39 protein-coding genes (1 of these 39 running past the window's edge) are annotated in these 57,671 nt (G+C 47.3%); 2 read left to right on the top strand and 37 right to left on the bottom strand.

The genetic code is table 11. The annotated features are described in order from the left end of the window. From DFR60_RS27275 to DFR60_RS27150, 26 genes are all read right to left on the bottom strand, one after another. Positions 1 to 232 carry the 5' portion of a response regulator transcription factor gene (locus DFR60_RS27275; protein WP_002601661.1) on the bottom strand. Its footprint begins 476 nt before the window's first position, so 232 of the gene's 708 nt are visible here — the first part of the coding sequence; the start codon lies at positions 230 to 232; its stop codon lies off the left edge, out of view. A 122-nt stretch (positions 233 to 354) separates the two neighbouring features. Continuing rightward, on the bottom strand, positions 355 to 1,296 hold the full coding sequence (locus DFR60_RS27270; RefSeq protein ID WP_110326119.1) for an LPXTG cell wall anchor domain-containing protein: 942 nt from the start codon (positions 1,294 to 1,296) through the stop codon (positions 355 to 357). A gap of 85 nt (positions 1,297 to 1,381) precedes the next feature. Beyond that, a complete protein-coding gene (locus DFR60_RS27265; RefSeq protein WP_110326118.1) occupies positions 1,382 to 2,029 on the bottom strand; it encodes a flavin reductase family protein in 648 nt (215 codons plus the stop codon). A gap of 60 nt (positions 2,030 to 2,089) precedes the next feature. Next, positions 2,090 to 2,440: a hypothetical protein gene (locus DFR60_RS27260; protein WP_110326117.1), complete on the bottom strand. Its 351-nt coding sequence runs from the start codon at positions 2,438 to 2,440 to the stop codon at positions 2,090 to 2,092. Then, positions 2,437 to 3,510, bottom strand: a complete 1,074-nt coding sequence (locus tag DFR60_RS27255; protein WP_110326116.1) for an MFS transporter — start codon at positions 3,508 to 3,510, stop codon at positions 2,437 to 2,439. The genes DFR60_RS27260 and DFR60_RS27255 overlap by 4 nt, the downstream gene beginning before the upstream one ends. A 74-nt stretch (positions 3,511 to 3,584) precedes the next feature. Next, positions 3,585 to 4,892: an MFS transporter gene (locus DFR60_RS27250; RefSeq protein ID WP_110326115.1), complete on the bottom strand. Its 1,308-nt coding sequence runs from the start codon at positions 4,890 to 4,892 to the stop codon at positions 3,585 to 3,587. A gap of 340 nt (positions 4,893 to 5,232) precedes the next feature. Beyond that, positions 5,233 to 5,607 carry a hypothetical protein gene (locus DFR60_RS27245; RefSeq protein ID WP_110326137.1) on the bottom strand — a complete coding sequence of 125 codons (375 nt, stop codon included), beginning with the start codon at positions 5,605 to 5,607 and terminating at the stop codon, positions 5,233 to 5,235. A gap of 290 nt (positions 5,608 to 5,897) precedes the next feature. Further along, positions 5,898 to 6,386 (bottom strand): MarR family transcriptional regulator, encoded by a 489-nt coding sequence (locus DFR60_RS27240; protein WP_002601668.1) that lies wholly within the window; start codon positions 6,384 to 6,386, stop codon positions 5,898 to 5,900. 246 nt (positions 6,387 to 6,632) lie between these two features. After that, the gene (locus DFR60_RS27235) at positions 6,633 to 8,774 is read right to left on the bottom strand and encodes an RNA degradosome polyphosphate kinase (RefSeq protein WP_110326114.1); all 2,142 of its coding nucleotides are present in this window, start codon (positions 8,772 to 8,774) and stop codon (positions 6,633 to 6,635) included. Continuing rightward, positions 8,774 to 10,342 (bottom strand): Ppx/GppA phosphatase family protein, encoded by a 1,569-nt coding sequence (locus tag DFR60_RS27230; RefSeq protein WP_110326113.1) that lies wholly within the window; start codon positions 10,340 to 10,342, stop codon positions 8,774 to 8,776. The genes DFR60_RS27235 and DFR60_RS27230 overlap by 1 nt, the downstream gene beginning before the upstream one ends. Before the next feature lie 76 nt (positions 10,343 to 10,418). Then, positions 10,419 to 11,720, bottom strand: coding sequence for an ATP-binding protein (locus tag DFR60_RS27225; RefSeq protein ID WP_110326112.1), 1,302 nt, complete (start codon positions 11,718 to 11,720; stop codon positions 10,419 to 10,421). Between the two features lie 64 nt (positions 11,721 to 11,784). Beyond that, entirely contained in the window at positions 11,785 to 12,921 is a 1,137-nt protein-coding gene (gene pheA, locus DFR60_RS27220; RefSeq protein WP_110326111.1) for a prephenate dehydratase, read from the bottom strand. Next, positions 12,918 to 13,667, bottom strand: a complete 750-nt coding sequence (locus DFR60_RS27215; RefSeq protein WP_002601673.1) for a lysophospholipid acyltransferase family protein — start codon at positions 13,665 to 13,667, stop codon at positions 12,918 to 12,920. The genes pheA and DFR60_RS27215 overlap by 4 nt, the downstream gene beginning before the upstream one ends. Positions 13,668 to 13,722: 55 nt before the next feature. Further along, positions 13,723 to 14,226 (bottom strand): putative ABC transporter permease, encoded by a 504-nt coding sequence (locus DFR60_RS27210; RefSeq protein ID WP_243005197.1) that lies wholly within the window; start codon positions 14,224 to 14,226, stop codon positions 13,723 to 13,725. A gap of 130 nt (positions 14,227 to 14,356) precedes the next feature. Continuing rightward, entirely contained in the window at positions 14,357 to 15,853 is a 1,497-nt protein-coding gene (gene cls / locus DFR60_RS27205) for a cardiolipin synthase (RefSeq protein ID WP_110326110.1), read from the bottom strand. A 50-nt stretch (positions 15,854 to 15,903) separates the two neighbouring features. Beyond that, positions 15,904 to 17,622, bottom strand: coding sequence for a GspE/PulE family protein (locus DFR60_RS27200; protein WP_110326109.1), 1,719 nt, complete (start codon positions 17,620 to 17,622; stop codon positions 15,904 to 15,906). 47 nt (positions 17,623 to 17,669) lie between these two features. Further along, positions 17,670 to 18,257 (bottom strand): type II secretion system protein, encoded by a 588-nt coding sequence (locus DFR60_RS27195; RefSeq protein ID WP_110326108.1) that lies wholly within the window; start codon positions 18,255 to 18,257, stop codon positions 17,670 to 17,672. Between the two features lie 8 nt (positions 18,258 to 18,265). Beyond that, positions 18,266 to 18,604 carry a prepilin-type N-terminal cleavage/methylation domain-containing protein gene (locus DFR60_RS27190; protein ID WP_243005196.1) on the bottom strand — a complete coding sequence of 113 codons (339 nt, stop codon included), beginning with the start codon at positions 18,602 to 18,604 and terminating at the stop codon, positions 18,266 to 18,268. Positions 18,605 to 18,646: 42 nt separating this feature from the next. After that, positions 18,647 to 19,363: an ICP22 family protein gene (locus DFR60_RS27185; RefSeq protein WP_110326106.1), complete on the bottom strand. Its 717-nt coding sequence runs from the start codon at positions 19,361 to 19,363 to the stop codon at positions 18,647 to 18,649. A gap of 29 nt (positions 19,364 to 19,392) precedes the next feature. Next, positions 19,393 to 20,070, bottom strand: coding sequence for a hypothetical protein (locus tag DFR60_RS27180; protein WP_110326105.1), 678 nt, complete (start codon positions 20,068 to 20,070; stop codon positions 19,393 to 19,395). 10 nt (positions 20,071 to 20,080) lie between these two features. After that, on the bottom strand, positions 20,081 to 21,559 hold the full coding sequence (gene pilM, locus DFR60_RS27175; protein WP_110326104.1) for a type IV pilus biogenesis protein PilM: 1,479 nt from the start codon (positions 21,557 to 21,559) through the stop codon (positions 20,081 to 20,083). Between the two features lie 22 nt (positions 21,560 to 21,581). Then, positions 21,582 to 22,769 carry a type II secretion system F family protein gene (locus DFR60_RS27170; protein WP_243005195.1) on the bottom strand — a complete coding sequence of 396 codons (1,188 nt, stop codon included), beginning with the start codon at positions 22,767 to 22,769 and terminating at the stop codon, positions 21,582 to 21,584. Between the two features lie 16 nt (positions 22,770 to 22,785). Further along, positions 22,786 to 23,343, bottom strand: a complete 558-nt coding sequence (locus DFR60_RS27165) for a prepilin peptidase (protein WP_110326103.1) — start codon at positions 23,341 to 23,343, stop codon at positions 22,786 to 22,788. Positions 23,344 to 23,353: 10 nt separating this feature from the next. Beyond that, entirely contained in the window at positions 23,354 to 23,782 is a 429-nt protein-coding gene (locus DFR60_RS27160) for a prepilin-type N-terminal cleavage/methylation domain-containing protein (protein ID WP_243005194.1), read from the bottom strand. Positions 23,783 to 23,798: 16 nt separating this feature from the next. Then, entirely contained in the window at positions 23,799 to 24,224 is a 426-nt protein-coding gene (locus DFR60_RS27155) for a type II secretion system protein (RefSeq protein WP_110326101.1), read from the bottom strand. Between the two features lie 25 nt (positions 24,225 to 24,249). Next, positions 24,250 to 24,429: a DUF4250 domain-containing protein gene (locus tag DFR60_RS27150; protein ID WP_110326100.1), complete on the bottom strand. Its 180-nt coding sequence runs from the start codon at positions 24,427 to 24,429 to the stop codon at positions 24,250 to 24,252. A 342-nt stretch (positions 24,430 to 24,771) separates the two neighbouring features. Here DFR60_RS27150 and DFR60_RS27145 point away from each other — a divergent pair, with 342 nt between their 5' ends. After that, positions 24,772 to 25,779, top strand: a complete 1,008-nt coding sequence (locus tag DFR60_RS27145) for an asparaginase (RefSeq protein WP_110326135.1) — start codon at positions 24,772 to 24,774, stop codon at positions 25,777 to 25,779. Between the two features lie 47 nt (positions 25,780 to 25,826). Here DFR60_RS27145 and clpB read toward each other — a convergent pair whose 3' ends face one another. Further along, positions 25,827 to 28,415, bottom strand: coding sequence for an ATP-dependent chaperone ClpB (gene clpB, locus DFR60_RS27140; protein WP_110326099.1), 2,589 nt, complete (start codon positions 28,413 to 28,415; stop codon positions 25,827 to 25,829). A 237-nt stretch (positions 28,416 to 28,652) separates the two neighbouring features. On the opposite strand from clpB, the gene DFR60_RS27135 reads away from it, so the two are divergent. Further along, entirely contained in the window at positions 28,653 to 29,216 is a 564-nt protein-coding gene (locus DFR60_RS27135) for a glucan-binding protein (RefSeq protein WP_110326098.1), read from the top strand. 178 nt (positions 29,217 to 29,394) lie between these two features. Here the strand turns inward: DFR60_RS27135 and DFR60_RS27130 are convergent, their stop codons facing one another. The 10 genes from DFR60_RS27130 to DFR60_RS30705 form a co-directional block, all read right to left on the bottom strand. Further along, positions 29,395 to 30,717, bottom strand: coding sequence for an MATE family efflux transporter (locus DFR60_RS27130; protein WP_110326097.1), 1,323 nt, complete (start codon positions 30,715 to 30,717; stop codon positions 29,395 to 29,397). Positions 30,718 to 30,826: 109 nt separating this feature from the next. Continuing rightward, entirely contained in the window at positions 30,827 to 31,804 is a 978-nt protein-coding gene (locus DFR60_RS27125; RefSeq protein ID WP_110326096.1) for a Gfo/Idh/MocA family protein, read from the bottom strand. Positions 31,805 to 31,837: 33 nt separating this feature from the next. Beyond that, a complete protein-coding gene (locus DFR60_RS27120; protein WP_110326094.1) occupies positions 31,838 to 32,575 on the bottom strand; it encodes a class B sortase in 738 nt (245 codons plus the stop codon). Then, positions 32,572 to 46,254 (bottom strand): SpaA isopeptide-forming pilin-related protein, encoded by a 13,683-nt coding sequence (locus tag DFR60_RS27115; protein ID WP_110326092.1) that lies wholly within the window; start codon positions 46,252 to 46,254, stop codon positions 32,572 to 32,574. The genes DFR60_RS27120 and DFR60_RS27115 overlap by 4 nt, the downstream gene beginning before the upstream one ends. Before the next feature lie 65 nt (positions 46,255 to 46,319). Continuing rightward, positions 46,320 to 50,414, bottom strand: coding sequence for an N-acetylmuramoyl-L-alanine amidase family protein (locus tag DFR60_RS27110; RefSeq protein ID WP_110326090.1), 4,095 nt, complete (start codon positions 50,412 to 50,414; stop codon positions 46,320 to 46,322). A 99-nt stretch (positions 50,415 to 50,513) separates the two neighbouring features. Further along, positions 50,514 to 52,793 carry a DUF6273 domain-containing protein gene (locus DFR60_RS27105; RefSeq protein ID WP_110326088.1) on the bottom strand — a complete coding sequence of 760 codons (2,280 nt, stop codon included), beginning with the start codon at positions 52,791 to 52,793 and terminating at the stop codon, positions 50,514 to 50,516. Next, positions 52,781 to 53,710 (bottom strand): hypothetical protein, encoded by a 930-nt coding sequence (locus DFR60_RS27100; protein WP_110326085.1) that lies wholly within the window; start codon positions 53,708 to 53,710, stop codon positions 52,781 to 52,783. The genes DFR60_RS27105 and DFR60_RS27100 overlap by 13 nt, the downstream gene beginning before the upstream one ends. A 777-nt stretch (positions 53,711 to 54,487) precedes the next feature. After that, positions 54,488 to 56,371, bottom strand: coding sequence for a leucine-rich repeat domain-containing protein (locus DFR60_RS27090; protein WP_110326081.1), 1,884 nt, complete (start codon positions 56,369 to 56,371; stop codon positions 54,488 to 54,490). Positions 56,372 to 56,779: 408 nt separating this feature from the next. Further along, positions 56,780 to 57,370, bottom strand: coding sequence for a hypothetical protein (locus DFR60_RS27085; protein WP_110326079.1), 591 nt, complete (start codon positions 57,368 to 57,370; stop codon positions 56,780 to 56,782). Positions 57,371 to 57,432: 62 nt separating this feature from the next. Then, the coding region (locus DFR60_RS30705; RefSeq protein ID WP_207659580.1) for a hypothetical protein at positions 57,433 to 57,671 on the bottom strand (239 nt) is incomplete at its 5' end.

Genomic DNA, 57,671 nt, shown 5'->3' with positions numbered 1-57,671 from the left:
TCGGTATGTTGTTTGTCTCTCTGATCTTTCTGCACATCTCCATCCCGTCCATGCCCGGCATCATAATATCAAGCAGAACCAGATGGATCTCATTTTTATCCAGAATATCCAATCCGTCCATGGCGTTATTGGCCTTAAATACTTTATATCCGTCACTGACCAGATAGATCTCTACCAGCTCAGCAATCTCTTTTTCATCATCTACCACCAGAATGTTCGTAGTTTCTGACATGAAAAATACCTCCCTTGTGTTATTTCAGCTTTAGTCTGTTTCCATTCTACCACAAGAAAGGTATCTTTGCTTTACTATTTTCTTACAAAATTACCATGGAATTTCCTACTCCCGCGGCCTTTTTAAGATTCTTTCCGCCCGCCGTCCGCCGTTTTTTCCTCATCCCTCTTTTTAACCGCCATAAATCGGATTACGAACGCGGTCAGGACAATGGTCAGGACGATCAGCCCCGCCACGGTGAGGGGCAGTACCAGGCCGGATCTGCCTGTCTTTGGAAGGCTTTCCAGCGTTTTACGATCTGCAGGAGGGGTAAGTTTCGGTTTTTCCTGCGGTTTCAACTCCGGATTTGCCTCCCCCGGATCGCTTAAATTAATCCAGAAATTCCTATAGCCGAAATAATAGCCCGAATGGCCCCAAAGATCTCCGCCCGGATCCTGGTACGTCTGATCGATGGATATCTCACTCTCCATGGATTCCAGCGTTCCGTATGAAATCTCCGAGCCGGGATATTCCCAGAGATAGATGGTCCCCGTATCCGGCATGACCACCTTTGGCGCCGCACCCTCATCCGTCTCCTGAATCTCCGCCCTGTGCTCTTCGGCAAAGCTGTAACCGTCGTATACACTTAAGAGTTCTTCCATCTTAATCCAGCCCACGGTAGCGCCCTCATCCCAGCTGTAGTCTTCCGCCGGCTGTCCTTCGTCATTTAAAACGTACTGGACCAGTCCCCATTTCCCGGATATGCCCTTGTCATACGTCATGGACACGTACAGAACAGGGCCATTGGCAAGGACATCAAGGACATTTCTCTTCTCAGGACTCTCCATGACCGTCACATATCCGTCGGCGCCATTGGCGTAATAACGGCGTCCCTCGTAATCGCAGTCTTCGTAATGCTGGTCGTAAAAAGAATCGTCCGGCGTCCAGATCACATCGGCCCCAGCTCTCTTTCCCGGCGTCAGCAGTAACGCTGCCAGAACCAGAAGGAATACGACCGCCTCCCGGACAGGTCTTAATGCCATTGCCTGGCCGGCCAATGGTCCTCCATTGTTGTTTTCTCTCATTCTGTTCTCTCCTCCCTTACTTTTTGAGAGCACTCCTGGAAACTCCCTTGCGCTCAGATTCGTGAGAGTACTCTTTAACGCTGCTTCAGTCCAGCCTTTCGATGTTTACCGTCGCGACTGCCGACTGCGCAGGTTCCCCGGTCTTAAGATCCTGAGGGGCCGGAATCAACATCATAAATCCGTCTTTGCCGTAACGTTTTTCATAGCCCTGCGCATACTCCTCCTCGACAGATATATGCTGAACCTGGCCGATCACCATCGCTGTAATCCCGGCGCCGCTTAAATCCTGAATGTCTTTCAGCGTACACTCCATATTGATGAAGGCCTCCTGAATCATGGGGGCGTGAATCGTTTTCGCGTCCTGCACCGTGAATCCGCCTGCCTGAAATTCGTCCGCCTCGTACTCGTTGCCCCGGATCGTATTGATCAGCCTGTCGTAGCAGCTCACAGGGAGAAAGTTAATGCCGAAGCATGCTTCCCTCCGGATATTGGCATAGGTATGCGTATGCTGGTACAGACCTCCCATCACCGCGAAAAAAGCCGTCTTGTCCCCATGGAAACAGCTCCATGCGTGAAAACAGACGTTGGGCATTCCATTTTCTTTCCATGTGGTTACCGCAAACAGAACCGTCGGAATTCCTGATGTCGTCTCAAAATGAGAAAACAGCTCAAATTCTTCCGGGTATGATGATTTAAAATGGGATGGGAAGATTGTTCCAATCTCTATTTTCATAATCTCCGCCTCGCTTTCTGTTTCACTTAATCTGATTCCTGATTCATTCCGGTCCGAAGCTTAAATGTATCGTGTAATCACCGCTCCCAACGTAAAGGAAACCAGGTTCGCGCCAACCGAAAAGAGCCAGGGATGCCGTATATTCCCTGCCGCGGCCTTATAGCACGCCGCTTCCACTGCAATTGCCGCCGCCTCCAGTCCTACAGTAATTACGGTACGGTTAAAGCCCAGATACAGACAGTTCACATAGTAGAGAAATACCACAGCCGGATTCGTCAGCAGATTAACCAATAAAACCAGCAGCATATCCCATCGTTCCCGCACACCAGCCAACCAGCCGAAGCCTTCCTCCAAAGCAGCCGTAAGCCCCAGCGACACCAGCAGAACGGGAACGATCCACAGCCCCATCATTCCGCCACCTGCTTAAGTCCCCAGCCCAGAAGCAGCAAGGACACCACCGCCATGAGAGCCATACCGACCGGAGAGGAGGCATTTCCCGCCATAAACCGGATGCCGGACTGTACCGGGCCTCCGACGCTGCTTCCGCCGAGCCAGGCCGGGCAAAATCCCACAAAAAGGCCGAATGTCAGCAGACCGAAGCCAAAGCCCTTCGCCCCCGGAAATACCTTCGAAACAGCCCACAGGGTCAGCGGCATGGACATATTCCAGAAAAATACTGCCAGAATCCCCGCAGCCGGATAAACCAGGCAGAGAAATCCCACCGCAGCCGCGCACATGGAACGGAAGGCAGTTCTCTGAATGCCCCACTTATCGGCTAAAACGCCTCCTGCCATCTTTCCAAGCACAACAGCGCCAGCCAGAATGAAACCGCTTCCCGCCAGTGTCTCTTTCCATGGGAAATTCTGTATCATACCGGAGTAGGACCGCAGAATCACTGCCGCCAGGAAACAGGCAGCCGCCATCAGTGTCCTGCCTGACGACACAGAGCTTGACGGCACAGAGAAGGAAAACGGCGCATTGCCGGATGAAAGCCACAGCTTCTCTCTTCCCGCCGCCGCGCGGATCACCACCGCCGAGAGAATCAAAAGACCGCCGATCCACACAGCCGCCTCCGTTCCGGCCCGGCCGAACATGGTTCCCAGAAATATCCCCAGCGCGCCGGGAGCCACAAAGATTCCCAGCGGCGCGGCTCTTCTCTCGCTGTGGTTCAGAACATCGATCCCGCCTCCCACATGAAAGCAGGCGTTGCCAATTCCGGCCACAACGGCAGCTCCGGCCGGAAATCCCGCGATTCCAAGCAGCAGCCCGGCCAGAACACCGGCACAGCCTCCCACAGCCACACAGCTGTTGCGGTCCAGCCGGTCGGCCGCTGCCCCGATCGGCATCTGCAGGGCAAACGCGCAGAAATTATAAAGAAGCAGCCATAAGTACCACTGCTCTCCTCCCAGCACATATGTATAAACCAGAAAGGCACAGGATAAGTCCACCGCCATATGTACGAGAGCATAAATCCCTGTCATAGACCTCCCACCGCCTTTCCTCTTTTGATTTCTTCGTTATAAACTCATTCTATCATTTTACCCTCGCAATATCTTTACTTTTTTCCTAATATTTCTCTACATTCATGCGCAGATGGCCGCCTTCCCTGCGCCATTTTCCGGTCCACTTCCCTGAAAATTCCGCGTGTCAGCACACCAATTCCCGTCACAATCAACGCCGCTGCATAAAACGGAAGATATACGCGTTCTCCGATCTTCTCGAATACGATTCCGTAGATAAATCCGCCTACGGGATTTGCGCACATACAGACACAGATCACGCAGGATATTACTTTACCGATCATGTCATTTGGCGTCAGAATCTGCACATATGACATAATCTGTATCTGAAACAGCGACGACAGCATCAGCATCAGGCCACAGCCAATGATCAGAAGCAGCCACGCCTTTATCGGTGTCCTTAAAAACTGCAGGGCAATTCCCCCCAACAGCATGGACACGGCAGCCCCTGTTATCAGTGCCGGTATTGCCTTCGGCTTAAGCTTCTTAGACAGAATCCCTGCAAGCAGCCCGCCCGCGATACTGCCTGCCGCAATCACGCCCTGCGCGTATCCATACATGCGGTTGGCGGTATTTATGGAAAATCCCAGATGCTGTGTAATGATAAACGGGACTCCAATCAACACCAGAGAAGACAGGAACAGGTTCTGAAACGAGTATACGAACGAAACCTTCCACAGTACAGGCTGTCTCTGAAACATAAACTGAAAACTGTCCTTCAGATCGCCGAATCCCGTAACAAAAATATTGCCGCCGGCCTGCTTTTTCTCAAATGGAATATGAATAAAAATCTCTATAATTGCAGAAAGCAGGAAGCAGCCCGTGCTTACGTACAGAATCGGCACCAGCCCTACAACCGAGAACAGAATGCCGCCAATTACAGGCCCAGCCATATTGGCCAGGGAGCTGATCACATCAATCAGAGAATTCGCCTGCATCAGATGGCCCGTATCCACCAGAATCGGCACACTCGCCTTCACCGCCGGCTGATACGCCCCCTGTATCCCATACAGAACCATCATGGTAACCGCCATGAGCGGCACAATATCAACCATTCCCGCCATCACATAAAAAAGGACGATTAACGCCGCCGTGGCAAAGTCCAGCATCACCATAATATTCCTCTTATTCACCCGGTCCGCAATAATTCCTCCCACAGGGAACAGTACGATCATAGGGATAAATGCGCACGCCGAAATCGTCCCAAACAAAGCCGAAGACCTGGTCTGATTCAGCAGATAAAGCGGAAGCGCATACCTCAAAATCTGATTGCCAAACAACGATATAATCTGGCCGATAACCACGAGCAGAAAATCTTTAGAAAAACCTCTGTCACTTTTCATCTATTACAACTCCTTCATTTTTATTATTTCCATGGACACATTTATTCTATCTCCATATTGTTTCCTTGTCAACAATATTTAAAAAGGGAAATTTCTCGATCACCGCCCAATGTTCAAAAAAAAGAAGGCCCTTCTCATTGAAGGCTCTTCTCAGTTTTAATTATATGGTATGTATATCTGACTAATCGTTTTTCGTACATTTGCTTTATTCGTCGGATAAATAGTATAGCGCTACAATATAATAAGCTTATTTCACTTTAGTATGGGGAGGGATTATAAGAAGACGATTTAACCATAAAAATAGCGTACAAATCAATAAACCGAGATGGCATATACAAAATTATTGCGTTTCCGGCATATCATAATATCTAATGGAAACCCCATTATAAAAATTTCTTGTAATAGTTTTTCCAAAAATAAGGAAATTTACTGCTGTTCCATGCCCGGAGAAGTAATTATAGACCTGTTGAGTTTGACTGTTTTTAAAAACTTTCATTTCTATTTTATAGCACCAGCCATAATAGGTATACTGTCCTTCAATATACTCAGCACCTTTATCACGGTGTGTCAGGGACGGATACCATTCTATATTTTTGTATAAATACATTGGGGGATATTCAGCATTATTAAATGCTATGAAATCAAAGTATAGTGCTGGCATAAGATATAATATTAGAGTAAAAAGCACAATTAATAATTTTATTTTTCTCTTCATGAATTTATATCCTTTACTATTAAAAGAACCAGTATCAGCCATACGCCCTGAATTATATAAATTCGGGGCGTACTCCTATCCTGCATGATTGTCTCAGGGCAGATTTATTCCTGACGAAAAAGGCATTTTGAAAATAGTTATATTTGTAATTATGAAACCAGAACCGTTTGCTCCCAGGATCTGCAACGGAATCCAAGGAATATACCATTATTATGTACATTCAAACGCCAGAACATATGATATCCGCTGTCACCCTGGATACAGTTTTTCTTAGTTTTTATTAACGCCCTCTATAACCGGTCATGCCCGACGCTGTCGGCATCCACCCCAAGCTTTTTAATCTCATGATCCAGGTGGCGCTTATATGCTTCCACGAACCGGAGCATCCCATCGAGTTGTTCCTCAGTCACCTGATCGAACACCACTTTATCCCGATCCTCGAACTCCTGATGCAGTTCCTCATGGATCTCAAAGACCTGTTCGCCCTGTTTTGTAAGTCTAAAGTAGATTTCCTTCCGGTTCTCCGGTTTCTGGTAGCTCTCAACGACTCCCTTTTCCATAAGTTTCTTTGTAATTTTGCTGATTGCACTTCTGGTCATATAGAAAGCCTCAGCAAGCTTTGTCACATTAGAGTCCGTATTTTTCCCAATATATTCGATGCAGTGCACTTCCGAAGGCTTATACCCCTTCAGCAGTCTTTTCATCTTATACTCATCCAGAAAAATCCTCTTATTAAACAAATCCCAGAACCCGCCAAAAACCTGTTCTTCCTTACTCATGCCCCAGCCTCCCATTTTCCACGTGCTGCTTTATATAAAATATTTTATCTAATCTTCTATATCCCACTGTCCCTATCCTTTACTTCCCACCGCCTCCGCATTTTTCCCAGCGCAGACGGTGCCAGCGGACCTTTCACAGCCTGGCCGGAAAAGAGAGGGCGGCCGGCAGTTTGGAATTGGCGAACTGCCGGCCACCCTCTCTTTTCCCCAACTGCCTGCGCAAAGTCCGCGTCCCCCCGTCCAGCCCTAATTCTGACTAATTACCGGCACAAACACCCGGTTACTCACCGGGTCCATTTTCCCCAGCTCTGCTTCCACGTTTTTTACCGCTTCCTCGCAGAACTGATCCTGGCTGCACACCAGCACCTTGCCGCGTTTATCCGGCTTCTCATACGTTCCATCCGGTTTCAGTATATGAGCCTTCACATTGTCCTCCAGCTGAACCTTTAAGACATGCATGACCTGTTCCTTTAAGGATTCCTCCTCCACAGGGAACATGATCTCCACACGCTTATCCAGATTTCTCGGCATCCAGTCAGCGCTGCCCATATAGATCTCCGGACTTCCGTCATTTTCAAAATAGAAGACACGGGCGTGTTCCAGGAAATTACCGACGATGGAGTGTACCTCGATGTTCTCGCTCAAATTAGGAATACCGGCCTTTAAGCAGCAGATTCCGCGGATCACCATCTCGATCTTTACGCCGGCGCAGGAAGCCTCGTATAGCGCGGCCGCAATCTCCTTGTCGCAGAGAGAGTTCATCTTTGCCATGATATGCGCCGGTTTCTTCTTTAAGGCGTTCTGCGTTTCACGGCGAATCATCTTTAAGAACCGGTTTCTCAGCCAGATTGGCGCTACCACCAGTTTATTCCAGTGCAGCGGCTCGGAGTAACCGGACAGCATGTTAAACACAGCCGTGGCGTCCTCGCCGATCTGCGGGTTGCACGTCATGAGCCCAAGGTCCGTATAGAGCTTTGCTGTGGAATCGTTGTAGTTGCCGGTTCCCAGATGCACATAGCGGCGGATTCCGTCTTCCTCCCGGCGCACCACCAGGGTGATCTTGCTGTGGGTCTTTAAGCCTACCAGGCCGTATATAACGTGACAGCCCGCTTTCTCCAGCTTCTTTGCCCAGTTAATATTATTCTCCTCATCGAAACGGGCCTTTAGCTCCACCAGAACTGAGACCTGTTTCCCGTTGTCGGCCGCTTCAGCGAGGGCCGCGATAATCGGGGAATTGCCGCTGACGCGGTAGAGGGTCTGCTTGATGGCCAGCACATCCGGATCCTTAGCCGCGCTCTTCACGAAGTTTACCACCGGACCGAAGGTCTCGTATGGATGGTGCAGCAGAATGTCGCCCTTTCGGATATTCGTAAATATGTCATCCTCGTTCATCAGCGCCGGAACCCGCTGCGGAACGTACTTCGGAGCCTTTAAATGCTCGAAGCCCTCGAGTCCGTACATCTTCATCAGGAACGTCAGATCGAGCGGTCCTCCGATCTCATAGATGTCGCCCGAGCTGATGGAAAGCTCTCTCTTTAATATCTTCAGCAGGCTTTTGTCCATCTTCTCGTCGATTTCCAGACGGATGGCCTCGCCCCACTGGCGCTTCTTTAACTGCTTCTGGATCTCCTCCAGTAAGTCGACCGCCTCTTCCTCGTCGATGGTCAAATCTGCGTTCCTCATGATACGGAAGGGACTGTAGGCGACCACATTATAGTTTAAGAACATGGAACCGATGTTGCGTTCGATGATCTCCTCCAGAAGGATCACGGAACGGCCGGATTTCCTGTCGGATGGGATCTCCACGATTCTCGGCAGTACGCTGGGTACCTGAACCATGGCGAACTCTAAGTCCTCTTCTCCGCTCTTCTTCTGAAGAAGCGCCGCGATGTTTAACGTCTTGTTCCGGATTAACGGAAACGGGCGGGACGAATCCACAGCCATCGGGGTCAGAACGGGGTATACATTTTCCCGGAAATACTCATCTACGTAGGCGCCCTGTTCCGCGTTTAAGTCCGCATGGGTCGTGACCACACACAGGCCATTCTGCTTTAATGCAGGGAGAATTGAGCGGTTGTAGGTGGAATACTGCATGGCTACCATCTCGTGCGTCTTTACGCCGATTTTCTCCAACTGCTCGGAGGGCTTTAAACCGGCGATATCCGGCTTCGTATATTTTGCGTGGACCATGTCCTTTAAGGAGGCGACACGGACCATGAAAAATTCGTCCAGGTTTGACGAGGTAATGCTTAAGAATTTCAGCCTTTCAAACAGAGGCAGGTTCTTATCTCTGGCCTCACTCAGCACGCGGTAGTTAAATTCCAGCCAACTCAGTTCACGGTTTACATAATTATCAGGATTGTAGAATCTTTCATCAATATCTGCCATCAGGACAACCTCCTCTTCTGTTTTAATACAGGCCGGATTCCGAAAATTTCCTCGAAGAAATCCGCTTTCTGGGCAAACGCCACCGCCTCCAGGGTAATATCCCCTCCATAGGTCGTGGTCACCAGCAGCTGGCCTTCCTTAACACTTAAACGGCAATCGTGAAGCTTCTGCTTATGGCTCCGGTCCATGGCATTGGCCAGCCGTAGAATCGCCGTCAGCTTGGCGATCAGTATGGTCACGTCGTTATGGGTCAGCTCACCCTTTGTATCACGAAACAGGTCTTCATTAAATGTGACCTCATTGTAATCGAAATCAATGCTGTTATAGCGCACCACATTGGCGATGATCTCACGCTCCATATGGGATAAACCGATGATCTCCGTCGACATAATGATATTATATCCCGACTCTCCCGTGTACTTCATTCCTATGAATTTGCCGCAGGAGTGGATGATGGCGGAGATCTGCAGCAGGAGACGCTCTCTCTTTCCCATGCCGTGGTACCGCTTCATGCTGTCAAATATATCGAGAACGTGTTTCTCCATGTCCGCCGTGTGGGAAGCGTGACATTTGTAGCGCTTCGCCATATTACGGGACGCCGCAAGGATATCCTCGGTGAAATCGTGGGTGAATTTTACCGCCCTGGTCTCCTCTGCGTATTCCGCGGCTATGCCGTCACAGAGACGGATTCCGGGTATCCAGAACATCTCGGCCCCCGTCAGCTCTAAGACTCTCCAGTAAATGATGGCCGCCGGCATTAAGAGGGCCGCGTACTCGCTGTTCACCCCGAAACGTTCTTCGATCTGGTAGAGAGGCATATCCACCAGCTTCTCATAGAATGCCTTGAAGTCTTCCGCAGTCACCCGGTCCACAGGTTTCCCCGTTCCGCTTCCTCTGGATAAATAGAGGATACATTCCCCGATGCCGATTAAATTCTTGATCTCACGGTCCTTTAAATACATCTTTTTAAAAGTCACAAGCTCATTATCCACCAGTTCCTCGATGAGAGTATTCTCCATCCGGATGTCGGCCTGGATATTGGACATCATCTCCCGTATCCTTAGGACTCCCAGGAGAAGGTTCTGGGTGGAGATCAGCGCATCCTTATCGAACAGGGATATCTGCATACTGCCGAAGCCCACGTCCACAATGGCTGTGCCTTTCTGAATTGTCTTGTTAAATTCTGCGTCCTTGGAGGCAATGGCCTTATAGCTGATAAACCGCTGTTCCGAGTTGCTGATGATCTGTACTTCAATCCCTGTACGAACCCGGATCTGATCCAGCACGATCTGGTTGTTGCGGGCCTCGCGCATGGCGCTGGTGGCATAGGCGCGGTACTCTGAAATCTTGTAGGCCTCCATAATCTCCGCAAACTGCTGTAAGACGCCGCACATCTCCTCCACCAGTTCATAGCTGATCTTTCCATTATTATAGGTATCTTTTCCAAGGGCGATGACGTGGCGCACATGGTCTACCCGGCGGATTCCGTATTTGGGCGAAACCTCATAGATACCGAGTTCCAGTTCAAATGAACCCACGTCGATGGCTGCGAATAGTTTAATTGCCATACTTGTCCTCCTTACCGCCCGGTACGGGCAACATCCTTTCCATTATACTCTCCTTTTGTCAGGACATGTGTCAAATTTACGTAAAATCTTCCCGGGTGCCCATCAGGTGTGTGATGAACTGGCTGGCCGTCCTTCCGGACAGTCCTCCGTGGCTTAACTCCCACTTGTTGGCCTCCGCGTAGAGCTCCTCCAAAGGCATATTTACATGATACCGCTCCGCCAGCTCCCTTACAATGTTCTGAAACTGCTTCTTATCCGGAGAGCCGAAGTATATGGTCACGCCAAATCTGGCTACCAGTGACAGCTTCTCCTGTACGGTGTCGTTATTATGTAATTCATCATCCAGCTCTCTCTTATCGCTGAACTTCTCACGGATCAGATGGCGCCGGTTGGAGGTCGCGTAAATCAGTACATTCCCCGGCTTCTTTCCGAGACCGCCTTCGATGATGGCCTTTAAATACTTGTATTCCAGCTCAGAATCCTCAAAGGACAAATCATCCATATAGATGATGAACTTGTAGTTCCTGTCCTTCACCTGCTCCTGTACCTCGGACAGGCTCTTGAACTGGTGCTTGTATACCTCGATGATGCGCAGCCCCTGCTCGTAGTACTCATTTAAAATAGCCTTGATGCTGGAGGATTTCCCCGTTCCGCTGTCGCCGAACAGAAGCACATTGTTGGCCGCTCTTCCCTGGATAAATGCCTCCGTATTCTCGATCAGCTTCTTCTTCTGAAGCTCGTAGCCGATGATATCGTCCAGATAAATGTGCTCCACGTTGGTGATGGGATTAATATGGACCTCGTGATCGATCTCCTCGATTCGAAACGCCTTGTTAAGCCCGAACTTGCCGACGCCGAACCGGCGGTAAAACTCCGTCACGGCTTTTCCGAAGGCGGCTACATCCTCAGACCGCTCCAGTTCCACCGCCAGCGCCACGATCTGGTCCCGGATTCTCTTGTTGAACACGCGGCTGTTGCCATTGGCCGCGTGGTAGTCTGAGAGTGCGGACCAGACACCGCCGCCCGCCATATCATCCCCGCCATCCAGTGTACGGATATCGTAATCAAACAGCTCCTTGATCACGTTGAAATCATGGGCGGCCAGATCATTCAGAGAGCCTTCGATATGGCCCACAATTTCACATGAAGTACTGTATACATTTTCGTTGTTTGCAAGGCAGAATGCTAAAAAACAATGCCAGAGATTCCCCTCAAAGCCGTAAGTCACCGCCATGTCGATCAATTGGCTGGCACAGGCATAGGAATCCGGCATTGTTCCCGGCTTGTCGTCCGGCCCGACGGCCAGAAGTGTGGAAACGTGATCAAACAGTTCCCGGTGCTGCAGATTTCGGTAGATAATGAGTTCCTGCGATTTCATAAGTTCCTCCCTATTTTTTCGAAATGGCCAGGCAGCCTACAGCCGCCTGACCGTTCTTCGTTCCTTAATAATTGCCTAAAATTCTCATGTTAGACGCTTCTTCTTCAATTCCCTTTAACGCATTCTGAATCTGCGCATCACCCAGGTTTCCCTCGATATCCACGAAGAACCGGTATTCCCAGTTTCTTCCGGCAATGGGCCTTGATTCAATCATGCGCATGTTCACATGATTATAGATAAAATTGCTCAGCATGTTGTACAGGGAACCGCTCGTGTGGGGGAGTTCAAAGCTGATGCTCACCTTCGACGCATCCTCCCGGTATATAGGATCCCTGGACAGGATGATGAACCTGGTCGTATTATTTTTGTTATGATTGATGGATGGCTCCAGCACCTTTAAACCGTACAGCTTTCCGGCTGTCTCGCTGGCCACCGCCGCCTGATTCTTCTTCCCGTCATTTAAAACTTTCTTTGCAGACGCAGCAGTGTTCTCCACACTGTACTGCGCCCAGTCCCGATGGGAGTTTAAGTATCGGGAGGACTGCATCAGCGCCTGGGGATGGGAAAATACGGTGGTAATATCCGAAAGCTCCGCCTCCGGAAGTCCCAAAAGCGCATGGTTGACCGGGATAAAATTCTCCGCCACAATGTAATTATGGTATTTGATCAGCAGGTCGTAATTATCGCTGACCGCCCCCGCCGAGGAATTCTCGATGGGCAGGACCGCGTAATCGGCCCGGCCGTTTTCGACCTCCTTCATGGCGTCTTCCCAGAACTGCACGTGATAAGCGTCCACATCACTGCCAAAATACTGCAGTGTGGCTTCATGGCTGTATGCACCTTCCACTCCCTGGTACACCACGCGGCTTCCCTTCAGGGGAAGCTCCTTCACAGCCTTGAAATCCATCCTGGCTGTCAGTCCGTGTTCCGCCATCAGCTTATACTGATACCGGCGGCTGATCGTCATCATCTGGCTGAACAGTTCCTCCACGGCCTGTTTCTGGAAGCTGTCATCTGTCATGGCCTTCACGGAGTCCAGCTTCTGTCTCTCCCGCTCTCCGTCATAGACCGGTTTGCCGTTTTCAATCTTATATTCCGCCACGTCGCCGCACAGACGCATGCGTTCCCCGAACAGGGTTACAATCTCCCTGTCGACCTGATCCAGTTGTTTTCTGATTTCCTGTAAGTCGAATGTACTCATAAATTCTGTCCTTCTGCCAGCTGAAGCCTAAGCATGGCCTTTATCTGTTCTTCCGTGTAAGCCCCCGGGAACTTCTTCACTTCCGGAGGAAGTTCCTTTGTGTGGAACGGCTCTCCAAAGGTGATGGTCACATGGGACGGTTTGATCTTCGGAAAATGCTGTTCAAAGACTTCTGCGGTCCCTGTCAGGGCCACTGGCACCACATAACAGCCGCTCTTTTCTGCAATCTTTAAGCTTCCCTCTTTGAATGTCAGCATATCCAGCGGGTCGTCGTTTTTATTTCTCGTTCCCTCCGGGAAAATCCATACGGAGACGCCGCGTTTCACCTGTTCGATTCCTGCAAGGATGGTCTTTAAACCTTCCTTTAAATTCACGCGGTCGAGAAAAAGGCAGTTGACCAGCTTCATCCAGGATGAAAGAAGCGGAATCTTCTCCATCTCCTTCTTGGCCACAAAGCCGGTCAGGGACGGAACCGTCACATATCCCACCAGGATATCGAAATAGCTGCGGTGATTCCCCACGTAAAGTACCGCCTGGTCAGTCGGAACATTCTCTCTACCCTTTACCGTAATCTTCACTCCCGCCATCCAGAGGATCAGCCGAAATACACACTGGATCACGGCCAGACTCTGCACATCCCGCAGGCGGCGGTTTTTCTTACCAATCAGAAATTCCACCAGCATCAGCGGAATACTTAAAATTAAAAACAAAATGACTGTTGCTGCTACAAATATAAAACGTATCATTGGTCTTCCCCTCCATTTTTACTATTATATAAAATGAAGAGTGTAATTACAAGAGTTACCCGCCTTTCTTTTTCGTAATTTGCTCAAATAAAAGCCCAGTGGCGAACCACAGCGGAGCAAAATCGAGCCGTATGAGGCCGTCGATATTCGTACTCCGTCCCGTGTAGTCCCAGGGACACATTCCCCGCGACCGAAGCCACGCTCCTGAGATGTATTCCGCCACAAAAATCAGGACCATGTAAAGCATACCGTGGCGGACCGCCAGATCCGACTTTTTTACGCTCAGTGATTTCCCCGGATTAAGCCAGTCGTCGATCCATTTGCCGATCGGACCCAGAAGCGCTCCGCATCCGTAGATAGGGAACATCAAAAGGGACGTCCTCCCCATCAGCCTCCAGTCTTGCCTCATGATCGATTCCGCTGACGTAAAAAGAACCTCCAGACACCAGCCGGTGATTCCGCATTTGCAAAAATTGACCGGGAGCTGTTTCAGCTGCAGCGCCGTGCTGCTGATTGTAAATTTTTTGAATGTTGTTGTGTTTAGTGTTGTCGTCTTCATAAGTACCAGTATGTACCCAAAGCGGTAATTTTATGAACAAAAAAAGGGGGCAAATGCATTTCCTGCATTTTTCCCCTTTTGATCGTGGATCGACCGGTATCCGGACAGTCTCCGCTATAAACAGCGGATCTCATAGAAGCGGCGACAACAGTCTGCTGCACTGCTCTTTCACCCGGATCCACAAGTCTCTCGACGCATAGCCCTCTCTGGTTATCTCTTTGCAAAGCTTTAAATCCTCTATAAAGATATTTTCCAGTTCTTTCGTGGTCTCCTCATCGTAAATGACGGCATTGACCTCAAAATTCAGTTCAAAGCTTCTGATGTCCATGTTTGCCGTGCCATAGGAGCAGACGCGCCCGTCCGTCATCACGCCCTTGGCATGGAGGAAGCCGTTCTCATACGTATAGCACCTTGCTCCCGCTGACAGAAGATCACCCACATAGGAGTAGGTCGCCCAGTATACAAACGGATGGTCCGGCTTGCACGGAATCATCAGGCGGACATCCACTCCGGACCTGGCGGCCATAGAAAGTGCGGATAAGACGGCGTCATCCGGAACAAAATACGGCGTCTGGATATAGATATGGTCGCGTGCCTTTGCGAACAACCGGATATAATTGTCCCGGATCTGCCTGCTGACAGCGTCCGGACCGCTTGCAATGATCTGAATTCCCAGCGGATGAATACCTGGATCCACCTGATCCAGACGGAATAAATCGGCGCCGGTCTCAAAATACCTCATATCCTTAAACAGGTTTTCTCCTGCCGCGTAATTCCAGTCCAGCGCAAAACGAATCTGAAGACTCAGCACAGAACCTCCCGTCAGCTTTAAATGAGTATCTCTCCAATAGCCGAACTTGGGGTCTCTGGAAATGTACTCGCGCCCGATGTTAAATCCGCCCACGTAGCCGACCTTGTTGTCAATAACCACGATTTTCCGGTGATTGCGGTAATTCATTCGAAGCTGGAGCCTTCCCAGAATGGGCGGAAAGAAAATCCCAACCTTCACACCGCACTGCTTCAGTTCCTCCCATTTCTTCTTCGGCATAAAACGGCCGCCCATACCGTCACAGAGAATACGGACCTCCACTCCGGCTTTGGCCCGTTCGGCCAGAATGGGGCTGATGGAATCGAACAGCTCGTCGTCCTTGATGATATAGTATTGAAGGTGGATAAAACGGTCGGCTTTTCTCAGTTCATTGCGCAGATCCGTATATTTTGCCTCGCCGTCCGTAAAAATACGGACAGTATTGTCGATGGTCAAAACCGCTCCTGAGGTCTCTAAATTGTACAGCACCAGATCCTCATAGTCACGGGACAGATGGGACTCCAGGCTGGTATCGTGCGTCTTTAGAAACTCCTCCTGGCCCCGCACGGTAAAATAGACGCGGTCCTCCACTTCCTTGACACGGAACATCTTGCTTTTCCCCATGTCCTGCCCCAGAAGGAGGTAAAACACGAAGCCAAAAACCGGTATGAAATACAGGACCATCAGCCAGGTCCAGACGGATTTCGGATCACGCCTTTGGAAAAATACAATTATAATTGAAAAAATCAGATTGATGTAAATTAAATGCTCCATGATCCACGACCAGACGGCTGTGACCGCCATCCATGCTGTCTCCATATGAAGTCCTCCTTTTTCCCCTTCCGAGAGTGCTCCTGCCTTACTCTTCCTCAGTCTTCCCCAAAATAATCCATATCAATCGTATAGATCAGACGTTCCATCTCCTCAAATGTCGTAATTCCAGCCAGAACCATTTTCACCGCCTCTTCTTTCAGGGTCGTCATCCCATGGCTGCGAATTGCGTACGCTTTCAACTCGTCTTCTTTTCTGCCCTCTGAGATCATGCGCTTCATCTCCGCATCCACGCTCAAAATCTCATGGATGGCAATGCGGCCCTTGTATCCTGTCTCATTGCAGAGATAACAGCCCTTTCCCCGGCGCAGACGCACGTGTTCACCAGGAACCGCAGGCTTTCCGTACAGAATCTTCAGTTCTTCGGGACGCGCCTCATACTCTTCCTGACAGTAGGGGCAAACCTTTCTCATAAGTCTCTGGGATACGATCCCGGCTATGGAGGCCGCGGCCAGATAAGCGGGAATTCCCATATCCATCAGCCTCGTAACCGATGATGCGGCGTCATTGGTATGAAGTGTGGAAAACACCAGATGACCTGTGATAGCGGCGCGTGCTGAAATCTCGGCAGTCTCCGGGTCTCTTGTCTCTCCGATCATGATGATATCGGGATCCTGACGAAGAATGGAGCGCAGTCCTGTCTGGAAGTTCAGCCCCGCTCTGTCACCCACCTGTATCTGATTGATCTTCGGCAGATTGCGTTCCACCGGATCCTCTATTGTAACAATATTCACAAGGCGGCTGCTTAAATACTGAAGAACTGAATATAATGTTGTTGTCTTCCCGCTTCCGGTAGGTCCGGTAAAGTAAATGATCCCGTGCGGGATACGCAGAAGCTGTTTCATCTTCCGGTAGTTGTCGCCGGACATGCCAAACGCGGCGCTGCGGTCAATCGGCGTATTCGTTGTCAGAAACCGAAGCACACCCTTTTCGCCGTAAATGGTAGGTACGAAGGAGACTCTCACGTTCATCTCTCTGCCATCCAGTGTAATCTTGAAGTGACCGTCCTGCGATTTCCTTTTCTCGGCAATATCCATCTTCGCCAGAATCTTGGTGCGCGCCACAATGCCCTGATGAATGGCAGGAGAAAGCGTCATGTATGGAATCAGCATACCGTCGCGCCTCATGCGGACAACCGTCTCATTTTCGTAGGGCTCGATATGAATATCACTGGCGTTTGTATTATAGCCCTTCAAAAGCAGGCTGTTTAACAGACGGACGATCGGCGCCTGATCCTCTTCGGAGCTTACCATCAGGTTTTCCGCAAAGGTTCTGGAAAATACGGCGTGTTCGCTGGCCAGTCTCGCCGCTGCTCTGGCGTCAATACCCGAGTAATTCAGCTCGATCGCATGGCGGATCTGCGTCCGTTCCGCCAGAATCAGCAGGATTCTCATATTGGTCACCAGACGGATATCCTCCAGCGCATATAAATCCAGAGGATCCGCCGTCGCCACGGTTAAACAGCTTCCTTCCATGGAAACTGCCATAATATTATATTTTAAGGCCAGCTGTTTCGGAATTTTCTCCACCGCACGCTCATCGATATGAAAGAATTCCAGATCAATGACTTCGAGTCCCATACTGCGTCCCAGCACTTCCATAAGCTCCCGGTCCGTTACATACCCAAGATCCGTCAGAACTTCGGCCAGACGCCGGTCATTTGTCTCCGCTTTCAATTGCTTCAGACCTTCATTCAGTTGTTCCTTCGTGATGGCACCCTGTTCTACCAGCACTTCTCCAATGTGTATTCCCTTCATTTCTCCAACCTCAAACTGTATTTTCAATCAATTCCCATGACGCAGACTCATTGCCTGCTGGAATATTCCGGATCTGTGTAGTAAATATAGAGGGTATTTCCGGCTGCGCCGGGGCTGTCTTCCAGATCACGGCGGATTATATCTTTGCCGTACAGCTCTAAATTAACTAATTTTACCACAGAGTCTGCGGAATATAAAGCCGTATTCCTTTGATTCTTCCACGTAATCCGGTACTTTAAAACCGGTGCATTTTCCTCTGACGATGCAGGCAGAATCTCGCAGAAGACCTTTCTCTTACGATAAAATTCCTCTTTGCATATCGCTTCTCCGTCGCAGTAGATCCGGCCATCCCTTGAAAACAGGATTTCATGGCCGTATTCATCACCGGTCAATTCTTCTCTGCTGATAACCAGACTCTCCGCACAGGAAATCCGGTCCTCCAGATAATCGACAATCACCTGAGTCGTTCTCCTTAAGTCGTCGGCGGAAGCGCTCGTTTCAAACATGTTTCCCGTGTAGGTATACATCCGGATCAGGAAGCTCATGAGAATGAATGCGATTGCCAGGGACGCGATCAATTCCGTCAGCGTCATTCCCCGGTCGCCGCGCAGACAGCTGTTCCATTTTTCACTCAAGCTGCACCTCACTCCCTGGATTTCGGCACCGGCCCTATCACCTTCAGTGTGACAGGCGAGGTCTCTCCCTCACCGGTCCATGACATCCCATATTCCATAATCACTGCATCCATGGAAATTGTATTATTGTTTATTTTGAATCTGAGTTTTGTCTCTTTCGTTCTGAGCGGTTCCTTTTCCAGTTCCACACATTCCAGTGCGGTCATATACTGTTTTCTCATTACGGTTCCTTTGCCCAGGGAAGAATGTGCCATTCCCAGGCATTTCAAGAATATCGTGACCGCAATCAATAGAATTGTCCATGCCGCCAGAGACTCGATCAGAGTAAAGCCATCATTTGATTTCACGAATTGCCTCCCATTCGCGGTTACTCCGCTTATGCCATCCCGTTAATTTATAAGCTGTGGTTCTCCCCGTTCATACCCGAGGACGATCCATGGCTCTTCCTCCGATTCCGGATCGTTCTGGAGATAAACTGTCATAATCTCGGTGCTGCTGCCTTTCTTCGCAGTAGCGGTTAACATAAGACAGTTCTCTTCCGGCATGTAGTATCCGGTCATCGTACAGCTTCCCATGGTGGCATCTAATTGGAACTTGATGGCGGAGATGGGAATCATATTGTTGATTTTGGAATCTGACTTATTGGCTGAATCCGTGTTGGATTGCGCGTTTAGTTCTGCTTTTGGTTCTGTGCCAAATTCTCCATTTGATTCGTTTCCAGGCTCTGCTCTGAATTCTCCATCTGGTTCATCTTCCGGTTCCGCGCCTGACTCCTCATCCGATTCGTCTCCCAACTCCGCATCTAACTCCTCATCTGGTTCGTCTCCCAGCTCCGCATCTGATCCGCCGCCCATAAATTCCGAAATTTCATCTAAAATGGCATCCCGCAGCTCTCCGGAACCGTTACCTGTAAAGTCTGCAGCCGCAGTCTGTACGATGGAACGTGCCGTTAAATACGCCTGCCTGTCATTGTACTCCCTAAGACTCTGCCGATAATACGCTGAAGTGGCAAACAGAATCGCGGTCACCAGAATCATCAGTATCATAACCATAACTATGACCCAGCCAAGTACGTACCCCTCTTCCCCGTTTTTGCGCCCTGCCATTTAACCACCTCATTTCAGTTTACTGTCTTTCAGGGCTCACTGATGATTTTCATATCGCTGTATTCACCACTGTTTTTCACTTCCTCACTACTTTTCAACTCCTCACTGCTTTTCAACTCCAGCATCAAGCAAGTCACCGTCATAGACAGCGTTTCACCATTGACGCTGCCATCCGTCATCGCTTCCGTTCCATCGGCCTTATCCTCTATGCTGTTTCTGGAATATGAAGTCACAGAGATCCAGTCTCTGTCGTATGCCCAGTCCAGCAGCCGGTATAAATCTTCCATTGCTCCTGATGCCTCTATATGGACAGTCGCCTTATGGATGTTATATCCTGTTTCCGCCGCATCCTTTGTCTCCAGAACCGAAACATCTAAAACCTTAATGGTCTCGGGTACAATTTCAAAGGAGGTCAGATACTCTGCAAGTTCCGGTATCAGCATGGAATTGGTGCGGTACGGCAGATAGTCCTCCGTATTTTCACCGATCACGCCCTGTTCTCTGCCAATCTCCTGCTCCAGGACAGATTTCCCGGTCAGATCGTTCTCGGACTCGCGTTCCTGAAGCTGTATAATTTTCAGTTCCGCCTCTGTCCTTACCCGTTTCATATCGGATGGAATTTTCACCAGATAGTAGACTCCCGTTAAAAGCAGAAGAACTACCGCAATATAAACCAGTACCTTTTCTCTCTGCGTCAGTTTTCTCATGGTTCCCTCCTTATTCCGGCATTTTTAATACACACTCCAGTTGAAAATAGTACCAGCCATCCTTTTTCTTTGTCACCGGATTGACATTGGTAAATCCGGAATACTCTACCTTTGAGAACAGTCCGCTCTCTTCCAGTCTGTGCGCATAAGCTGATATTTCCTCATAGTTCTGTGAATTTCCGTTAAAAATCAGCGAGCCATCCATGTATTCCGGTTCGGAGAGCTCCAGGCTTCCGCCCGCCGCGTCAAAGATGTACTTCCGCACAGCGCTGTTCATCTTCGCAGTCTTTACCGCCTCTTTCTTTACCGCAGCCTGCCCGGCCGTCAGGGTTCTCAGGGACATCAGTTTCTCTTTCAACTGTTTTTCTTCGGCCAGCGCCTCTTTTCTCCCTTTTTCAGACAGACGTTCTTCAAGAACATGTATCTCTTCCCTCATGTTTCTTACAGCAATCTCGTTATCCGCCGCAATCCCCAGAAAGATACTGATAATTGCCGCAGGTAAAAGACCTGCCCAAAGAAAACGGGACCGTTCCTCTTCCCTGCGCCTTTCCTTCTGTTTCGCCGCTCCAATGAGATCCAGAGACTTACGGCCTCCCAGCAGACTGCCGGTGACATACATATACTGGCCCATGGAATAGCTGATGCCGTCTTTCGCTGTAATCAGCGCTTCCGCGCCGGGCACTGTCACGGTGATATCCTCATTTTTCACAATGCGGGGAATGAGGCTGTCCAGTTCTTCTTTCCCCAGCCCGCAGAGACAGACGGAATCCAGTTCAAATTCGTCTCTCTGCATCTTGCAGAAATGGATAACGGACCGGATCACCTTTGCCATCTCTGCCGTACTCTCCTCAGTTCCTCTCTCATCGACCAGACGCATACGGTTCGTATACGTATAGACACCATCGATGTAAAGCGATGTCATCATATTCCGTCCATCCGCGATTGCCATAATAAATGTCTTATTCCGGAAAGACGGCAGGAAATCAACCAGATTATTCAAACCATCAACTGCGACGTCTATCGATTTCAGCTTCATCCCACATTCGGAAAACAGGCTCTGGTACTCAAGAATCACACTGCGTTTCATCGCCACACAGAGGATGGTACACCCTTTGTTATCCCTGTTTTTCCTCCTGATGATGCTGTAATCATAGACGTAGCTGCCTTTCTCTGAGGGCAGAATCAGATCGGAAATCTCCCGCCTCACCAGTTCCAGCATCTGGCTGTGAGGCATCCGCGGAGCTCTCAGCACCTTCGTGATAATCTGGTTTCCGCCCATAGTCAAATACACATGCCTGCGGTATTTTCCATACCGCTTCCTGATTCCGTTCAGTACCTCCTTTACAGCTTCCTCTTCTGTCACAACGTCGTTGATTAAGGCGCCTTCCTTTAAACGGATGCTGAGGCAATCCATAATCTCTATCTTTTTCCCTGACCTTCCAAGCACAGTTTTTATCTCATTTTCCCCTAAATAGACTGATAATCTCATATGTGCCCTCCTGTTTAAGGCCTTAACCGATACTCTGATAATACTGGTAAATGGGAACCATCACTGACAGCATCAAATAACCAATGATGACTGCCATGATAATAATCATGGTCGGCTCCAGAAGCGACAAAAGCCGCTTTATCGCTGTCTCTGACCTTATTTCAAAGGATTCCGCGGTGCGTTTCAACATGGAATCCAAATTACCGGATTCCTCTCCTATGTAAATGCTGTGAATTAGTTCGGGACAGAACTCTCTGATCTGGGACAGTGAGTCGGAAAGAAGCATTCCGTTTTTCATATCCTCCATTACCTGACAGAGCCGTTTCTTCATATAGCGGCTGCCCAGCGCATCCGCAGTCAGTTCCAGTGCATTAATAAATGGAACGCCTCCGCCATACAGGAAACTGAAGGTCCTTGCAAATCTGCCAGCCATAATCGTCTTAAGAAGTGTCCCGGTCCCCGGAATATGAAGCATCATTTTATCCTTCCATACCACTGCGCCAGGCCGGGTAAATACTCCGGCCAGGATCACTGCAGCCGAAATAATGACCGCGGCAATATCTGTAAAATGATTCCGAAGCCCGCGGCTTACTGCCATAAGAATCTGCGTGGAAGCCGGTATTTGCTCCATGGATTCGAACAGCTCGAAAAAGCTGGGAAGGACGGCCGTAAACAACAGGAGCACCACCGCAGTAACGGTCAGAAAGAGAAAGGCGGGATAGACCATAGCGGTCCCGATCTTTTTCCTCGTCTCATCTTCCCGTTCGAAGTACTCTGCCATTTTCCCTGTCGCCTCTGCGAGGCCGCCTCCCGCTTCCCCGGCGCGCACCATGCCGATGAGAATGGGTGGAAATACGCCATCCTGCATCTCCATCGCCTGAGAAAAATCCACGCCGTGCAGGATCATATGATAGAGTTTTCCATAGATCTCCCTTAAATCCTTTCTCGACTCCTTGACACTGATTAAGTTCAGCGCCTGCGCCAAAGGTATTCCGGAATTCAGCATGACCGTCAATTCACCCATAAATCGTGACAGAAGTCCATAGCCCAATGGACGCCTTCTGACTTTTCCGCGCTCTTCTTTGACCTTCACCGGATACAGACCCATGGCCCGGATCTTTGTCCACGCCTGATCAAAGTCCTGAGCCTGAATCTTCCCTCTCGTGCGCCTGCCGTTTATACTTTTCGCTGTATATTCGTAATCTGCCACAAAATCACCCTTTCTCTCATCCTCTTAAAAATCCCAGATACCAGGCCAGCAGCTTGTCTCCATACAGAAGGGAAATCACGACACCCGCCGCCAGAAATGGACCAAAAGCAAAATGCGATCCGCGCCCGGCCTTATGTGACGCCAGCAGCCAGATTGCATAACAACCTCCAGACACCACAGAGAGAAAGGCGGCAGCAATGATCCGCGGTCCTCCAAGTATAAGGCCGCAGACAGCCATCAGTTTGATATCACCGCCGCCAAAGCTTTCCGGAACGGCAAGTGTCATGAGATACATGGGCAGGCTGACAGCAAGCCCTCCCATCGCTCTGCTTAAAAGAGTGATTCCCGGCTCCGTCACAAGAGACAGGAACGCAGGAATGAGAAGCGCAGCTGTCATCCGGTTCGGAATGCGCATAGTTTTAAAATCCGTATATGCGATCGCTGCTAAAATCAGACACACCAGCCATATCATGACTGCATGGAGGCCAAATCCACCGCAGTAATACCAGGTTATACCCGCCAGAAAAAGGGCCACCGCAGCTGCGACGACCCTCCTGGGAATACTTCTGCCCATATGCTCCTCTTCAGTCTTCATAGGTAACGCCCTTTCCGCCGGTGATCGTAATCTTCTTCCCATCTTCCGGGGTATACTCTATTTCCTCAACTTTGTTTCCATCCAGCGTTATCTTAAAGCTGCTTCCGCTCTCCACGTCATTGCCCAGAAGCGCCTCCACTCTGGCTATGTATTTGGAACCGTCACCTCTGGTATACTCGACAACCGAGGCCACAGCTGTTCCGTTATTCGTGCCTTCCTGTTCCAGAGCCGCAGCCTGTGCTGCAACATAGACATTCCGGGCCTGCGAAGTATATGACTTCTTTCTAGCATCACTGATAAACCCACTCATGGTCGGAATAGCAACCGCTGCCAGGATTGCAATAATGACCAGAACTGCAAGCACTTCTACCAGCGTAAATCCATTTCTGTCTTCTCTTATGTGTTTCCATCTGTTCATCTTTGTTATCCCTTTTTCATTTTCTGTCACGGACTTCCACTTCGGAATCATTCTTAATCTCTATTTGATAATCCTTCACATCGTAGATCATACCGTTTATCTTACCTGTCGCCGGGTCATAAAAGATGCCCCGGATCTGTCCGCCTTTCGTAACACTGCCTTTCAGCATATCGTATAAAGCGTTCTCTTTACTCCCTACCTCCGGGTAAAATATCTCGTTATACATAACGAAGTCATCGATCACTCCGTCTTCAGCAAGCCGGTCAATGACATACGACTGCATGGCTGCCTTTACCATAAACGTCTCCGCCACATACGACTTTTTCTTTGCATCATCGATAAATGCATTCAGCTCGGGGACGAGATTCGCTGCAAGAATCGCAATGATGGAGAGCACCGCAAGCGTCTCAATTAAGGTAAAGCCCGCATCATCCTTTTGCATACGTTTTCGTTTGCTTTTCACCCATCTAAATAAACTGTTTTTTTTCTTCATTATAATAGTAGTCAATCGAGGCCAGTCCACTGGTTATCTCTTCCTTATCAAGGCCCAGCGACAGACAGCAGTCCTCCAGAGAGGGGTAATAGTCGCGAAGCTGTGTATTTAAGAAACTGAGCAGCATGACCGGGTCTTTAGGTACATTTGCCATTTCCGATTCTCCTGTTCTATATCAATGCAATTCATTCTAGCATATATTTCCGGTATTTTCAACGTGCAGAAATCGATTACGTTGCTGCAGACATCAATTTATGTAACAGTTCAGACGGCGGGAAAATTGGCGCAGGAAGCAGCGTTAAGCTTGCTTGTAAGCGGCTTTATGCACCAATTTTTACATCGGATGAATATCCGATGCTTCTTGACCGGATTTTTCGGTCAAGAAGATGAGCCGTCGGAACTGTTACCAATTCACGAAGAGAATTTTAAAAAGCCCTATACGAATGAAAAAAGTCGTGATACAATCGTTTTCAGCATCATAACAGGAGGAAATTCCATGAAAAAAATATTAATGCTCGGCACTGGCGGCACCATCGCCTGCAAACGCGGTGAATCCGGCTTAAAGCCTCTGATCTCTTCGGAAGAGCTTCTCTCATATGTTCCGGATGCAAAGCAGTTCTGCCAGGCGGACAGCATTCAGATACTCAATATAGACAGCACCAATATGCAGCCAAAACACTGGCTCACCATGGCAGAGACCATCGAGGCGCACTATGAAGAATACGACGGCTTTGTCATCTGTCACGGAACGGATACCATGGCCTACACGGCCGCCGCACTCTCCTATCTGATTCAAAATTCCCCGAAGCCCATCGTCATTACAGGCGCTCAGAAGCCGATCGATATGGAAAATACGGATGCCAGAATCAACTTGTGTGACAGCCTTCGTTTTGCCAGCGACAACCGTTCCTGCGGCGTCACCATTGTCTTTGATGGAAAAGTAATTGCGGGTACCCGCGGAAAAAAGGAACGAACTAAGAGCTATAACGCATTTTCCAGCATCAATTTTCCATATATTGCCATGATCCAGGACGGCCACGTTATCTTTTATCTGGATGAAAAAGAGCATTTAACGGACCATGTTCAGTTTTATCGCACGCTGAACCCCAATGTCGCCCTGCTGAAACTGATCCCTTCCATGGGCGCTGATGTGCTGGATTACATGGCGGGCCATTATGATGCCGTCATCATCGAGTCCTTTGGTGTAGGTGGACTTCCCTCCTATGACAGCGGGGATTTTTACAAAGCCATCGAGAAATGGATTTCTCTCGGCAAGACCGTTGTCATGACCACTCAGGTAACCAATGAGGGCAGTAACATGTCTGTCTATGAGATCGGGCGTTCCATCAAAAAAGAATTCGGTCTCCTGGAGGCATATGACATGACGCTGGAGGCCACGGTGACAAAGCTGATGTGGATCCTGGGGCAGACGCAGAATGTACATGAGATTCGTGATATGTTCTATCGCACAGTGAATAAAGATATTTTATGGCGGGCGTACTGAAAATCCAATCCCCCACAGTAATCTGCGGGGGATTGGACTGCAATAATTTATTCGGGATATGCGATCAGCTGGTTTCCGTTATCTGCTACATCAATCACAATTGTATTGCCCGCTCTCACCTCGTCTCCGAGGATGATCTTCGCGGCCAGTGTCTCCACATGCTTCTGGAGATACCTTTTCAGCGGACGTGCTCCGTAAATCGGATCGTAGCCCCGATCCACCACAAACTTCTTCGCGGTATCAGTCAGTTCAATCTTCAATTCCTTATCCCCGATCCGTCTGTTTAAATCCTGGATCATGAGATCGATGATCCCGGCAATATTATCCTTGGTAAGAGGCTTGAACAGAATAATCTCATCCAGCCTGTTTAAAAATTCCGGACGGAAATGGCCTCTTAAGTCATTCATAACCATGGCCTCGGCCTCCGGCGTAATACTGCCCCTCTCATCGATGCCGTCTAAAAGGTACTGGGAACCGATATTGGAGGTCATGATAATGATTGTATTTTTAAAGTCTACGGTTTTACCGGTTGAATCGGTAATGCGTCCATCATCCAACACCTGCAAAAGGACGTTGAATACATCCGGGTGCGCCTTTTCCACCTCATCAAACAGTACAACGGAATATGGTTTTCTGCGGACAGCCTCTGTCAGCTGACCGCCTTCGTCGTATCCCACATATCCTGGCGGCGCTCCGATCAGACGGGATACGGAGTGTTTCTCCATGTATTCACTCATGTCGATCCTGACGATGTTATTTTCATCATCAAACAGTCTCTCCGCCAACGCTTTCGCAAGCTCCGTCTTACCCACGCCGGTAGGTCCTAAAAACAGGAAGGAACCAATAGGCTTTGTGGGATCCTTGATCCCCGCCTTGGAACGGATAATGGCCTCGGTCACCTTCTCAACCGCTTCGTTCTGACCAATCACTCTCCTATGAAGTTCTTCATCGAGATGAAGCGTCTTATTCCTCTCGCTCTCCGTCAGCTTTGCAACCGGAATACCGGTCCATTTGGAGACGATCTTTGCAATCTCGTCCTCCGTCACATTTTCATGCACCAGGCTTAAATCCTGGCTCATGACACGGGCCTCCTCTTCCTCCAGCTCTTTCTGAAGCTGAGGCAGCCTTCCGTACTGCAGTTCAGCTGCAAGGTTTAAATCGTATTTCTGTTTGGCGTCCTGAATCTCCCGGTTTAAATTCTCTATCTCTTCACGCAGGGTCGATAAGTGCTCGACTGAAGATTTCTCATTCTCCCACTGGGCCTTGGAAACAGCAAATTCATCGTGCAGCTCCGCCAGTTCTTTCTGAAGCTCTGCCAGCCGGTCCTTACTCAGATGATCGGTTTCTTTCTTAAGAGCCGCTTCCTCAATCTCCATCTGCATAATCTTTCTGGACAGTTCATCCAGTTCTGCAGGCATGGAATCAAGTTCTGTCTTGATCATCGCACAGGCCTCATCGACCAGATCGATTGCCTTATCCGGAAGGAACCTGTCGCTGATATAGCGGTCCGAAAGGGTAGCCGCCGATACCAGAGCCGAGTCTGTAATTTTCACGCCGTGGTAAACCTCGTACCGCTCCTTCAATCCACGAAGGATTGAAATGGTGTCCTCCACGTTCGGTTCAGCCACCATAACCGGCTGGAAACGGCGCTCCAGCGCCTGGTCCTTTTCGATGTACTGGCGGTATTCATCCAGAGTCGTAGCGCCGATACAATGAAGCTCGCCCCTGGCCAGCATCGGTTTTAACATATTGCCGGCATCCATGGATCCTTCGGTCTTGCCTGCGCCTACAATCGTGTGAAGCTCATCGATAAACAGAATGATCTGTCCGTCACTCTTCTTCACCTCGTCCAGAACGGCTTTCAGCCTTTCCTCAAATTCCCCGCGGTACTTGGCCCCCGCCAGGAGAGCTCCCATATCCAGGGCAAACAGCTTCTTATCCTTTAAGCCCTCAGGCACATCCCCCCGCACAATACGCTGTGCCAGACCTTCGACAACTGCGGTTTTACCAACACCGGGTTCCCCGATTAAAACCGGATTATTCTTCGTCTTTCGGGAAAGAATTCTTACTACGTTACGAATCTCGCTGTCACGGCCGATAACCGGATCCAGCTTCTGGTCTCTCGCACGCTCCACCATATCATAACCATACTTCTCCAGTGTATCGTATGTTGCCTCCGGGTTGTCACTCACAACCCGCTGATTACCGCGGACCGTTGACAATGCCTGAAGGAAATTCTCTCGCGTAATTCCATAGGAACGGAACAGCTCCTTTACCATTCTGGAAGGCTGCTTCAACATAGCGAGAAACAGATGTTCCACGGAAACGTACTCGTCTCCCATGGCTTTCGCCTCATCCTCGGCGCTGATCAATACCTTATTTAAATCATTGCTGATATAGAGCTGGCCGCCGCTCACCTTCGGCAGCTTTTCTATAGCCTGGGCAGCCTCATTTAAAAACTGTTCCTTCTGAACGTTCATCTTTGTGATGAGTTTTAAAATCAGGCTGTCTTCCACGGTTAAAAGACTGTACAGCAAATGTTCCTGCTCAATCTGCTGGTTCCCGTATTCATAGGCCAGCTTCTCGCATTTCTGCACCGCCTCAAGTGACTTCTGTGTAAATTTATTAATGTTCATAATATCCTCCTTCTCATCCTATCCGGAGATACAAAGCATTTGTTTTAATTGTTCTATATGTACTATAACAAATGTTTTATGTGATGTCAAGAATTTTTTTTAAGTAACTGCATTTATCTGCTCTTACATTAATCTTACGTTTTTTTCCGCCTTGTTGTCTTTTGAATTCCTATCCTTTATAATTTACTTAACAGTTTATGAAAAACCTGTTGTCTTACCGAAAAGGAGAGGGAAAGAATGAAATTATATTCTCATTATATAAAGATTAAAAATATAGAAATCAAAAGTATAAAGTTCAAAAGTATTGCCGTGCTCGTTGTCTGCTCCCTGCTCTTTAGTGTGGGGCCGGAAGCAATCACCAGCTTTGCTCATACCCCCGACGAATCTCGTTTTTTAAACGGGACCTGGGAAAAAGACGATCATGGATGGTGGTTTGCCAATAAGGGGAACCCTGACTATTTTACTTCCACCTGGGCTGAATATCAGGGATACTCCTACTATTTTGGTGCCGATGGCTATCTGGTTACCGGTTGGAATTATATAAATAACCACTGGTATCGCTTCAATCCTGAGAAAGGGAGTCATGAAGGGGCCATGATGACAGGCTGGATCTATGATCCTGACTATAAAGGCTGGTTTTACACCAACCCCTCCGGCATCCTGGTCACCGGTTGGAATAAGATCGGCGGGGAGTGGTACTACTTTAATCCAGAATCTGACGGAACCTTGGGACTCATGGCCGTCAATCAGGTGATCGACAGCTATTACGTGGACTCCAATGGAAAAATGAATGAGCCGTAGACTACTGAATGGATTGAATTATGTTTGATAAAAAAACAGGATTGGTATCAGAATGCATGACATATATTTCTTAAATGTCCTGTGTTTTGATTTCAATCCTGTTTTATTGGGTATTTATTTGTTGAGTACTTATTTACACCTTTTTTCTTTCACATATTCAGATCCTATGATTTCTGCCTCAGGAGACAGAAACCGCCCGTTTTTCGAGTCCGTGGAACCTCATTGAAAAGACTGTGGCCCGGAATATCCAGTCAATAAACATTCCATACCATACCCCCATTACACCCATATGGAATATCCGTACGAAGAGATATGCGAACGCAATACGGAACACCCACATGGAAAATACGGAAACGGCCATCGTAAACTTTGCATCGAGAGAGGCCCTGAGTGTATACGGTATGGTAAACGCAAGGGGCCAGACGACCATGGCGATACTGTGAGCGGTTATCATCTGCCTCGATATCGCAGATGCCTCTGGCGACAGCCGGTAAATTCCCACCAGCGGACCGCCAAACACAATCATCACGGTACACAAAACAATGAGTATGGCATAATTGATACCGGTCAGCTGACGTGTATACTGCTTAGCCTGCACCGTCTCGCCGGCACCTACGCACTGGCCCACAATCGTGATCAGCCCCAGACCAATGGCATTTCCAGGCAAATATAAGAGGGTAACCAGATTTGACGCTACCGCGTAGCTGGCAATGGCAGCGGTCCCCAGTGACGAAACGAGACTCTGAAGAGCGATCTTTCCGAACTGAAACATTCCGCTCTCAAGACCGTTTGGAATACCGATTGATAATATATTCCTGATCATATGAAAGTTTGGCCGCAGTTCACTCAGCCGGTTAATCCTGATTATATTATCCGGCTTCTGAATGAGATACACCATCAGCACAGCCGCCACCATTCTGCCTGCCAGCGTTGGATATGCCACACCGGCGACGCCCATATGAAGTCCGAAGATACAGACCGCATTACCTACCACATTGATTGTATTCATGACAATGGATATTACCATGGATATCCTGGAATTCCCCATCGAACGGAACAGCGCTGCGCAGGAATTATAGACGGCAATAAAGGGATAAGAAAGAGCCGTAATTCCAAAGTAAATCACCGCGTCATTCATTACCGCTGTTTCCACTTTTCCAAACACAACCCCCAGGAGATGGCGATTTCCAATTAAAGCCGCCATTGTCACGATCAGAGACAGTATTGTTGTAACGCCAACCAGCTGGCCCGCCGCCCGGCAGGCATTTTCCGATTGTTTTTTTCCCAGATACTGAGCCGATACCACCGCTCCCCCGGTGGCAAGCGCCGCCAGAATCTGAATAATCAGAACACTGATGGAATCTACCAGGGATACCCCTGACACCGCCGCCTCACCGACTGCAGCCACCATCATGACATCGACCATTCCGACCAGTACGGCCAGTATCTGCTCCACGATCAACGGAGCCAGTAATTTCATTAAATCTTTTCTTGTAAACATGCCTTCTGCCTCTGTAAACTGCCCTATAGATAAGTAGTTTTATGCTACTTGTTTTAGATTTCCCATGCCATAGTATACCACGAAAATACACTCTTGGCTATCTTACCCGTTACTCAAACGGATACCGGATTCCCCACTGTTCTCTCAAAGCATCCATGGTCTCCATCATACGAATGGTGACATGGTGGGGCATCTCAGGACATTCCAGACGCTGCTCCCGGATCGCCTTTCGGCTGGCTTCTATCTGGTACTCATATCCCGATATCTGCTCCGGCCTCGTATAGGTTTCCTTCAACCTGCGTTTTTCATCGAATACCTTAATGGATTCGAAATTATTTATATTTTCAACTTCTATGTATCCTTTTGTACCATAGATAATCCCTCTTCTGTCTGAAAGGACATGGATCGAGCTGTTTAATACCGCCATCTTCCCGCCCGGATAGCAGAAAGTCATACTGTTCTGGGAGTCTACCCCGGACTCAGTCTTGATGACAGAGGAATTGATGGAAGTAATCTCATCACCAAATACTAAGGATGCAAATGCGATGGTATAAACACCAACGTCGAGAAGCGCTCCCCCCGCCAGATTTGGATCTACCAGTCTCTGAATCTTATCGATCAAGTAACACAGACTGGCCGTCAGTGTCATTGGCTCTCCTATCACGCCTGAATCAATCACATCTCTTAAGGTCTTTGCCATCGGCATGTAACGGACCCACATCGCCTCAGTAATAAGCAGTTTCTTTTCTTCCGCCAGAGCAATCATTTCCTTTGCCTGGGCTGCGTTCACCGCAAAAGCCTTTTCACACAGAACATGTTTTCCATGTTCCAGACAAAGAATCGCATTCTTATAATGCTCTGAATGAGGGGTTGCTATATACACCAGTTCTATTTCCGGATCTGCAGCAAGTTCCTCGTAAGAACCGTATGTGTGTTTAACGCCGAACCGCTCTCCAAAATCCTTTGCTTTCTCCGAACTTCTCGACGCCGCACCGTAAAGTTCCACTCCGGGCATCCGGTTCATCGTATCTGCCAGAGTTGCCGCAATCACTCCGGTTCCCAGTATCCCTATCTTAAGCGCTTCCATCCCTTCTCCTCCTGTTTTACGATTGTGATTTTGTCATTCAGTATAACACAACAGAACTGCGTGTACAATCACTCTTTTCCCTTTTCCCAGGCATGTGGACAGTGTAATGAGAGAATCTGTTATTTCAGGCTGGCTGCCCGTTGTATAGAGGGATTTCCTTTCCGCACTCTCTAAATATGTCTGTTTCTCCTCCTCACTGATAAAATGACTCTGGTATATCCCCATCTCCTCTTCCCGAACAGTATAGCAGGAAAATATCACATACTGCTGCCAATCCCCCTGTCGGTATATCCATATGCACCTATGGTTCTGAAAGTAAGCTTCACTCCGATACTGTTTCAAATCTGCAAACATACTTCCATCCTTCATATTATGGCCATAGATAATCTGGTTTTCGGCTTCCTCCAGACAAAATATGGTACCACAGGGATTTTCCTCTCCACTGAATGTGTGGTTTAAGTAATAACCCGGGATTGTATTTTTTACTGTCGGATAGTTGATGTTCGTCCCCGGAATCCAAATCCAGAAAACATAATCCGGATTCCGGGAAGTCATCATGCGCGTCCATTTCTCCTCCTTCTCCATATTCACTTTCGGCGCTGCCGCATCATCGGCTGTACTGCCTGCTGCCAATTCAAACTGCTCCTGCAGCTGCCTGTATTCCTCCCGTCCAGTCTCATAGCTTGAAAGCCTGATAGTCAAACAGAAGGCAGACAGCCCAAAACTTGTCAGGAGCAGAATTGTTGTTACAAAATGTTTTACTCTGTTCATCTGCTGCCTTCTCTGTCCTGCTTCCGAGAGTCTTTCCGCCTTATTCTGTATACAAGTCCTGACAGACATAAGAGCATGGCTGCCAGAACAGCACCAAGCGGATACTCATCTCCAGTCCGTTCATTCGTCGGAGGGCTGGTTTCCTCCGCCGCATAGATCATGCCTCTGAATCCCGATTTATAACTGGCCGTTATTCTTCCAACCCGCCTGGTATCATCAGGTCCTTCCGGCGGAAGAGGCTGATCCGCCACCAGGATTATACTATCCCCGGTAACTCTTCCATTCAAGATAGTAAAGGTATAGGTTTCCTCGGATATAAGATATCCGGCCTGCCTTTTTGTCTCCCGGAATGTATAGATCCCATCCGACGGCATAGAGAATTCAGCTTTCCCCTCTTTGTCAGTAATAACGGTAAATGTGTTTCCTCCGGGTCCTGTAACCGTAAATTCAAAACCTTCCAGCCCCTTTCCTGTCTCTGCGTCCGTCTTCATCAGATACATGGTATTGATTTCAGAATCATGCCGCTTCAAGTCTATCATGGTAACCTCTATCTGCTGATTCTTTCGTGGAACTGTAAATGAAATATCGGCTGCCGGGAGATAACCAGGGGGCGACTGCTTTTCGTGAAGATAATATGTCTCTCCAGCCGTCAGTTTTCCTGTAACATCCACGGGTTCTCCGGTAGTTTCAAATTCGAATATGATCTTATCTTTTTCGAACGTAAGAACCTGCAGTACAGCTCCTTTTACGGTATTGCCTGACTCATCCTTCTTATGGATCCGTACTCTGGTCACATCATTTTTCATTTCTACCAGATCGGTACTTCCGTCCTCACTCACGGTAAACGGAACTTTCTCCGCATAAGCATAGCCACCTTCCGGAGTTTCCTCACACAGATAATACGTTTTCCCGGCTATTAATTTTGCTGTAATTTCATGAGGTCTTTCACCAGAAATCCAACGTTCCAAAACCTTGCCGTCTTCATCCCGAACAGCCATATGGTTATCCGGCAGTTCCCGGCTCCCGGTAAGTTCTTTTTTTGACAGTACCACATGGGTTGGCTTGTCAACCATAATCACAACATCATGACTTCCATCTCTGCCTACATTAAACGGCACGTCTTCCGCAAGGGCATAACCATCACGTGGTTTTACTTCATGCAGCCAGTATTCACCGCCTGCTGCCAGCTGACCGCTGATGGTCTTAAATTCCAGTTTTGTAGTAAAGACCAGCTCTTCGCCTGCTTTAAATCCGGAGAAGTCTCTCACCGCTTTAGCAGGACTTTTGTCTTTATTCAGGATCTGTAGTATAAATCCTGGCTTTTGGCGTTCCGCATCCGACGGGCTTGCATTTGCCGGGGACGATAGAGTGAGCTTCTTCACGATAATTTCTGTTTTTTTATCTTTCATACGTACAGTAATCGTCTCGGATTCCAATGGAACGGTGAAGACAATGCTTTCACAGTATCCATAACCCGCCGGCGGCTTTTCTTCTACCAGCTCATACGTCCTGCCGGCTACCAGAATTCCCTCTGCCAGAACCGGCTTACCGGAGGCAGTATAACAGAAGGCTGTTTCGCCGCACTCTATATCTCTGACGCAGTAATACCCACCTGTAACGGATTCCCCAGTGTCGGCATCCAGCTTCTCCAAATATATCCTGGTCTTTCTATCCTGCATGATTATTGTTTCCGGAACCCCCGCCTCATTGACCGTAAATCGTATATCTTCCTCCCGTGAATAACCGGCAGGCGGCGTATCCTCGCGAAGAATGTACTCTTTTCCTGGTATTAGTACATCTGCCGGAATAAGAACCGGTACAGACTCCACTTTCGTAAATCTGTAAATCTCGTTTTTTGTTTCTGCATCCACTACAGCATAGATACCTCCGGAAATTTCGTCGCCAGCAGCAATATCTATTTTGGAAAAGTATAATTTTACCGGCCGGTCTTCCATATCCACATTATCAATTCTTCCGAATTCGTTTAATGTGAACCGGTATACCCCTGTAGTCTGCTCCATACCGTCCGTGTATCCCGTTGTTTCAGTCAAACGGTAATTGCCTCCTGCAGTCAGCACTTCCCTGACCGTCTCATCGTTTCTGTTATTTTCAAAGACTGCCCCTTGTGCCTCCTTTGATATCGCTCCGGCGAACTCTCTGGTTACTGTTTCATAATCTCTGTTCACTTCCTGAATAACTGCATATTCAGTCCCATAGGGAAGACCGGAAAAAATAACATAATCGTCCCCCTTCAGGGTAATTTGTCCCCTCCCCTTTATCCTGCCTTCTTTTGTTCCGGTATAATTCTGATAGCCGGACAGCAGCTTACCTGCCGAATCAAAGAAACGCATCTGATAGGTAAAGGTATCCTGTGGATTCCTTCCCGTTCCGGAGATGTGATTTCTGATTGTTAGACTTCCTTTCGGCGCGATAGGATTTTCCAATATGGTTTCCATGAGATTCGTCGGAGAACTGATCGTAAATACCGCTCTTACTGACGCTCCCATCTGACCGCTTACCAGTGCAGCCAACTCCAAGTGCCCAACAGTATGCGGTTCTGCATCATGAATCTGCCATGTCAGTATACCTTCATTTATTACAGGGTTCCCGGATGATCTCATTAACTCCAGGCCATTTTCCAGCTTAGCACTGACAATCAGATCCGCTTTTTCAAGACCAGAGTTTTCGTATGTGATGATGTACTTTATTACATCACCATTTGTAACCGGCATCTGGCCGTTACCCACAGTTCCCGTGACCTCTGCGACGGCATGTTCCTTTGTAACAGGATTCTCTATTACATGCTCAAAACTTCCATTCTCCACCGTCCATGTATCAAGCTCGTCCCGATCCTGGTCTTCCAATTGAAGTCTGGTTCCAAGATATGTCCTGGATGACAAAAGAAATGTCCCATTCTCATCAAACCAGATTCTCCTCGTCTCTTTTTTACTCATCTCTGTATTACCATCTGAATAGCGGGTATATTCGATTATTTCGTACAAATGGCCTTCCTCTATTCCATCGTCAGCCGTAAGTAAAATATCAGTGCTGCTGATGATATCAGGCAGCAACTTCCCGGTATCCAGATCCTTCAAAACCGTAAAGGTCTTGTCCGCGGCCCTGCCAAAAACAGTGAGTGACTCAATGGTTCCGCTGGCAGAGGAACATTCCAGTACACTGAAATTATTTCTTATGTTACTGATGCCGGTTCCAGACTGATTCACGGTAAAGATAACCGGCGGCGACAAATGGAGGTCGGCCGGCGCCTCCAGCTCTTCCATAATATAGACATGACCGGCTGATAACTTCTTTTTAATCGTAAATCCCTCCGGCCCGGATCTATTAATTTCTATGGCTTCTCCATTTTTTACGTATTCTCCTTCTATAGCTACTGCATGATAGACAGCTATTTTGGCACCTTCCAGCGCCATGCCGGTATCAAAATTGGTCTTTTTGAAGTGTATTTGTGTGGGATAGTTTTCTACCGCATGGGTATACGTAACAACCTGACTGTCTGCCGTTCCATCAAAGGTAAAAAACTTCTTTCCCCCCGAGATCTGATAATAATCAGGCGGCGAGACCTCCTCGATTGTATAAGTATAGGGATTTATCGTTCCATCTGCCCGAACTTCGCCTACTGCCAGATTTTTAAGCTCTGCACGTCCATTATGACCGGTCGTAATATACCATTCCTCCTTTGTGTCTCTGTTCGTGATCAGAAATCTGGCATTTTCCAGCATTTCTCCCGTATCAGCCGCTTTCTTAAGCAGTTCCAGGCGTCCCTGAGCCGGTTGATTCACCACACGGATTATTGTGTCTGTGTCACCGCCAATCTCAATTTTTACCGGTTCCCGTTTTGCCATATATGGCGGGACCTCCTCCTCAACAATATAGTAAGAACCATCTGGTATCTTACTGATCCGATGCGGTCTTATATCTCCGACTCGAAAGCCTTCCGGAATATTTCCCAAAAACCACTCTTCTTCTGTAAATCTTCCATCGGCACCCGAAATCCAACGCTCTACCAGATTTCTCTCATCATGAATAAATTTTCCATCTGCTCCCGGCCGGTAGAGGGCCATTTTTACCCCTTCCGCAGCATATTCACTGGTTCCGTCAGAAATCACTTTCAATATGGATACATACTTTTCCACATTCTCCAGACTGAAGCGCTGTACACTTCCCTTCTCCTCCAGTACAACAGCCTTGGGCTTTGTACGCTCAAAGCCTTCTGGGACCTCAGCCTCAACCAGAACGTAATTCCCCACTTTTCGCCCATCTTTTATATCCGTAAACGGCAGATAATCGATTCTGTGAACCCCTTCCAGCGTATCGTAGCTCTTCAGCCCTGCCGCCAGCTCCCGGTAGTTAAACTGATATTCAAAATTCAGGGGAAGCTGTCCGTCTTCATCCAGAGAGCCGTTATGGACGTTTCGATATATGGTGATTCTGATCATCTTACCGTCATCCGTTCTCCACAACTGTACCGAGCTGTCTGTGACGCCCATCTTTATGGAAGAAATCCTCTCTGCGGATTTCTCTCCTGATTTAGTATGCCATGTCAGCCATACAAAATCATCTCCCAACTTCCGGTATGTATTTTCAAAATCCAGTATAAAACTGGATTGATTCACTGCAATTCCGAAAAAGGCCTTCATGCGGTCCAGCCATTTAGGACTTATCTCATAGTTTTCTGTATAAGCTTTGAGATCGTCCGTCATCCATTCATCTATTAGCTGGTCTTTTACATATTGCGGCTCTCCTCCGTTCATCTGAATATTTCCATCTTCATCCGTCTCGGCTCTGTAGAGTGCCAGACCTGCTGAATATTCCATTGGCAGCGGTATCATATTTCCATGCCCGTCCATGCAGTATTTAAAAACTTCAAGCTTGGTATGGTCGTCTTTCATATGGAATGTCTGAACTTCTCCTGTTTTCTTGACCTCCAACTCTATGGAATGACGGATATAACCGCTGGCAGCTTCTATTTCTTCTAAAATATAGTCACCTGCCGGAATCCCTTCAAAATATTTCGGCTTTCCATCTGTAATCCAATCCGCTGTCACTATGACTGGTGAATTATCTTTCGAGTTTTCTACAGTCCACTTTGCAGGTGTATTTTCTGTTTTCTCCAGGTAGTAGCCTGAGGGATAAGTGACAGTATCTGTCGTATACTTCCTCCGGGCCTTATAAAGAGCCAGATGGGCCCCTGAAATCTGACCGTAACTGTAAGCACCCTTTGGTTCCGTTGTCTTCAATATCCCCTGATAATCGCTGATTACATCTATGCGGTACTGATCCGCAGCATCCGTTTTCACGATCTCGATCTTTATTTTTTCATCTTCCAGCTCCGCATTCTGCACCTGTTTTGTTTCTTTCACTGTGATACCAACAGGAAATCCCTTTACATACCCAGCCGGGGGCTCCACTTCCTCCATAATATAAGTTCCCGGAATCACGCGTTTCAGCATGTCTGCCCGCCCTGTCGTAAGATCGACATGAAACGGATCGTTGGGATATTCATCTCCTGACATCCACGTGTTTTCCATGATCCACGCTTCCCCCTGACGATGAAACAATTTCTTATCATCTGCCGGATCTTCCTTTTCGCCTACATTTCGTAAATCCCATTGGTTATTAATCCGGTAAGCATTCCGGTTAAACGCAGGCAAAAGATCATAGTACCGATACCTCACATAATCGTGGTCAATATCATACACAGGCTCTCCTTTTTTATATACCTGGTCTGATCTCTGATAATAATCCGGAAGGCCATGGCTTCCAACTACCGGATTTACAGACTTTTTAAGCATAGTACCATCGTAAGTTCCAATCGTATACTCCGCCTCTGTATCTGCGTGAATCGACGCAATCCGGTATGTCTTTATTTTTTCCTGTGCGATAACAGCGCCATTTACCGTCTTGGATACGTTGACTGGCCAGACCAGAATCCGTTCATACTTCTTTCCCCTATGGTCCGTCCCCACCTCCGTAGTATAGGCCATTCCTGTTGCAGGATCGATCTTTGCATCTCTGTTTCCATCTGAATCCACATGGTAAAGTTCAGTCCCTTCCTGCAGCTTAAAACATTTATCCAGGGACGAATAGACTGCATGTTCCAAATCTCCACCGGTGAGTTCAAAGACAGGATGGCCATTTTTTACCGCATAAACGGATTTCTGATTACGCACCTGAATACGGTTTCCATCACAGTCATAGCCATACACATTTCCGTCTCTTCCCAGTTCTGTAACCCTTAGGCCGCCCAATGAATAGTAAAGAATATCCGTATCCTTCCGCTCAACCGTTCGGTAAGTCCAGGTACCGTGACCGGTACTTCCACTAAGGCTTCCTTCAATATCATCTAAATTGACAAACTCCACGGTGTTTCCTGCATATCCTTCCAAAAGCTTTATACTCTGCACATTGTTATTGCGGTCCCGCAACACCTCTACGCCGTCGTAGCCGTAATCACCGCTGTCTCCATTTGATTTGACCTCGACCGCATCATACAAAGCCATCTTCGCTCCCGAAACGTAACGGTTTGTATCATCTGCAGTGTCCAATGGGCGTGTTATCAGGCCGTAACCAGCAAATATGCCATCTATACAGACTGGTTCTACCGCATCGCCTGCCAGTTTACGGCTCTCTAAGTATTCTGCGGTTCCCTTATACCAGGCATAGTTCAAATAGCTTCCCTCTTTATAAGCAAACTCCAGATTCTCCTGACCATATTTGGCCTTCAGCTCCGTTTCACTTCCCTCAACTCGTGTTCGGGTACGGTAAGTAACGGTCCTGTCCCGGTCCTTTAACTTGGATATCTCAAGCCGTATCGGTGTATTTCCCACATAAACCCGCGCAGTATCTTTTGCCCCCTCCGGCTTCTGTACAGTACCATCCTCATAGACTGCCGCGGCAACCCGGCCGTCCTGTTTTCCATTAAGATAGTAGGAAATCTTATCGGAATAAATTTCTATGGCGACCGGCTTCGTTCTGACATAGCCGGACGGCGGCCTCATTTCACACAAAACGTAGGTCCCCGCTCCCAACGGCTGCGGAGTGATCAGATAGCCTGTATTCTGATCCTGCCAGGATTTTTCTAACGGGTTCTCTTCCTTTGCCTGAAGCCCATCCCGCGTCGTCGTATACGCTTCAAATCCCCCTGTTCTGCGCCCTTTTGCATTCGTCATGATAATCTGCTCCGACTCCCTGCATACAGGGGTTCCCGCCTCCACAATTCCAGTCCACAGGCCGCCGATACCTGGAAGCGCTCTGGCCGCCTTTGTAATCTCTTTCGCACCCATCGCCTCTAAGAATTCTCTGGATCCCTTTATCAGTGTATCCGTCTCATAAAACTTTACCCGGCCATCTGTTTTCTCTCCATCTTCACGTTCTGCCGCATACACTGTAAAAACTGCCCCGTCATGGAGAATATTTTCCCCTGTCTCCGAATCCAGTTTTTCTATACGCAGGCGGCTTCTGTAAAAGGTATTTCGAAATTTCCGGTATCCATATCCCAAACCGGAGGCTGAACCGTCCTGGTTCTGTATGGTATCATACTCTTCACTTACAGGTTCTGTTATGGTCCATGGCACTAACATAGAGGCATATTTACCATCATAGGCCGTCTGCATACCTTCCATAGCAGATGCAGGCAATCTATCTTCTGAAACAGAACCATAACGGTAGATCCGTTCTATGCCGTCACGTTCGTATTCCGTTCCATTAGGCGCAGTTACCCCATGATTAACATCATCAGCCAGGTAGTGGCTGTTCGGATTTCCTCCGTCTTCTTCCGGAAAGACAATTGTATGATAGTAGTCTTTCAGTGGATCATATTCACTCTGAGTAATCTCAAAGTGCGGTGTTTTGTAAGGATCTCCCAATGCAGTTCCTGCTATTTTATTGAGATCGAGTCCATACTTATAAATCTCATAATCCCCCAGATATCCGTGGGCCTTAATTATATAATCCTTTACATTTTCACCAATGCCTCCCGGCCACTCCTCATTAAAACGGATAAAATATTTCGCTGTCAGGTCTTCCGCAGACAGATTCGCGTTATAATTATAGTAACGGCTCAGTCTTTCCGGAGTTATGTCATCTCCTGTTTTTTCGTCTTCATAGACAGCCGGTAACTCAATTTCCTTTGGCACATCAATTGCATAATGTTTATTGAGAAAATCTCCCAGTTCCTTATCCATGGGCTGCTGTTCCACCGTTATATAGGTTCCGTATGGAAGGTATTCCGATATGCCATAACAGTATCCGAAAGCGGCCTCCTCCCTATCCGCACTCAGGGTTGTTTTGTCTTTATCCCTGCCTCCATCTGATTCACTGTCCCACTCAATAGCATAAATCTCATCCAGGTCATAATGAAAGAATGGTTTTAAATAATTTTCGGCCTTGATTACAGCCGCTTTCAGAGCAGTATCATACACCTCATCCTGATAGCCTTCATGGCCGGCTGCAACTACCGTTTCACCTGTGAAGTTTTTTCTCACCAGTTTTTCCACTTCTCTGTCCAGATACCATTGAATAGCAAACTGCCTAACTGAATCAGATCTGTCACTGTTTTCTTTTGCAATTCCAGAAGTATTGGCTTTATTGGGGATTTCCGTATTATTATGCTCTGCCGGATAAATACACTCTGAACCGGCAGTTCCAAACAGAAGGCGTCTGATGAATGCGAAGGGCTTAAAAGAAGTATGCTCCTGTTTTTCTTTGTCCCACTTATCCTGATTCGCAACCCTTACCGCATCAAAAAACTTATCATAATTAAATCTTTTGATCCCCTTCTCATTTCCATTGGCATCCGTTTCATAAGACTGAATTGTTTCCAGTATTGCAGTATATCCCGTCTCCTGATTTTCATTGATCAAACCAGCCGTAAAACCATAAAGCTCCTGATTGGCGATTGCGTCTCTATTGGATCTTCTGGAATGTAAATCCGTACGATGCAGTACCTTCGTATAGATTTTTTGTACTCTTTCCGGATATGCCGCCCGATACGCAGCAACATCAACAGTACTTCCATTTCGATCAAGCCATTCAATCTCTCCATCTTCCGTTCGATACAATTGCTCCAGATTGGATTTTAAATAGATCTTGAAACGAAAATTAGGCCTGAACGATACGTTGTCCTTCGTCCCACCCCCGTTCTGTGTAAAATAATCCTCATGGCCGGAATCAGCAAATGTATTGTCCTCATACTTGGCTCCTTCTTCAACAAGAATATCTTTCACGACCTTTATCTTCTGCATAATAGGACGTTCCATCACATCGGCAGGTACTGTTCGTGTATTTCCATCCTGCCACGGTTGATCGAAGGCCGGCGGTGTAAGTGTTACATTTTGAATATAGGAATCCGCCTCCCGCTGCAAGGGCTGGCAGGCAAAGAAGCTCTGGTCGATGTACGCCTGCTTTATCGAATACCTCCCACTCCCGTCATCAGATACTTTTAGCCTGACAGTATCCGTCTCTTTAAAAGCATCGGACGGAAGAGTAACCACATAGATTTCTTTTGCTGTATCATATGTGGAAGTAAGCCTGGTCTTCTTTTCGACCGTCTTAAATCCCTCCTGCTCCACATAATCCACGATAGTCTCTTCGGAGTATTTATAATTTCCCGCGTCATCGATCTGCTGCTCACCTGGCGCGTATATCCAGTATGATGGTGTCCGGGCTGTCACCATGACAAATGATTCAGGGAGTTTTGACGGGTAAGACACATTCAGTCCATCAATATTTTGCTCTTTTAATGTCGCCCGCTCCAAAAAGCCATTCTTCATACGATAGGACAGTACTGCCGGATTGGAGGCCGGATCATCATAGGGAACATAGACAAAATATCCATTGCCACTGTCTTTTTTTACATAAAGGCAGTCTTTCTCCGGATTATAAACAGCATCATCCCGGCTGTCATCGTAAAGCTTCCATTCATAACGCATAATAGCATAGAGTTCTCCACCTGTCTGTTCCATATCAGAGATCCGCAGACTGTTAAAATACTGCAGGCCATGCGTTTTCATAGCTTCTGTGATAGAGAGAATCCATTCTGTATCCGTAGTTCCGCTTAATTTTACGCGCACCCATGGAGCATCTGCCTCCGGTTCTTTATATCCAAGGTTGTCGAGTTCCATATTATAGAGCGCCTGAAAGTCTTCCGGAAATCCTCCTGAAAAGAGTTCTGTCACCGCAGGTGTTCCCATAGTATGATAATTCATCGGTTTAACACCAATTGTCTTATCTTCTCGATCTAACACGGCATTAACGAGGTAACTCTGCCCTTCAGGAAAGGTTACAACGTCTCCCTGGGCGGCAGCCACTTTTTGGCCCGACCGGTAGACAAAGGTACCTGCCGCCGCCATAACCGGTTTTAATACAGTACTGTAAACAGGCACCGTAATTTTCTCCGGCACTTTCTCACTGGTGGATAGTTCGAACACCGCTCCTTCCGGAAATTTAATCCCATGCAGCGTAATATCGTGATCTGCCTGATATGCCGTCACATCAAAATAGTTTCCATTTCCCATCATATCGAGAGTAATTTTTCCAATAGCAACATCAGCCTCGTGATACTCCCCTTCATAATTATCTCTGCCATTTGTAATAATATTTGTTTTTCCATTGACGGAGAGTTCATATCCTTCTGATCTGGCCAGTTCCTTTACATAGTATGTGGTTCCATTCTCTTCCACAATTAAAGGCCGCCCAATCCAGCAGTTTCCATTATTCTTATCATTATCCGATACCGGGTATGCCGCATAGCTTCCTTTCAAGCCTTCCATACCGGACTGATTGGAAGAGAATTTCCAGTATCCCGATCCATCACCTGCCACGGAATCTATCAGATGTATGGAATTGCCCTTTGAATCACAACCAACATAATTCTCAATATCTTTGACCTTATCCGCATCTGCTCTGTTCCGATAGAGGTTCTGAGGCCCCTGGAATGCTTCCGGCCTTTTTTCAATCTTTCCAGATTTATAATTCCATATCATCCCCGGTGCTTCTGTGAAAGCCATAAAGGAGGCATCACCATTTCGGTCTGTTGACGCCACTGCAACTAAATCATCTTTTTGGTATACGGTACCGGTGCAGCCATCAGGGTGATTAATATCTTTAAGGGCAAACAGGCCGTATACCGCCCCCTCCAGAGTACCATCTCCCATCGAATCACCGTATGCATAATAATCTTTGTTTTCCCCAGCCTGCAAATAAAGATCACGTTTGTTGATATGTATCTCACCTTCAGTCCGGTGATCATAGACAATAAATGTATGGTCTGTAATCCCTTTATCGCCCGGTACATGCGGCTCCACCTCGGAGGGTTCAAAATTTACGCGTTCCATGACTTCATCTTCGTCAATGAGTAAAGATTTATTATTTATGCTTCGCTCAATCAGAGTTTTTGGCACTTCGAATAGTGCCTTCAGTTTAGTCAAAAGGCCAGTCTTTTTCTTTGCATTGGAGGCGGTTGCATTGGAGGCTGTGGCATTGGATGGGGTGGCGTCACATGATGCAGCGTCACATGATGTGTCGTTAGAGGGTGTAGCTATATTGTCCAATATTCCCTTTTCTGTAAAATTGCTATTGTTCTCTGGTGCTAAATCATCTGGTGACTCTGTCCCTTGCGGTTCGTAATTAATTTTATGTAAACTAATTTCCTTGTTATTATACACACTATCCTTATACTCTGAGGACGTAACCGTTTTGATCTCAATTGGTATATCGTCTGTATGGCTTCCATGATTTGTATATCCCGGCCGCGGAGTCAATTCTACTGCTGAGTATTCGTATTTCAGGGAAATAAACTGATTATAGAACTTATCCCGGTCAGCTTCCAGCTGTTCTTTCGCTTCTCCTGCATCAAGGGAATGAAAAAAGCCGCCTTGTTCTGCAAGAGTCTCGCAGTAGTCCACTTCTTCCTGCCAAGCTTCCTTGGCAGCAGCTTCATGTTCAGTGTCAATGTCCGGATCACCACTTTCTTCTATTTCCGGTTCCGGATGACCGCCGCAATACCCCTTCGTATAGGTATAAGTCCTGGTATCGGTATGTGCTCTCTGTTCAGAAGCATTTTCCTCATTATCCCCCAGCATCAGAATGCCGTCCTCATTTGTTACATTGATATCCCAGGAACACGGATCGTTAGCAGCGTCTCCGCCCGGATTTCCTTCTCCGTAATCCCAACCGTCCCATTTCAAAAACTGACTTCCGCCCCTGTTTGCCCAGTTATCAGAGGTTTCCAGTGATGTATCGTCAAGCTGGGTATCATCGAATGCCTCAAGAATATCCCACTTAGAACCGGCAAGCGGTTGTCCTGTCTCAGAATCATATTTTTGAAGTTGAATATTATAATGAGCATCCCAGGTCTCCGTATGCTCATAACGGTGAACATCTATTTTCCATTCTCCAGGGGGCTTTAAATGCCCCCGTCCACCCACAAGAAGCTCTAATGGTTCAGATACTGCGGAAAAATACACCTGCGTATTACCCCAGCCAAAATCACCGTTTTTACTTTTTTTCGCACAACCACGGAACCCTGCCAGGCCGCCTACACCGAAACCACAATTATAAAAACGATCTTCTTCCGAATTTTCCTGAAGTTTCAGAGTTGCAATTGCGTTTCCATCTGACACACCATCTGCTGACTTAAAATCAATGGTACTTCCATCATTGGAATACGCCCAGCCCGACGCCAGATTTTCCGCCGTCATTCGTCGGTACACCTCTTTCTCATAATCACTGAGATCACCATAGTGGAACGTCATATGATACATGCCATCCTCGCCCAATGCAGGCTCTGAAACCGGCAGTACGCTTCCCATATCGACAGAATAATCAAACGCCGACAGAAACTTTGCTGCTTTCCAGCAGTTAAAAAAATACTTCTGCGCAGGACCTTCATCTCGAAACGCATCGTAAATTGCCGTACTTCCATACGGATCTGGATTTAGCCTGGAATTCAGCATTGTCCTTACAAAATACTGGATAAAATCCCAGTCACCCTCCGGCGACTCTCCTGTAAACATGCCCTGATCCACATACTTATCGTTACTCCAGATAGAAGCCCACAGGAGATAATAATACATAGACATCCGATCAGAATCCCTCAAGTCCTCTGTAGATGGAGTCTCATAAGCAGCGCTTATTAATGCAACAAGAAGGAGAGCAAACTTTTTTGTCTTCATATCCATAGGGGCATTTTTCAAGAAATCCGGATAGTCACCCAGGTTATTGGTGGGATAATACATCTTTTGGAAGGCGATTTGTGCGCCTACGGGTGCAAAAAAACCGGTGTTATGGCTGTCTGCGCAGGCAAAGTAACGGTGATGAAATTTTGAAAAATCGAGTTCTGCTGATGTACCGGGAATTGTTATTGTTTTGGCCTTTTCGTCCTGAAACCAAAACTTACTTGTATAGCCTCCCATCAGTGCGGTTTCCTGCTGTGATAATCCGGTGGGAATGAGCCCGACCGACGGAGCCAATGCTGCCGCCTCTCCTTCTGCCTTCCAGGTCCAATTTTTTATTTCCATTGCATCTGCAGAAATGGCATCCGGCCAGTAATAAGTATGAACCGCAAAAACCGGCGTCGCTACTGTCGTTGTCAAAATCATACCTGCCAGCAAAATTGATGACAGTCTTTTTTCCGTTTCCTTCCACATTCCTTTTCTCATAGCGCCTCCTTTTGGGATTCAGTTATTATTCGTCAGAGTACCACATCGCAGATTCTGCTGTTGATTCATGAAATCCACTGTCCCATCTCATTAACACTGTAGATTCCGTCAATTATGGTATTAGTTAAAAGCTTACCCACTATCCCAGACGAAGATGGATTAAAATAATACCAGGTCCCATCAATCCGCTGCCAGCCAGTAAGCATTTGCCCCTGTGTCCCGTCCGTTACCGGATTCAGGTAATAACTGCTGCCATACTGATCTGTAAACCAGCCTGTGATCATAAATCCTTCCTCATCAAAGCAGAACCAGGACGCCCCTGGCTGATTCCCGGTTGCATAGGGATTGCTGATGTAGGCCCATTCATTTGCATAGGTCCTGTCTGACGCAAATATCCATTTACCGTTTGCTGCCTGCGTCCAGGTTCCGGTTACTGCACCATTTGCTGTGGTCTGTCCAGTAGTCTTACCGGAAGGAGTTACACCGGTAGTTGTTCCCGTACTCCCAGCACTGCTGCCTCCGGAACCTCCTGACGAGTAGGTATGATCGATCACCTTGAAGTTTAATTCAATCAATACAGAATCCTTCATTTTTCCATTGACCGCTGCCGCATTTACCCGGACACGTTTTGTACCACTGGAGGCACCAGATTTTAACAGTTCCCTGATCCAAGGCGCCTTCAATTCATTATTTTCATCCAATAATACCGGAGCCACAGTTCCATCCTGTAATACAGTCACCAATGCCGGATCCTCAGAGGACCAAACGATGCGAGTTAAATCCGTATTATTGGAATAAATAGTTGCCTTCAACGGTTTAGACTCCTGCCCGCTATAGGTTAATATCGGCGCCGAACGTCGCCCGGTCAAAGTAAGGGTTATCGGAAATACTTCTTTTTCCGGTTCCACCTCAATGCAGTTTGCCTGGAACTTAAGTGTTACCCTGCACCTGTCTGCCTGCATACCATCACGAGTCATTCCGGTGATATCCACTGTTTTCTCCGCCTGATACGGAGGCCTCGACAGTGCTTCCAGAATCCATGGTGCTCCGTCATTTACTGTGAGGTTTCCATTTGCATCCACCATCAGCGCCGCCGGATCTGAAGAACTCCAGGTTACGCCGCGGTCGTATGGCCTGTGACTCTCACTATCCTCAATATCCGGATAGACCATGGCATTCAAAGTGCGTTTATCAAACCCACGCTTTCCAGTAGTTTCTGAGTGAATGTTTCCGGCTTTGTCATAGGTTAAATGGTATTCCATGGCTGGCTGACTTAATTTAATTGCTTCAGGATTGACCCTGGTCCTGTCTTCTGTCACAAAACGAACGGTAATCATACAATCTGCTGCGGCACGGTTGCCAAGCTTATCCTTTCCTTCAACAGTAACCCGCACACTCCGCTCACCATTTCCAGAAAGCAGCGCATATCTGTCATTCTCCCTCTTCCCATCATCTGTCGCAATAATATCCCGGATCCATTTTGCGTCTTTATAGGCGGATATGGAAGCTTCTTTATAGGATGTTTCCTCTTCGTCTACCCTGATTACAGCCGGGTCACTGGTCATCCATGATACCTCGTCCCTTGAAAAATAATCCGGTTTAAATTCTGCTGTTAGCGATTGCGGTGGTGTAACCAGAATACTCTCTTCCGGTTCCAGCCGCTTCCCTGTAAGCAGCCTGGTGACCGTATACTCCAGGGTCTGTTTATCCAGTACCGCCTCTTCTGTGGCAACCAGTGTATGATCAAGAATCTGGAATGTTACATTGATCCGGCAGTTAGCGGTACATGGTTTCCCTTCGAAGGATGCCGACGGCCTTGTTTCTGCAGTCAGAATTGCAACACCACCGTTTTGATGTCCGGCGCCGAAGATTGTATTGGGTATTTTATATCGGTAATTTTCCTCCTGTTGTTTTAGCTCCAACTCGCTGATAATTTCCCTGAAAAATTTTGCATTTGAATTCAACGTTATACTGGCTGATTTTGCTGTATATCCATCTGAGTTTTCATCCTCATTTTTGGCCAGCCCGATTAAATCCGCATCATCAATGCTCCATCTTACCCGGTTATCACTTACATCATTATTTGTATCAATAACTGCCTGTATGGTAACCGGCTGCACCTCTGTTCCCGGCTCCAGATTCCCGTTGATATACCGGGCTATCAGCTTTCCTGCCTTATTTCTGATTTCTGTGGTCTTTACCGGATTCTTACGATTGCCAGTTCTGGTCTGTGTCACAGTAAAATTATAGATATCCGGATCTACATGAACAGCTACCGCTACTTTCTTATAAGTTCCATCAATCACAATATCTTCTTCCGGCATCTTGAAGGTATAACAGTGGCTGTCTGCAGAATACGCTGTATTCTTACTTATTCCGTCTGCGTTTATATAATATGGAGTTCCGGACATTTGAAATTTTTCTGTTTCCGTATCATTGGGAGATGTATTTACATAGACAATAGATCCAGCCGCTACAGCTCCCCGGTTATTCTTATCAAGCACCTTGGAATACTGTGATGCTCCTTTTGCTTCCAGCAGTGCAACATCATAAAAATTCCGGCCATTCGCTGCCGTGTCGATCTGATTTACGATAATTAAGTATCCCCGAACCGGACGGCCTACAGAATTAGGCGCGAAATGATCAATCGTATAACGGCTGTCTTCGGTTTCGTCCATAACCGTTAAGATACCGTCTTCCAACTCTTCATAAAAATATTGATCAGTCATATTTTTACTGGTTCCGCCCTGCACCAGCGTATAATGCAGATCACTGCTATGCCAGTATCCGATATGAGCCGCATAAGTATAATCATTATCATCTGCTATTTCGGAACCACATACATTGGCACTGATCTTGCTCTCGGAATCGGCAAACAGGTACGCCACATCGTCAATGTAATTAAAGTTTGTGGCCGCTCCCTGTCTCGTTCCGATAAAAGTGCCTTCTCTTGCCATTGACCCCAGCTGTGAATTCCCGATACTGCCTTCAAATCGTGCCACCTTTAATTTTCCGGATACATAGTTTCCGGTTATTCCGCCAATTGCAGTGGAATGGTAGCCTCCAATGGTTCCATTTACATGGACGTTATAAATATCTGTGGAATTCTGAAATCCGACTATTCCTCCGGTATAACCGGTTCCCTGGATTCGCGCCGTGTTCCCCGTACCAGTGGCAACATCACAGTCTGCGATGACGGAATCCGAAGCGATGCCTGCGACTCCACCAATGTAGATCACTTCATTTCCGGCCTGCGCATCTATTATAACGTTATCACATATGGTATTCTCAATAACGGTTCCGCTTATCTCACCTGCAATCCCGCCTGCGATCCCTGAAGTGTTCAGTGCTGCGTTTTTAACGGTCACATTTCGAATTTCTGAATCAACCGCATAGCCCACTACCGTTCCGATTCTGTCATTTCCTTTTACTTCTTTATCTGGAATGATTTTTACATCGTGAACTTTGGAATCACGTATCGCTCCGAACAAACCAATATGATCATAATTCCCGTACTTATTTAACTTCAGATTTCTGATCGTATATCCCTTTCCATCGAAATCCCCATGGAAAGCGTATTCCACCTCTCCCGGCATTTCTGAAGAATCTCTGTAAAATCCAATGGGAATCCAGTCCACGCCCTGCATGTCGATATTACCGCCAAGGGCAAAGTAACTGCCTGCATAATCGCCCACGTAGTCCGCACCCTCTGCATCAGGAACCGCCATTCCCATCGCAGTCAATTCTGAAAGTCCCATGAGTTGTTCCCGATTCTTAATCAAAAATGGCTTTTTCTCAGAACCATTCCCCTGTGTTCCATTCAGAAATTCGAAACTTGTCTTTCCGCTCCATGAATCCCAGATATTTCCCAGTGAATTTACTGCTCTCAAGGCATTAGACAGTGAGGCTTTTGTCTTTTCGTCCCCTCGTGATGCGTTGGATTCAGTAGCAGTCTGTTTCTCGCCATTTTCCAATTCAGCCCAGGTCGGTTCCAGAGCATTCGAACTCGTGGAGGCATATCTGCTGCCTTCCAGATCTTTTGCCAATATCGGATGCGTATGAAACGCAGAGAATGCTATTATGCCGCACAGGCTATAGGCCAACAGCTTTTTCCACCGCTTACAGTCTCCCTGCCCTATGTTGTGGTTACTCTTTCTCATTGTCTTTTTCCTCCCTATTCTGTGTATTTTCTTCATTCACTGATCTGACCCATGTAATCTGCTGAAACAGACAAATGAATATTCTCCTCCTCGTGAAGCTTACTCCTTATGCTGTGCAATGACAAAGGCTGGTCGAATTCCTATACTCGTGTCAGAGACATCAACCGGATGCAGGCTGCCATTTCCCAGATCCACCACGTAGATACCTTTTCCATACTGAAAAACGTCTTCCCCTCCATATTGCGGAGTTCTCAAGTAATACCCTTTGGAATACGCAGAGTATTGAGACTGTGGATTATTCTGGCTGCTTCCATTAAATTTCCATAGAACATCTCTGTATTTCACCGCTTCTTCCATCGATAAGATAAACATCTGGTCTTCCATTATCTGAAATGGTTTTTCAAGTTTTTCCAAGTCGTCAAATGCAAACTGCTCGTATTCCCCCGAACCGGTCTTTCCCTGATAGGCTGTATTCACACCGGTGTAAATGAAAGATATGTCTTTTGCTGGACTTTCCATATTTTTTTGAAGCCATTTACGGATATTGGAGGTTTTATAGTTGTTATCCCGGCCAAATTCCCATTTCTGTATGGACGTCCCGTCACTTTCAATGTCAGACCGTATCACCGTTTCACATAGAAAAAGAGCTGCATTTCCACGGTTATCCATCATATCGCTGTAATCTTCATCAATACATCGAAATCGATATTGCTTACCACCAATACGTCTTATCTGTGTATCGCCTTCCCGGTAAACTGCCTCTTTGGGAGCGGTCTCATCATTGATTTCCTGATAACAGACATCGCAGAATCCATCTTCATCTTTATCGATATGCCCCGACGCCGGAAAGAGCACCGTCTCCTCATAGCCGCACAACCTGCACAGTAATCTCTCATGTCCACCGGATACACAGTCTGACAAAACATGCTCCTGCATACTCATCTCATGAATGCAGGATTCCTGTCTCCAGACTCTTTGAAAACCGATCCGTATAATACAGTACCGGTTTTCATTGCTCATAAATTCATCCATAAGGAGTCCTGAGACATTGGTTATGTCAGCGAATTCCTGACCAATTACCACAGTGGAGGGACTATGGTTTCGTGCAACCAGATAAATCTCATGGCGCTCCCGGTCATGGACCATGGAAATCAGATTCCTGAGCCGTTCCCGGCTTTCTTCCTGATTCTCTGTAATTACCGGCCAATCTTCCGTTCTGCTTCCTGTGATATTGAGATCGGCCTCTTTGGCAGTCTGAATCCATTTCTCCAGTCGCTGCTCCCCCTCCTCCTGCTCGGGTTCTTCAGCCATTTGACCGGTTCTGCGGAACAATACTGTATATTTTTGAAGACCTGTACCTGACACAGTTATCCGTTTCGGGCTTTCTTCCAGGGCCTGATATAGCCAGCCATCACTTCCTTTCATAAGTTCCGGAAAATCTACAGTCAGCTCCATCCCTTCTTCACTCTTGCCGGCCTGCGTACGCAATATTTTTCTGTTTGGATCTGTCTCCTCAACAAAACGCACTTCCCAGGAAACCATTTTTGCTTCAGACGGGGTTGCAGGGTCCTCAAATTTATTTTCTGCACCTGGCTCGTCTTCTCCAGACTTATCATCATTCTTATTCGAGTTTGCCTCGCCCCCCTGTTCTTCGGACTTGTTACTATTTCCATCTTCCGTTTCCGGCCGTTCGTCTCCATTGTTATCTTCTTTATCCCCGCCTGTTGAGGCGCCGCTTCCTCCCTTACTGCTTCCTCCCTTACCTCCGCTTCCACGCTTCCCTTTTCCTCCGGCCCCCGCTCCTGCCTTTTTATCCCCGTCCATTGTATCCGATGACATCAGGCCTTTATCGGCTATATACCATTCCTCCCCATGTTCATTCAGCCAGGCTCCACTTGTTCCTACGAAGTATCCGTCTGGAGTTTTATCCTCCAAATACAAGGCTCCCATTGGATACAAATCGGAGCTGATCTCTGCAAGGTAATAGCATTTTCCGTCAATCCACTGCCAGCCTGTCATCATTCGGCCCTTTCCAGCGCCTTCTCCTGTGTTAAGAAAATACCAGTATCCGTCCACATAGATCCAACCAGTATCCGCCATACCAGACGCATTCAACCGGTACCAAGCCCCCTCCTGTTCCGCTTCATCCCCAGTATTTAACACAGGCCCATGAACTGTTTGATAGACCCACCGGCCGGCGTTTTTACTATTTTCCTCCACATTCTCTGCGCAGGAAGGAGCCGCATATGTAATGGTCAGAACGAATCCCAGCCACAGCATAAACCATTGTTTCTTTCTTCTGTATCCTTCCAGTCTGCCTCTCGGCCTCTTAAAAGTATCTCCGGCTATCGCCTGACACCTTTTTCTTATAGTCCACATCCGTCCCTCTTCTCCTCTCTCTTTTCCACAGCCCGCTTAATCAGCCACGCCGCCAACAGCATGAATAACAGGGCCAGTATTAATGACACAGTAAGTACAATGGCCTCTCTCCTGATGATCCAGGCTGAGTCCGGATCATACTCCACTGCTTCCACCACTCTGTTAGAGACAATTTTCTTTTCTTCAGCCGGTGTTTTCTCAAACTCCTTCAAGCTGTATACTGCTCTGCATCGATAGCCCTCAATCTCGGGATATGTGACCGTTCCTCCATAAGTAATCAGATAATCTATTACTTTACGTCTTCCAAAAGCAGTCGCATCCCTGCATAAAATATCATCTTCATCTAAGTATGGCGCTCCATTCCATACAGTACTGGTAACCCTGTAATGTTCTTTAGTCACTCCAATTTCTGACAGAAGGGCGTCCTCATACAGCTCCAGCCGCAGCGGTTCTCCATCAATTGGCACATTCTCTTCTCCCAGCTGATATGTCTCTGCTCCATATGAATGAAACACAACCGGAAACGTAAAGTCATCGCGCCATTCTTCGTTCACCTTCCTCCTTTTGATTACCGGATACTTTGCACTTACCTGCAGTCCTGAGAAATCTTCTTTCGATGTGATACTTCTCGTCTCAGGAACTGAATCCATATTTTCTATGCCTTCGTACAAAACTTCCTGTTCCACATGCTTCTCCCTGGGACTCACTTTGACTGGCTCCAGTTCCCAGGTCTTTAGCCGATACAACTTTTCCCCCTCTTCATAAATGAGTTCCGGCACGTATTCTTCTAATGATCCAAACATGATCTCGGAGATCACCGTTATCTCCGGTTTCAGCCGGGCATAAGCCATTTCAGAAGGAATAGACATCAAAACTATCAGCGCAGCCAGCATGCCACCTGGCCATTTTCTCTTCATTTATTATTTTTCACTCCTTACATAGTGTATTTAGGTTATTCAAAGGGGTAACCTATACCCACTCAGTACCTATATTTTTTCATCTTCCCTTCTATTGGGGGCAAAATAGAATTTAGTTAAGCGATTCGTCCATATAACGCAAAATTAATTTTTATAAATATGCCAGAAAGCTTACATCTGCTTTCCTAAATACCGTTTATAAATCTAATTTACTCAAAAAAGCGCAAACAACCTTCACTTACTTCGGAGATAAACCCGGCAGAATTTTATTCCGGATACAGAAAATAGAAAAAAGAAATGAATAACTAAACAGGCCTATAACAGTATAAAAAATACAGCACGAAAAATCATATCAAAAAAATTCTGTTCTCCAAGCCGGACCGATCGATAACAGATCGATTGGTCTCCCACTCGTCCGAGCTCAAACAGTGGAACATGAAACACCTATACTAAAATAATTGGGGAATAAAAGGATATTGCAAGATAATTAAAATATATTGAAAAAATAAGAAAAAACGATACGGCTTATGCCGCAAGATTTTATGTATGTTTTACATCTCTTAATTGTAAAAACAGTATAACCGATAATTACCAAATAATCAAGGGGTTTTTCCAATTTCATAAAGATATTTTTACCAACAAAAAATACCGCCTTCGACCGAATCAAGCAGTTCATCATTCCAGTTTCCGATCTGCTCAATCCGCCAAGGCGGCATTTCATACCCTAAACTTTCCCACTAATCCCCGTTATTCCTCAACGTCTTCACGCCCAAACAATCAATGAGAATCCTCCACCGTATCAATCCAGTCCACATCGGCAATCGGCCGTTTTACCGTACTTTCCTTCCCCAAATACTCCAACTGATCCAGCACATGCGTATCAGTCACGTAATTATCGGTGACATCCAGTTCCCTCAGATTTTTAAGTCCGGCTGCAAACTGAAGATCCGTGAGCTGATTTCCCCGAAGGCTCAAATATTCCAGCGAGGGATAATGGCCTAAAAATGAGGTGTATTCATCAAGAAGCACATCATCGTAATTAATAGAACGAACCATGCCGTCAGACCACATTTCAATATTTTTGTACAATTTCACATGGTTTAAGGAGAGGGCCTTTAACGCAGGATTATCCTGAAGACGGTCAAACTTCACCTCAAAACTGCTGCTGTCTAAAATCAGGGTTTCCAGGGCCGGAAGATTAAACGCGTAGGACACATCCCCATAGAATTCCGAATGATTCATGTCCAGATAGGTAAGTCCCTGGCATCCGGCAAGAAAGCTTAAATCATCGCTGTTTCCCCAGTTTTTCCGGTAAGTCAGCTTCTTTAAAGCAGGCAGGGAAGCTATCACCGACGGCTGATCCACGTTGCAGCCCTGAACCTTCAGTTCTTCCAGGCCCGTAAGACTGCCAAGAAAACGAATCCCCATCATTCCATGAAATTCCCCATGCTTTAAACCGGTAAGTGCCGTAAGATCCGGATCATCCTGATTCGTATATTTATTTATTACCAAAGTTTCAAGACCTGTAAGCGTTCCTACGGGATTATAATCACGAACCTCACCGTTGTCTACCAGCACAAGCTCCTTCAGACTCACTTTCCCCATGAGAGGATCGAGCAGAAGAATCTTAGAATCCGTGATTCCAAGGCTCGCAAGCTCCGGCATATGATTAATAAAGCTGATATCTTTCAGGTTTTCCGCGTCAATCGACAGGCTCCCCAGCTTCTTAAGCACATTCAGGACCGTAAAATCATTCACCTCATCCATGTCGTATAACTTTAAATTTTCCAGGTCCTTCACCTGGGCCAATGCGGATATGTCCGAAATTTCACGGCAGTCTTCCATCTCCAGTGACTTCAGTCCCGGAAAATAGGACAGTTCTTCCAGACTCTTTAAATGAGAAGCGTTTAAACGTTCCAGACCTTTAGCCGCATCTCCCAGCGCAAGACGCAGCATATCCAGCTGTATGTAGTCGCAGGTAATCATTTTTAAGGAGCTCAATGTCTCCAGACTGCCCTCCGGCAATTCCGTGTGATCCAGATTCAGATACTCCAGCTCCGGCAGCGCGGCAATATCCTGAAGCTCCAGGGCCTCCTGACAGACCACCACATTGATATCCGCCTCCTGCCCCTGTTCGGCAGCCACGATTGGATTTTCAAAACTGTATGTAATCATCCACCCGGCTTCGCCTTTCCTCATGGACAAATATTTAAAACGCTCCAGTTCCTCTTCCGTGACCGAGGAAACGCTCGTTCCCAGGGCCTCCTTAATCAGTACCTCAAAGGACGCGGAATACGTGGCAGACGCCTTGCTTTTATCCGATGACTGCTCTTCCGAAACAGACGCGGCCACCGTCACTTCCCTGCTGGGATACTTATTCGCATTTTTTGATGGTCCGGAAAGAGGGATCAGAATAAGTGCCATGATGCCAATCACACCGATAACGGCTCCGACAGCAATTGCCGCTTTGTTCCCCGACTCCTCCTTCTTCGCCATGCTGTTGTGGGAGGTCTCCTGCTTATACTCGATAAACACCTTCGGCTGTTCCGATTCCAGATAATATTTTGTGTGGCAGTACTGACAGTATCCCACATTCTCGTCCTTTTCATCCAACTCGATGGGCCCGCCGCAGGACGGACACTTTAAGGCTGTTAGTTTCATTTTGGCTTTACATTCCTTTCGCTTCGTTTATGGGCAGACTGTCCACAGGAAGGCTGACAGCACAATTCGGATCAAACTACAACCGCTATTTTTCATTATAAACCGATTCCATGTACTTTCGCTTTCCGCCCTGTATGTTTTCATTTTGCTTTGCTTCTTATGGCATTATACCACATGTTGCAGACCGTAGAGAACTATAATACGGAACTTTCTTAGAAAATTGTCTTATTTTCCAGCCTTCCGGCTGTGGGAATCCAGCCCATGTGCTATTTTGAATATTCGAATTTACCATACAGCATAAAAAGGCTTGTAAAAGCGGCGCAGGACCACGATTACAAGCCTTTTATGAATTCCAATATTATATTTTCTTATGCATCCTTCTTATAAATCCCCTGCTTCATCGCCGTTCTATCTCACCTGAATACGGAATGCCGTCGTCTGAGGCGGTATACTCGCCGTCTGGAAATTCGCATGGGTTATCTGTACCAGCTGGCCTGGGCGCAGATCGCACAATCTGATCGGAAATCCATTTCTGTTCAGGATGACCGTTGAGCTTGTGACAATATATCTCGTTATTCTGCTGATATTGTTTGGCATGCCGGCAAGAAGCTGACTGTTATTGCAGTCAATCCAGATCACTCTCTGCGTTGTAGTATTGGCTGAAGGTCTGGAAGGCTGTCTCGTGACTATCGTAAATGCAGTAGACTGAGGCGGTATGCTTCGAGTCATACTTGGTGAAAATGTTACATCCACCCGCATTCCCTGGCGGATATCACTGAGACGGATTGGCATTCTGAAAGAATTCATGATTGCGGTGTTATTATTGACATTCAACCGCAGCTGCTGAACAGTGGTTACTCCGCTTTGCCACGGAACCGAGTAGGAGATTATAATAAATCCGGTATTTCTGCCGGAAGAAGAAACCTCATCGACAAACGCATTGTCGATTCTAAGAAAATTCCCTTGTGTAATTATGGAACCTAAGGAGTCATTGGCCATATAAACCTCTTAAGGATGGATATGTCTTTTCTATCATTATATGATTAGGAACACAAATGTTTCTATGGAAAAGAAAAATAATCGGCTACTGTCTGATCTTTTACCGCATCGGAGAGTCTTTTTATATAACAGATGCACGTATTTATTCTATAAAAATCGGGGCTGTGAAAAAATGGAGTTGCTCTAACTCCATTTTCCCAGCCCATCTTTATTTTTCGAAACATACAGGAAAAAAGTAGTAAAGAGCGCATACTTCCCCTTACCCCAGCAAACGTGCGCTTTCTCCTCTTTAAGCCACTTT

This window comes from Hungatella effluvii (genome assembly GCF_003201875.1).
Lineage (GTDB): Bacteria > Bacillota > Clostridia > Lachnospirales > Lachnospiraceae > Hungatella > Hungatella effluvii.
Note: the sequence above shows the minus strand (reverse complement) of the source record. Positions and strands in the feature narration are given on the sequence as shown.

Coding starts and splice junctions, on each gene's coding strand:
- DFR60_RS27270 (WP_110326119.1), bottom strand. CDS start 1,296: ATGAGAGAAAACAACAATGGAGGACCATTGGCCGGCCAGGCAATGGCA.
- DFR60_RS27265 (WP_110326118.1), bottom strand. CDS start 2,029: ATGAAAATAGAGATTGGAACAATCTTCCCATCCCATTTTAAATCATCA.
- DFR60_RS27260 (WP_110326117.1), bottom strand. CDS start 2,440: ATGATGGGGCTGTGGATCGTTCCCGTTCTGCTGGTGTCGCTGGGGCTT.
- DFR60_RS27255 (WP_110326116.1), bottom strand. CDS start 3,510: ATGACAGGGATTTATGCTCTCGTACATATGGCGGTGGACTTATCCTGT.
- DFR60_RS27250 (WP_110326115.1), bottom strand. CDS start 4,892: ATGAAAAGTGACAGAGGTTTTTCTAAAGATTTTCTGCTCGTGGTTATC.
- DFR60_RS27245 (WP_110326137.1), bottom strand. CDS start 5,607: ATGAAGAGAAAAATAAAATTATTAATTGTGCTTTTTACTCTAATATTA.
- DFR60_RS27240 (WP_002601668.1), bottom strand. CDS start 6,386: ATGAGTAAGGAAGAACAGGTTTTTGGCGGGTTCTGGGATTTGTTTAAT.
- DFR60_RS27235 (WP_110326114.1), bottom strand. CDS start 8,774: ATGGCAGATATTGATGAAAGATTCTACAATCCTGATAATTATGTAAAC.
- DFR60_RS27230 (WP_110326113.1), bottom strand. CDS start 10,342: ATGGCAATTAAACTATTCGCAGCCATCGACGTGGGTTCATTTGAACTG.
- DFR60_RS27225 (WP_110326112.1), bottom strand. CDS start 11,720: ATGAAATCGCAGGAACTCATTATCTACCGAAATCTGCAGCACCGGGAA.
- pheA (WP_110326111.1), bottom strand. CDS start 12,921: ATGAGTACATTCGACTTACAGGAAATCAGAAAACAACTGGATCAGGTC.
- DFR60_RS27215 (WP_002601673.1), bottom strand. CDS start 13,667: ATGATACGTTTTATATTTGTAGCAGCAACAGTCATTTTGTTTTTAATT.
- DFR60_RS27210 (WP_243005197.1), bottom strand. CDS start 14,226: ATGAAGACGACAACACTAAACACAACAACATTCAAAAAATTTACAATC.
- cls (WP_110326110.1), bottom strand. CDS start 15,853: ATGGAGACAGCATGGATGGCGGTCACAGCCGTCTGGTCGTGGATCATG.
- DFR60_RS27200 (WP_110326109.1), bottom strand. CDS start 17,622: ATGAAGGGAATACACATTGGAGAAGTGCTGGTAGAACAGGGTGCCATC.
- DFR60_RS27185 (WP_110326106.1), bottom strand. CDS start 19,363: ATGGCAGGGCGCAAAAACGGGGAAGAGGGGTACGTACTTGGCTGGGTC.
- DFR60_RS27180 (WP_110326105.1), bottom strand. CDS start 20,070: ATGAGAAAACTGACGCAGAGAGAAAAGGTACTGGTTTATATTGCGGTA.
- pilM (WP_110326104.1), bottom strand. CDS start 21,559: ATGAGATTATCAGTCTATTTAGGGGAAAATGAGATAAAAACTGTGCTT.
- DFR60_RS27165 (WP_110326103.1), bottom strand. CDS start 23,343: ATGGGCAGAAGTATTCCCAGGAGGGTCGTCGCAGCTGCGGTGGCCCTT.
- DFR60_RS27160 (WP_243005194.1), bottom strand. CDS start 23,782: ATGAACAGATGGAAACACATAAGAGAAGACAGAAATGGATTTACGCTG.
- DFR60_RS27155 (WP_110326101.1), bottom strand. CDS start 24,224: ATGCAAAAGGATGATGCGGGCTTTACCTTAATTGAGACGCTTGCGGTG.
- DFR60_RS27150 (WP_110326100.1), bottom strand. CDS start 24,429: ATGGCAAATGTACCTAAAGACCCGGTCATGCTGCTCAGTTTCTTAAAT.
- DFR60_RS27145 (WP_110326135.1), top strand. CDS start 24,772: ATGAAAAAAATATTAATGCTCGGCACTGGCGGCACCATCGCCTGCAAA.
- clpB (WP_110326099.1), bottom strand. CDS start 28,415: ATGAACATTAATAAATTTACACAGAAGTCACTTGAGGCGGTGCAGAAA.
- DFR60_RS27135 (WP_110326098.1), top strand. CDS start 28,653: ATGAAATTATATTCTCATTATATAAAGATTAAAAATATAGAAATCAAA.
- DFR60_RS27130 (WP_110326097.1), bottom strand. CDS start 30,717: ATGTTTACAAGAAAAGATTTAATGAAATTACTGGCTCCGTTGATCGTG.
- DFR60_RS27125 (WP_110326096.1), bottom strand. CDS start 31,804: ATGGAAGCGCTTAAGATAGGGATACTGGGAACCGGAGTGATTGCGGCA.
- DFR60_RS27120 (WP_110326094.1), bottom strand. CDS start 32,575: ATGAACAGAGTAAAACATTTTGTAACAACAATTCTGCTCCTGACAAGT.
- DFR60_RS27115 (WP_110326092.1), bottom strand. CDS start 46,254: ATGAGAAAAGGAATGTGGAAGGAAACGGAAAAAAGACTGTCATCAATT.
- DFR60_RS27110 (WP_110326090.1), bottom strand. CDS start 50,414: ATGAGAAAGAGTAACCACAACATAGGGCAGGGAGACTGTAAGCGGTGG.
- DFR60_RS27105 (WP_110326088.1), bottom strand. CDS start 52,793: ATGTGGACTATAAGAAAAAGGTGTCAGGCGATAGCCGGAGATACTTTT.
- DFR60_RS27100 (WP_110326085.1), bottom strand. CDS start 53,710: ATGAAGAGAAAATGGCCAGGTGGCATGCTGGCTGCGCTGATAGTTTTG.
- DFR60_RS27090 (WP_110326081.1), bottom strand. CDS start 56,371: ATGAAACTAACAGCCTTAAAGTGTCCGTCCTGCGGCGGGCCCATCGAG.
- DFR60_RS27085 (WP_110326079.1), bottom strand. CDS start 57,370: ATGGCCAATGACTCCTTAGGTTCCATAATTACACAAGGGAATTTTCTT.